Below are 57671 nucleotides of genomic sequence, written 5' to 3'. Positions count from 1 at the left end.
ATCTCTGTAATAACCCATCATTACCTGAGGCCCTTTAATACAAATCTCACCATCAGCTTCAATCTTCACTTCAGTGCGTCCTATAGGTTTACCCACAGTTCCTATCTTAAAACCATTATTGCGCATGTCATTTACCGAGATAACCGGAGAGGTTTCCGTTAGTCCATAACCTTCCATAAGACCCATTTCTGCAGCATTAAAAATTCTGGCTAATCTGGGTTGCAAGGCCGCACTTCCCGATGCAATAAGATCAAGATTTCCCCCGAGTCCTGCTTTCCATTTGCTAAAAATCAATTTACGAGCCAGTTTGAGTTGTTGTTCATACCACCAACCGTTTTGGCCATAGGGTTCATATCTAAGCCCCACTTTTACCGCCCAAAAAAACAAGAATTTCTTAATACCTTTTAAGTCAGCACCCTTTGCAATTATTTTATCATAGACCTTTTCTATAAGTCTTGGAACAGCCGTCATGACATGCGGCTCAACCTCTTTTAAATTTTCACTAATCGTTTCCAGTGATTCGGCAAAATAGATAGATACACTTCTATACTGATACAAATACATTAGCATCCGTTCATAAATGTGGCAAACCGGCAAGAAACTAAGGGCTTTAACTGCACCGTCGGCAATGGGTAATCTGGACGAACTTTCCAAGGTATTACTCACTATGTTATCATGGGAGAGCATAACCCCTTTTGGCCTTCCCGTGGTGCCCGAAGTATAAATTAAGGTGGCCAGGTCTTCCGGTTTGACCGAGTCTTTAAGCTTTTCTACTTCAGTCTGGTTTGACTCGTCTTTTCCTAGTTGCAATATTTCTTTCCAGTTCTTACATTCCCCGAGTTCATCAAAAGAGTATATTTCTTTTAAGGAAGGAATTTTCTCCTTAACCGCCTTGACTTTCTCATAAACCTCACTGCAGGATACAAAACAATAAACACATTCTGCATGGTTAAGCACATATGCATAATCCTCTTCAGAAATAGTGGGATAGATAGGCACATTTTGGGCCCCTAGCTGTAAAATACCGATATCCATTATATTCCATTCTGTTCGGTTAGTCATGGATATCAGCGCAATCTTGTCATTGGGTTTTACACCTAATTTTAGTAAAGCCCTGCTCACTGCATTTGCCTTATTTATATACTCCCTGGTAGAAGTCGCAATCCACTCCCCATTATATTTTGTTATCAGGGAATTTTTAAGATCGAATTTTTCTAATTGGTAATAAGGAAAATCAAAAAGACGGGTTATATCTTGCATACTCAATTTCTGAATTGTAATTGCAAAATAAGAAAAGGTAACGGTATTTAATACGGAATCACTAAAAAAAGACCTTAATTTCCAATAATTTGTTAAGAGAATACGATCTAAGAATAAATATAATCTTAAAAGGTTCGGTTGATTATTTAGAGCAAATGAAGTTTCATTCCTTTATGGGATGCAATAAATCCCAGTTTTTCATAAAATTTCACGGCCGCATCTCTTTTTTTATCCGTAGTAAGCTGCACTACATGTGCTCCTCTTTCTTCTGCACGATCTATGGCCCATTTTATAAGTTCCTGTCCAATTCCTTTATTCCTGTAATTCTCATGCACTCTAACAGCTTCTATTTGTGCCCTTATACCTCCCTGATAGGTTAGATATTGAATAAAGCTAAGCTGTAAAGTGCCAATTACATCCCCTGTCTCGTTTAACATGACCATTAATTCCTGATTTTGGTCAGCATTAACCTTGTCAAATGCATTTAAGTACTGCTCAGGTAAAGGTGTTTTGAAGTTTTCTCTTAACCTGCCTAATTCATCGTTAGCTATGAGTTCTACAATGGCAGGTAGGTCCTTTTGTTTGGCCCTGCGAATAATCAAGATACTTCGTTTTGGTTTTCTATCCATTTTCTGGCGTTAGTAAACGCCTCTAGCCAGGGAGATATTTGATCGTTTCTATCCTTAGGGTAATATGCCCAGTTCCATGGAAAAATTGAACGCTCTATATGTGGCATGGTCACCAAATGCCTTCCTGTTTTATCGCACATCATAGCAGTATTAAAATCACTTCCATTGGGATTAGCGGGATAGTCACTATAACCATATTTAGCAACAATATCGTAATTTTCTTCGGTCAATGGAAGACTAAATTTCCCTTCGCCATGTGATATCCACACCCCAAGAGATGTTCCTGAAAGAGAAGCAAGCATTACCGAATTATTTTCTTCAATCTTCACAGAGGTGAAACTGCTCTCATGCTTGTGCGAATCGTTAAAAGTCATTTTCCCATGAACTTCATGTTCAGGATTCACTAATCCTAGTTCCATAAAAAGTTGGCATCCGTTGCATATTCCAACTGATAAAGTATCTGTCCTGTCAAAAAAGTCTAGAAGTGATTGCCTTGCTTTTTCGTTATATTTAAAAGCACCTGCCCAGCCCTTGGCACTTCCCAAAACATCAGAATTGGAGAATCCGCCTACCGCACCTATGAACCGAATGTCTTTCAGGGTTTCCCTCCCCGAAATGAGATCGGTCATGTGGACGTCCTTGACATCAAATCCGGCAAGGTACATTGCATTGGCCATTTCACGTTCAGAATTGCTGCCTTTTTCTCTTAAAATTGCTGCCTTCGGACGTTTTATAATTTCTGAATTTCTTTCAGGATGATGATTTTGAAAATATGCAGGAAAGTTAAAATTCAGAGGTTGTTTTTTGTAATTTTCATATCTTGATTTAGCAAGATTATTAGAGGTTTGTCTTTCGTCTAAGAGATAGGACGTTTTATACCAGATATCCCTTAAACTGTTAATATTCAAACCTATTTCAACTTCTTGATTTTTTAATTTCAATTCCGGTTGTTGGATAACTTCCCCAATTTTCTTATAATCTATTCCAGCCTCCTGCATTTTTAATTCTAACGAATCATCTTTGGCTTGAAAAACCAGTCCGGAATTTTCAGCAAAAAGTAATTTTATAGTATCTTTTTCATCCAGATGTGAAAGATCCAAAGAAGCACCCATATTAACATCGGCAAAACACATTTCCAGAAGTGTGGTTATCAATCCGCCTGAAGAGACATCATGGCCGGCTACAATTTGTCCGTCTTTTATCAATTCCTGAAGTGTGTTAAATACATTAATTACATATGCCGATTCTTTGATTGTAGGGGCTTTATCACCAATTCTGTTGAGGATTTGCGCAAAAGAAGATCCTCCTAACTCATATGCATCCTGCGAAATGTTGACATAATAAATACTTCCGGCACTAATTTGAAATACAGGTTCTACTACCTTAGTAATATCCGTACAATTTGCTCCTGCCGAAATTATTACTGTTCCCGGGGCAATAACTTCTTCACCCTTGTATTTTTGTTTCATGGATAATGAGTCCTTGCCAGTGGGGACATTGATCCCAAGTTCAATGGCAAAGTCCGATACGGCTTTAACTGCTTCATATAATCTGGCATCTTCTCCTTCGTTTCTGCATGGCCACATCCAATTAGCTGAGAGAGCAACCGATTTTAGGCCGTCTTTTAGGGGTGCCCAGACAATATTTGAAAGTGCCTCGGCAATACTGTTCCTACTACCTGCGACCGGATCAATTAATCCGCTTATTGGGGAATGACCAATAGAAGTGGCAATACCTTCCCGGCCCTTAAAATCCAATGCCATGACACCACAATTATTCAGGGGTAATTGCAAAGGTCCGGCACACTGTTGTTTAGCAACCTTGCCACCAACACATCGGTCTACCTTATTTGTTAACCAGTCTTTGCAGGCAACGGCTTCGAGCTGAAGGACTTGTTCGAGGTAGTCGTGAACTAATTCTATTTTATAATCTGTTTCCTGATATTTCCGGTCGACTGTAATATCATCCATAATAGTTTTTGGAGAGCTGCCAAACATGTCGGAAAGTTCAAGGTCCATTGGCTTGATTCCTTTTGTTTCGGATTCAAAGGTGAATCTATTGTCTCCGGTAACATCTCCTACATCATAAATAGGAGAGCGTTCCCTATCGGCGATTCGATGTAAAAAATCCATATTTTCGGGACCCATTACCAGCCCCATGCGTTCCTGAGATTCATTCCCTATAATTTCCTTGGCAGAAAGAGTAGGGTCTCCAATGGGGAGCTTATCCAGATCAATTTTTCCTCCTGTCTCTTCCACTAATTCTGATAAACAGTTTAAATGTCCCCCGGCACCGTGATCATGAATAGAAACTATGGGATTCTCCTTGCTTTCCACAAGGCCCCGTATTGCATTAGCCGCGCGTTTTTGCATTTCCGGGTTAGATCGTTGTACGGCATTTAATTCTATAGAAGAACTAAATTCACCGGTATCAGCACTTGAAACGGCAGCACCACCCATTCCTATACGGTAATTATCACCGCCAAGAATAACTATTTTATCTCCTTTTTTAGGAGTCCCTTTTAGGGCCTGGTCTGCTTTGCCATAACCAATACCTCCGGCAAGCATAATAACCTTATCATATCCTAATTTTCTGGAATGTTCTTCGTGCTCAAAGGTCAACAAAGATCCTGCTATTAGGGGTTGACCAAATTTGTTACCAAAATCGGATGCACCATTGGAAGCTTTTATAAGAATATCCATTGGGGTCTGGTATAACCATGGTCTTTCCTCCATACCATTCTCCCATGACCTGTTTTTCTCCAGGCGTGAATAAGAGGTCATGTATACGGCGGTTCCTGCTATGGGTAATGATCCTTTACCTCCGGCCAATCTATCCCGTATCTCACCGCCAGAACCGGTGGCTGCCCCATTAAATGGCTCTACCGTAGTTGGAAAGTTGTGGGTTTCGGCTTTTAATGAAATTACAGATTCAAATTCGCTTTCCTGATAGTAGTCTGGTTTATCAGAAGTTTTTGGAGCGAATTGAACCACCTTAGGGCCTTTTACAAAAGCCACATTGTCTTTATATGCTGACACAATTTCATTTGGATTTTCCTTAGCTGTTTTTTTTATCAGCTTGAAAAGTGAGGAAGGCATTTCTTTGCCATCAATAACAAAAGTCCCGTTAAAAATTTTGTGCCTGCAATGTTCAGAATTTACCTGACTGAATCCAAAGACTTCAGAATCTGTTAATTTCCGACCTATTTTTTTTGATAATCCTTCGAGATATTCTACTTCATCCGGGTTCAGGGCCAATCCTTCTTCTTTATTATATTTAGAAATATTATCAATTTCAAGAATAGGATGAGGTTCCACCTCAATACTATAAATCTCCTGATTTAGCTCTTGGTACTTTTGTGAGAGCATTGGATCAAAATCTATAAAATTTTTATCCACAGCGGTAAATTCTTCTATTCTAAGAATTCCAAAAACACCCATATTCTGTGTTATTTCCGTGGCATTAGTACTCCAGGGGGTAATCATAGCGGCCCTGGGTCCAACAAAAAAGGCGTCTATAGACGCCACATTTATTCTGGATTGATTCCCAAATAACCAACTAAGTTTCTCAATGTCTTTTTCTGAAAGTTCTTGTTCAGTTTGTACTGCAAAAACTTTAGTGCTGAGGTCTCCAAAGAAATGAATCATGGAACTTATTACAAATTAGGATTACGAAAGCACAAATTTACATTATTAATATGGGTTTTTTTAAGAGAAAAGTTAACAGTTTTCAAATAGAATTGTTCATTACTTCCTAATCATTCGAGCCATATAGAAACCATCAAATCCACTTTCTGAAGCATAAATGTTCACCTCTTCTTCCATAGAGAATACTTTTCCTTCATCAGAATCTAAAAATTGTTTTACTTGCTCTGTATTCTCCTCTGGCAGAATAGAACAAGTAGCATATATAAGTTTGCCCCCTTCTTTTACCATCTTGCTGTAATTTTTCAGTATTTCTTGTTGTACTTTGGTAATCTTGTCCAGAAATTCAGGCTGCAATTTCCACTTGGCATCCGGATTGCGTCTTAGTACGCCGAGTCCTGTACAGGGAGCATCTATTAGCACTCTATCTGCACCTGCATATAATTTTTTGTAAACCTTACTGCTGCTTATTACTCTTGTTTCTACATTATGGGCCCCGTCTCTTTTCGCTCTTCTCTTAAGTTCTTTTAATTTATTTTCATAGATGTCAAGTGCGATAAGCTGCCCCTTATTTTTCATAAGAGCGGCCAAATGTAAAGTTTTACCGCCGGCTCCGGCGCAGGCATCAATTACACGTAGCCCCGGTTCAACCTGCGTAAAATACCCAACCTTTTGTGATGAGGCATCCTGCACTTCGAAAAAGCCTTCAGTGAATGCCTTTGTCCTAAAAACATTCGTACGCTCTTTTAATTTCAAGGCATCTGGATAGCCCTCAATAGTTTCGGTCTCAATGCCCTCTTCTAAAAGAATGTTTTTTAAATTATTTTTAGATGTTTTAAGTGTATTTGTCCTGAGAATTACCTGAGCTTGTTGATTTAAGGATGCAATTTCCCTTGTCCATAACTCTTCTCCCAGGGAATTTACACCCAATTGCTCTATCCAGTCTGGAATAGATTCTCTGTATTTTCTGATTTTAGAAAGCTCATCGAATTTCCCTTTAATTCGCCTGGTCGGAGTGTGCTCTATTTGTTTCCAATCTGGTAATTGAATACCCCTAAGTACTGCCCACACTGCAAACAACCTAAATAAGTTTGGTCTGGAATATGGAGCACTTACCTCCGCAATTTCAGAATAAAGTCGTTTCCAACGGACTATATCATAAGTGGTTTCAGCTATAAAACCTCTATCCCTCGAGCCCCATCTTTTGTCGTGCTTCAAAGTTTTTTCCACTACCTTATCGGCATATTCTCCTTCATTAAATATTAGGTTGAGTGCGTCTACCACTGCAAACACCAAATTTCTATGTAACCGCATCTGCAAAATTTAGTAGGCAAAGGTATTGCTTTTAATCTTTAACCAATCAATTAGACCTTAGCAACTAAACATGGTTTTTTGATTTTTTAAATCAGTAAATACCGTCTCAATTATAGAGATAGTGCTATACAACGGCAGAATAATCGTTTTTTTCTATCGACTCAAAACCCGGTTTTATTCCTACATTTACACATGCGCTATATTATCATATTCATCACTTTAATTATAATTCATTCCTGCAAACAAGCTGTTAAAAGGCCTGATTTTACAGAGGTTAAAGTTGAAGTACTTTATGAGGATTCCTTAAGTATAAGAGCAATTGAAATAATGGGCGGTAGTTTAGGTTTTGCTGCCAATAAGGGGGTTTTTGGTTCAATTGATCTGCAGACCAAAACAGTTAGGACCAATAGACAAAAACACGATAGCATTTATCCGGAATTCAGAGCAATAGCACATACATCTGCAGATTTTTTTATGCTCTCCGTTGCAAATCCTGCTCTGTTATATAAAACAGGCGATAAGGGAAGCATGGAATTGGTATACACAGAAGAAGGAGAGAACGTTTTTTATGATGCAATGGCTTTTTGGAATGATAAAGAGGGTATCGCTATTGGGGATAATGTTGGAGATTGTCTTTCCATTATTGTAACCAGAGACGGTGGATATAGCTGGACCAAAATCTCTTGTGCCGAATTGCCTGAAGCTCTTGAAGGAGAGGGAGCTTTTGCTGCCAGTAATACGAATATAGCCGTTCAGGGAAATAAAGGCTGGATAGGAACAACTAAAGGGCGTGTTTTTTATACTGATAACAAAGGTCTATCATGGAGTGCTGTACAAACCCCCATCCTTAGAGATAAACCTACTCAAGGTATTTATTCGATGGATTTTTACGACAGCACTTTGGGAATCGCGATTGGTGGAGATTATACAGATCCCGATAAACGTTTAGCTAATAAGGCGATCAGCCGTGATGGAGGTAAAAGCTGGCAGCTTATTGCCAATAATCAGGAACCTGGCTACAAGAGTTGTATCCAATTTGTTCCTAATTCTCAAGGCCGAGAGATTGTGGCCATAGGATTTACAGGAATTTCATATTCCAATGATATGGGGATGAATTGGAGGGGTCTTTCAAACGAAGGGTTCTACACTATACGATTCCAGAATGACACGGTCGCATATGCTGCAGGAAGAAATCGCATTGCCAAACTTACTTTTAAATAAAAAGGGAAGTATAAGTACTTCCCTTTTTAATCACCAACAAACTAACCACTTATCGTGGTAACCAAATCAAAACCAAACTAACTATACATTAACTACTATATAGTTACGACCTTTTTTCTTATAAAAAATTCCATTATACGTATAATACTTCCTGCCACCATATACAACCACTTTATTTCCAATTGGAAGTTGTCTCACTTTAACTCCCACAGGAGCTGCACATACAACGTATTTTCTTCCTCTTGCTTTGTACCAGACACCTTTGGAAAAATGAAAATTCACTCTTTTATGCACAATAAGTCTCGGTTGGTATAATGTTGTAACAACAGTACCATGTTTAGGATATACCTTTACGGTGCGCTGAGCAGCTACTGTTGAAGTTGCACCAACTAATAAAACAATGATTGCAAATAGTTTTAAACTTTTCATAACTTCTTTTTTATTGATTATAGAGCTAAGACTTTCAATTAAAGTAAAGGTTTAATTAAAACATAAATTTTATTGATATAATATTAGTTGAATCTTGGAACTATTTAGTTTCATTCCTGGTTTAATAAACAAAAAAGGAAACCAAAAGGTTTCCTCAATTATTCAATATGTTCCTATAATCTATCCTCCTCCTTGCCGCCTTTGCTGAATTTGTTTCAACAGACGTTTTTTAAAATCTTCTTCGGCCTTAATTAGAAGAAATGTTTTCTTAGGTGAAATAACGTCACGAATATTTGAAAGGAATAATATATTAAGCTCTTGTTTCTCTCGTTCAAGCTCAATAAGTTGATCTAAGAGTTTACTGGCCTCATTCTCGCTTAAGTTCTCAAAATCGGCCATTTTGCTTCTTATTTCAACGCGTTCCTTTCTGCGAATTTGAGCTAGTGCTTGCTCATGCTCATTGTAAACAGGCCAAAACATTGTAGCCTCCTTACTTGTAAGGCCTACCCTTTCTGTTATTAATGCAACCTTCAAGGCTTTAATTTTGTCCATTCCGGGCCTGCCTTGTCCCGACACTATTGCAACTGTTAAAAACAGCGCTGTAAACACGCATATTTTGCCGAAATTATTCATCGATCTCTAAATTTAATTCATCAATATTATCCTCAAGGTAATCTATGATGTTTTCATCATCCAGTTCACTATTCAGAATATCACTTACTTCCATTTCTTCTGTTAGAAGTACCTCCGCCAGTTCGTAACTACTCAATCCCAGGTCGCTGTCTTCAAGGTAGATTTCAATGTCGGTTCTGGCCAGATCATCAAAAGTAAAACTACTTTTATCTCTCCATTGAATACTTAGCACCAATATCAAAATTGCGGCTACTGAAGCTGCTGCATAAAAGTATTTCTTATAGGCTTTGAGACTTATTACTTTTGTTTCCTTTTCAGTTACCTTCTCTAGAACTTCTTTATTTAGATTATCAAAATAGCCTTCAGGAACTTTAAATCCATCCTTAGTAGGAAGACTTGAAGCCTCTTTTGACATTTTATTCAAAAGATCATCCGTAAAGCCTTCAAAGTAACCCTCCGGGGTCTTAAATCCACTATTTTTTCTTTTTTTACCCATCCTTATGGTTTGACTCTCAATGTCATAAAAGGTTTAATATTCATAGGTTATATCATTTTTCTTATATATTCTCCATGTCCTTTAAACCTAAATATATTAAATAAGCATTACTTCTATTATTCTTCCTTTAAACTGGCTTCAATTTTTTTTACAGCTAAATGATAGGAAGCTTTTAAACCGCCCACTGAGGTTTCTAATATCTCCGATATTTCGTTGTACTTTAATTCTTCAAAATACTTCATATTAAAAACCAATTTCTGTTTTTCCGGCAATAGAGCAATAGCTTTTTGTAACCTCAATTGTATTTCATCACCTTCAAAGTATACATCTGCCTGTAAATTATTAGCCAATCTTTCCTGTAGTTCGTCATTGCTGACCCCTAATTTTTTGGACTTTATCTTTAGGAAAGAAAGCGCTTCATTAGTAGCAATCCTGTACATCCAGGAATATAACTTACTATCTCCTTTAAAGTTATCAATATTTCTAAAGACCTTAATAAATGTATTCTGCAATACATCATCCGTGTCGTCATGATCTATCACAATTCTACGTATATGCCAGTACAAGCGTTCTTTGTAAGTATTAATGAGCACCTCAAAGGCCTTGGCCTGGGTATCTTTCCGCTTTAAATTTTCTATTAAGGTTTCTTCGGCGATCAAAGCAAATACTTATTTGTTTAAGACTGCGTTGAATTTAAAAGGTTTAATTACATTTTAAATTTATATTACACCCAGTGTTTGCATATCTACAAGGTTTTTATACATACCACTTGATTTTAGCAATTCTTTATGGGACCCCTGCTCTACAATCTTTCCTTTCTGTAACACAACAATGGTATCTGCATTTTGTATAGTCGATAATCTGTGAGCGATAACAATAGACGTGCGGTTGCGCATCATTTTTTCGAGCGCATCTTGTACTAACCTTTCGCTTTCTGTATCAAGAGCAGAAGTTGCCTCATCCATAATCATAACAGGAGGGTTCTTCAAAACGGCTCTAGCAATTGAAAGACGTTGTTTCTGCCCGCCACTTAGTTTATTGCCACTATCCCCGATATTTGTATCATAGCCTTGAGGTAATTCCATAATAAACTCATGAGCGTTGGCAATTTTAGCAGCGTCCATAATTTCTTCAATACTGGCATTCTCCTTTCCCATACCTATATTATTCTTTACCGAATCATTAAAGAGAATTGAGTCTTGTGTAACCAGCCCAATAAGATTTCTTAGTGATTTTTTAGTGAGATCTTTAATATTCGTGTCATCCATTTTAATTTCACCTTCATTGATATCATAAAACCTGGTTACCAGATTGGCAATTGTACTTTTACCACTACCGGACTGGCCTACCAAAGCGACTGTATTACCTTTTGGAACATAAAGATTAAAATTAGACAATACGTATTCATCTTCGTATTTGAAAGCAATATTTTCTAATGTTATCCCTGTATTAAAATCAGTTTTTACAATGGCATCTTTCTTTTCAGCGATGGGGTTTTTTGTTTCCAGAATTTCTAAAACTCGTTCGGCGGCGGCATTGCCTTTTTTGACCCCGTATAATGCTTTGCTAATTTGTTTAGCTGGAGTAAGTATATTATATGCTAATCCCATATATGCTATAAATTCGGATGCACCCAGAGTTTTATCTATAAGAACCATTTTTCCTCCAAACCATAATAGGACACCAATTACCAGTATGCCCAAAAACTCACCGGTAGGGGATGCGAGATTTTGTCTGTTAAGCAATTTATTGGAAAATTTAAAAAAACGTTCTGTAGAATTTTTAAACGTCCTGTAGAATTTAGATTCTGCGTTAAATGCTTTAATAACCCTTAATCCGCCTAAAGTTTCTTCAATTATAGAAAGGAATTCACCCTGTTCTTTTTGAACACTATCTGAACTCTTTTTTAGGGATTTTCCTATCCGGGAAATTATCATACCTGCAATTGGAATAAAAATAAAGACAAAGAGAGTAAGCTTAACGCTTATTATAAACATGATGCTTATTGTAAAAAGTATGGTAAGCGGTTCTCTTACAATCAATTCCAGGATAGAAAGAAATGAATACTGTATTTCAAGAACATCGGACGAAATTCGCGCCATAACATCGCCTTTTCTTTTCTCTGAATAATAGGAGAGGGGTAGGTCCACAATTTTTTGGTACATGCTGTTTCTTAAGTCTTTCAGAACTCCATTCCTTAAAAATGTAATAAAATACATGGCCATATAATTAAACAGATTCTTTAGGAGAAAGAGTATCAGTACCAAACCAATGACCAAAACCAAGCCCTTCATTTCATCGTCGCCCGAATAAGCAGTAACTCTATAATTTATATACTCCTGTAAATAGTCCTTTAAGTTTCCAAATCCACTATATTCAGGTGCCTGATACACTTTTTTGGTTTTGTCGAAAAGAACATCCAGCATAGGAATCAGGGCAGCAAAGGAAAGTGCACTAAAAAGGGCATAAAGAATATTAAAAAAAATATTTAAGAATCCGTACCTGCGATACGGGATGGCAAAACGCAGGATTTTTTTAAAATATTCCATTAATGAAGCTTCAGTTCTGTAAGAATCATATCTATGCGTGCATCCAATTCCTTATCTACTTTTTTAAAGTTTTCTGCAGAATCCAATCTGGTATTTATGCTAAAGTAAAATTTAATTTTTGGTTCCGTACCACTGGGTCTGGCTGCCATTCTGGTTCCATCTTCGGTGGTATAGATTAAGACGTTAGATTTTGGTATATCAATTTGTTTTACTTCACCGGTAGCCAGGTTCTTAGAAGTAGAAGTATTATAATCATCAACGATAACCACATTTGCGCCTCCTATAGATTTTACCGGATTCTCTTTAAAGTCAATCATCATTTGGCTTATCTCTTCCGCACCGCTCATTCCTTTTTTGGTTATTGATATCAACTTTTCTTTATAGAAACCATAATTAACATAACAATCAATTAGCTGCTTATAAAAAGAGCTGCCATTAGCTTTAGCATCCGCAGCTATTTCACAGGCCAACAAGGTGGCTGTAACTGCGTCCTTATCTCTTACAAAATCACCAACCATATAACCAAAGCTCTCTTCACCACCACCTATAAAATATTGTTCGGGATAATCCTTGATCATCTTCGCAATCCACTTAAATCCGGTTAAGGATGTTTTGCATTCCACCCCATAGCTTTTGGCCATTTCATCCATCATAGGGGTAGATACTATGGTAGTAGCAATAAACTCATTTCCGTTAAATCCTTGTTTTGCTCTCTGATCCAATAAAAATTTGGTCATCAGAAGCATGGTTTGATTTCCATTCAACAATTCCATTTTTCCCTCAAGATTTCGGACTGCTATTCCTAATCTATCGCTATCCGGATCTGTCCCTACAACCATATCGGCTCCAATTTCTTCTGCCTTTTTCATTGCAAGGGTAAGTGCCTCAGGTTCCTCTGGATTGGGTGATTTAACCGTAGGAAAATCGCCATCTGGTACAGCCTGTTCTTTTATAATGGTCACATTGTTATAGCCAGCTCGTTTAAGGACTTCAGGAATAACCGTAATTGAAGTTCCATGTAAAGATGTAAAGACAATTTTAAAATTGTCTTTCTCCTTCGCGCCAAAACTTCCATTTTTAACTGAGGCTTGTATAAAAGCCTCATCAACTTCACTATCTATTAATTCAATCAGGTTCGAATTGGCATTAAAATTAATTTCTTCGTAGTTCAGCCGATTTATTTCTTCAATGATTTCATTGTCCTGAGGAGGCACAATTTGTCCGCCATCTGCCCAATAAACCTTATATCCATTGTATTCCGGGGGATTATGTGATGCTGTCAAAACTATTCCGGCATTGCAGCCTAAATATCTAACCGCAAAGGAAAGTTCCGGGGTTGTCCGCAATTGGGAGAATAGAAATACTTTTATTCCGTTTGCTGAAAAAACATCGGCTACTGTCTTTGCCAGGGTATCACTATTATGCCTGCAGTCATATGCAATTACTGCTTTTAAATCTTCACCAGGATAAACTCTTTTCAGATAGTTGCTAAGTCCCTGAGTACTTTTACCTAAAGTATATTTGTTTATTCTATTGGTGCCAACTCCCATGATGCCCCTCATACCTCCGGTGCCAAATTCCATGTTTTTATAAAATCTGTCTTTCAGTTCTTCCGGATCATTGGCTATAAGATTCTGAATTTCTTTTTTGACTGACGCATCAAAAAAGTCGGTTTGCCATGTTTGGGCATTGGAAAGAATGTCGTCCATTTTTAGTGAATTTTCGATTGAAAATTTAAAATTACAAAGAATATCTGTTTTAAGGCCTTGAAAGATTTAATTCTTCAGAAATGGTATAGCGTTGTGCATTTACTCTTGATCTAACCATTATTTCTCCGAGGAACCCAGCTAGAAAAAATTGCGTTCCAATGATCATTGAAGTAAGCGAAACGTAAAATTGTGGTCTTTCAGACAGCAATCGTCCAAAGGGATTAATAAAGAGCTTGTCAATTCCAAGATAAAGAGCAAAACCGAAACCAATAATAAACATCAGAACACCTAATGCCCCAAATAAGTGCATTGGACGTTTACCAAACTTGGACACAAACCAGATAGTAATTAAATCTAATAATCCATTTATAAAACGCTCTGCTCCGAACTTTGTTTTACCGTATTTACGGGCCTGATGTTTAACAATTTTTTCACCTATATGGGAATAGCCTGCATTTTTAGCTAAAACGGGTATATATCGATGCATTTCTCCTGAGACTTCAATATTTTTAACGACATCGCCTCTGAATGCTTTCAGCCCACAATTAAAATCGTGTAATTTTACTTTGGATGTAATTCTTGCAGCCCAATTAAAAAGTTTGGAAGGAATGTTCTTGGAGAACAGGGAATCATATCTTTTTTTCTTCCAGCCCGATACCAGATCAAATCCTTCCTCTGTAATTAGGTTATAAAGTTGTGGTATTTCCTCCGGATTATCCTGTAAATCTGCATCCATGGTGATAATCACATCACCCTGTGCCACTTTAAATCCTGCATGAAGTGCCTGAGATTTTCCGAAATTCTTATGAAAACGTATTCCTTTTACGTTTTCATTTCTGTTCACTAACTGTTCAATAACTTTCCATGAATGGTCTGTACTGCCATCATCGATAAAGAGGATCTCGTATGAAAAATGATTGGATTGCATAACACCTGCAATCCAATCATGGAGTTCTTCTAAAGACTCTTCTTCGTTAAGTAAAGGAATAACTATAGATAGATTCATTGAGTTCTAAGGGAAATTCCTTCCAAAAGTACAATTTTTAATAATTAATAATCTGGTTTTGCTTTTTTCAGTATTAATCCTCCGATTAGTCCAATAACTAAACCAGCAAGGATATTAAATATTAAAATGAAAGGATAAGTAATCCAGAAATAATTAATTGTTCCATCGTATTGTTGTTGTATTTGTGCATCTGACATCTGACCACTCGCTTCACTAGCTGCTTTTGTGGTTTCTGCAATTTTTACTGCGAACTCCGGATCGAGTACATTAGATAAAAACAAGGTATAAATAACTGCAATAATTGCGGCAACTAAGGCTATTCCAGCTCCTAGTTTTAAGGCCTCACTTAAGGTTAAAAATCCTCCATTGGCCTTTCTAAAATTAAAAATACCCCAGATAATTACACCTACCATTATAACAATACTAATTACAGTATTACTTGGTTCTTGAGAAGTATGTGCATCCATTGAGAAGAGCATAATACCAAAAATTACGCTTATTGCGCCCAGGATTAATCCGTAATTCAATGAAAACTTTCCGGTTTTAGGCTGATTTTCTTCCATATTAATGTGATTTTAGTGTTATAAGATAGTTAGTTGTAATAGATTGATTTTTGTTACGTTTAAAGATACAATTTTTTGAGTTTTTTTTTGGGAAATTAAAATTGTAGTTTCTAAGAAATTTAATTAAATTTGCAAGCTGAAAATTCAGAAGTTTAAAAGAATATATAATGAGAAAAGGTATACATCCCGATAATTATAGATTGGTAGCATTTAAGGACATGTCTAACGATGATGTGTTTATTACCAAATCTACAGCAGATACAAAAGAGACTTTAGAAGTTGAGGGTGTGGAATACCCCTTGGTTAAATTGGAAATCTCAAGAACCTCGCATCCTTTCTATACCGGCAAGGCTAAATTGGTTGATACGGCAGGTAGAATTGATAAATTTAAGAGTAAATATAAAAAGTTTAAAAAGGAGGCAAAACCTGCTGCCCCGGAGGCTAAGGATGCTAAGCCTGGTACTGAAGAAAAATAAACTTTTTAAAATTCCGGATAAAGATGCGCCTCCGATTACTATCGGGGGCGTTATTTTTTTATTTTTATTTAAAATTTAAATAGATGAATTATATTCTCTTTGATGGTGCGGTCAGGAATTCGTTATTACCTTTTACTTTTACCCGACCTGTTGCCGATATAAGAATCGGTATTCTTACAATTAGGGAAAAATGGGAGAAACACCTCAATACAACTACGAGCACAAAGACAGAAGATTATCTTTCTAAAAAATATCGGTTAATTAATAGCTCCGCTAATATTTTACTGAACGCATCTTTTTGTCCAACGGAAGAACTTGTCTCGATTATATCTAATTTAAAAAAGAACGAAGCGGTTTTTAAAGAAGATCTTGTAATTGCTTATTTCACAGAAGATGCCGAACAAGAAGTGGATTTTTCCGATTTTAAAATAATAAATTTTGAAGGAGATTTAGTTAGAGTTGTAAATACCTGGGATATTTTTTCAAAAAATGGGGTTGCTTTACAGCAGGACTTCGATATGATTACTAAGGGAAGGAAAAGCGCTCCAATATCTTCTACCAATCATTTAATCAATCCTGAGCATATTTTTCTTGAGGAAGGAGCCAAAGTGGAATACAGTATTTTAAATGCCAGTAACGGCCCGATCTACCTGGGAAAGGACTCCGAAATATTGGAAGGAAACCTGATTCGTGGAGCATTTGCTTTGTGTGAAAAGGCGGTTGTAAAAATGGGGGCAAAGATTTATGGACCGACGACGGTTGGTCCTAAAGGCAAAGTATGTGGAGAAATAAATAATTCAGTGATTTTTGGAAATTCGAGCAAAGGACATGATGGTTATTTAGGAAATTCCGTTTTAGGAGAGTGGTGCAATATAGGGGCGGATTCCAACAATTCAAATTTGAAAAATAATTATGCCAAAGTGCGCTTGTGGAATTATGCCACCGAGCGATTTGAACATACAGGGCTTCAATTTTGCGGCCTTATGATGGGTGATCACAGCAAGACAGCTATTAATACAATGTTTAATACAGGAACCGTGATTGGAGTGAACGCAAATATCTACGTGCCGGGTTTCCCAAGAAATTTTGTACCCAGTTTTAGTTGGGGTGGAGCTTCCGGGTTTACAACATATCTGCCGAAAAAGGCTTTTGAAGCTGCAGAAGTAATGATGGCAAGAAGAGGAGTTATTTTTGACGAGCAGGAGGCAGATATCATGAACCATGTTTTTCAGTTGACAAAGAAGTACCGGAATTACTAACAGATGAATACTTAATATATCAAGGTGACCAATTAGTCCAATAGAGGGCTTCAAGTGTTTTGCAAACTGCTATGGTTTAGATGTTTTGCCCTAAATTTTGATATCTTTGCCATCTCTAATTTTGTATCATAGTTTTTAATGAAGAAGAGAGTAGCATTTTATACACTGGGTTGTAAGCTAAACTATTCTGAAACTTCGACCATTGCAAGGAGTTTTGAGAATAAGGGATACGATCGTGTAGATTTCACGGATCGTGCAGATATGTATGTTATAAATACATGTTCGGTAACAGAGAATGCTGATAAGCGCTTTAAAAGGCTTGTAAGACAGGCACAAACGATAAATCCCGAAGCTTTTGTTGCAGCCATTGGTTGTTATGCCCAACTAAAACCTCAAGACCTGGCTGATGTTCATGGCGTGGATCTGGTTTTAGGTGCTTCTGAAAAGTTTAAAATATTAGACTATATCAATGATCTTTCTAAGAATGATTTTGGTGTAATTCATTCCTGTGAAATTGAAGAGGCGGATTTCTATGTCGGCAGTTATGCCATTGGCAATAGAACCCGTGCTTTTTTAAAGGTTCAGGATGGATGCGATTATAAATGCACCTATTGTACTATTCCATTGGCCAGGGGTGTTTCAAGAAGCGACACCCTTGTAAATGTATTGAAAAACGCAAAGGAGATATCAGAACAAGGCATTAAGGAGATTGTACTTACCGGAGTAAATATAGGGGATTATGGTAAAGGAGAATTCGGCAATAAAAAGCATGAGCACACTTTTTTCGACCTTGTAAAAGCTTTGGATAAGGTTGAAGGTGTTCACAGATTTCGAATATCTTCAATAGAACCCAATCTACTGAAAAATGAAACCATCGATTTTGTTGCGGGCAGTAAAACTTTCGTACCTCATTTTCACATCCCTTTGCAGAGTGGGAGTGATGACCTTCTTAAACAAATGAAAAGGCGTTATCTAACGGATCTCTATGTAGATAGGGTGAAAAGAATCAGGAAAAAGATGCCTCATGCGTGCATTGGTGTAGATGTTATAGTGGGATTTCCCGGTGAAACCGATAAACACTTTTTGGAAACATATAATTTTTTAAACGAGTTGGAAATCTCCTATTTGCATGTTTTTACATATTCGGAACGAGATGGTACGGCGGCAGCAATTATGCCCCAGGTAGTTCCCAAAAATGTAAGGAGCAAGCGAAGTAAAATGTTACGGGGCTTGTCTGTTAAAAAAAGAAGGTCATTTTATGAGAGCCAACTTGGTAATAAAAGGACTGTATTGTTTGAAAGTGAGAATAAGGAAGGTTATATCCATGGGTTCACCGATAATTACATAAAAGTAAAAACACCTTGGAATCCTGAATTAGTAAATACTTTACACGAGGTAACCCTCTCTGATATCTATGAAGACGGATTGGTACAAATAAATTTTGTGCTAAATGAAGTCTGGGCATAAAAAAACCCCCAGAAAGGAGGTTTCTAAATTTTCAAATCCGGATGCCTACCGGGAGCATTTCCTTATATTGTCTGTTCTTTCGTAAAAAACCTGCAATTTGAGGACTTGTTGGAACCACTCTAAGGTTTTGCTCCTGTATGAGATTCAAAACCGACTTAATAAATTCTTCTTTGAACCCTTTTTGAGATATTTCCTCAGGAATAACCAATTTGGTTAAAAAAACTTTTCTTTCCTGCGAAGAGTATTCAATCTTGGCAAGATGACCATCAACCTTAGTTTCAAATTGACGCAAGAAACTATTATCCTTAATTGCTACTTCATTCATATAGTATGATTTAAAATGGTTTCAGATAAAAAATTACGATCTTGCAAGAACCGTAATTATCAATATTGTCGGCCAATGTTTAATACTCTAACTGGCAGTGGTAATTTAACAATCAGCGCACAAAATTAAGAAAAAAATTGCTAATTTCCTAGTAAATTCAATAGTTTAGATTAAATGGGCAACACTAAAATTCCAGTTTATTTCATGCCGGGAATGGCCGCAAGCTCTGCTATTTTTAAAAACATTGAATTACCAAAAAACAGATTTGAAATACATTTATTAGAATGGTTTATTCCGGAATACGGAATTACTTTTGAAGCCTATGCAGCCGCAATGTGCAGACAAATCAGACATAAAAAACCTGTGCTTATAGGTGTATCTTTAGGTGGACTGCTTGTGCAGGAAATGGCAAAGCTTGTAGAAGTAGAAAAAGTAATTATCATTTCGAGCATCAAACAAAAATCAGAATTACCTAAACGCCTGCTATTTGCTAAATACACCAAAATCCATAAATTACTACCAACCGGATTGGTAAATAATGTTGAGCTTTTAGTTAAATACGCTTTTGGGGAGATGGTTACAAAACGTCTGAAATTATATGAGGAATACCTGGCTGTGCGCGATAAATACTACATAGATTGGTGTATAGATAACATGGTTCATTGGGATCAAAGCAGTTACGATCCAAATTTAATTCATATCCATGGAGATAATGATGCGGTTTTTCCTATTCAATATATCAAGAATTGTCATGTAGTTGAGAATGGCACCCATACCATGATTATTCATAGATTTAAATGGTTTAATGAACGATTGCCCACAATTATTTTGGAATAAAGGAGTTGTATTTTATACCTTTGATAGGTCACTAAATAATATATTATGAGAATAATTAAGAATTCGTTGATGCTTTTAGGGGTTGCTTTTGTAATAAGTACCTTAATCTTTGCTGTGCAACAAGGGAAAAATTTTGGTGATGAATACCAGGGGAAGGAAATGGAAATAAAGGACAAAAATGTTTCCAGTGAATATCGAATTTCAGCTATTGAAATTCCGGCTGATTTAAATTTTGCTAACGAAATAGTTCCTCAGGAAGACCCTGAAATAATGGAACGTGTAGACAGAGAATTTTTGGTAAATACCTATTGGCAATCAAATGCTTTGCTTTTAATGAAGCGCGCTCATAAATATTTTCCCGTAATTGAACCTATACTCTCTAAAAATGGCATTCCAGATGATTTCAAATATTTGGCAGTAGCCGAGAGTGGTTTGCAAAATGTGGTGTCCCATGCCGGAGCTACAGGATTTTGGCAAATAATGAAGCCCACTGGCCGCGAATATGGTCTGGAAATAAATGACAATGTTGATGAGCGTTACCACCTTGAAAAGTCTACTGAGGTGGCGTGTAGATATTTGCTGAAATATAAGGAAAAATATGGTAGCTGGACCCTTGCTGCGGCAGCTTATAATGCCGGTCCAGGCTCTATAAACAAATATATGGGAATACAGCAGGCCAATGATTATTATGATTTACTGTTAGGAGAGGAAACAGGCCGATATGTTTTTCGGATTCTGGCCATTAAGGAAATACTCAGTAATCCGGAAAAATACGGATTTGACATTGAAAATGATGACCTTTACAATGCGGTACCAACATTTGACGTGGTGGTAGATGAACCGGTACAAAATTTTGCAGATTTCGCACAGCATTATGAAATCAATTACAAAATTCTTAAACGGCACAACGCCTGGTTAAGAGAACCTCATCTTAATAATGCTTCCGGTAAAACCTATACTCTAGAAATTCCTAATAAGGGGTACTACAAAGTATCAAAGTAAGCCTTTAAATTTTTTTCATTTGCTGCTGCATCATTTTTATCTGCTCGGTAAGCATGTTGTTCTTATCAAGTTTTTTGGCTTCCTGAAGGAGTGTTGTAGCTTCTCTTTTTCGTCTTTTTTGCATCGCTATACCCGCCAGACTAAGTTTGGCCATGGCTACATCATAGTCCATGTTTAAGCCCAATTTAAGTGCTTTTCTAAAATATTTTTCAGCCTGGGTTAGATTCTTTTGGGAAAAGATAATACCGAATAAGTAATTGTAATAACCTTGCTGTTTTTTGGTAAGCGAAGATTCAGGATTCTTTATTTTCTTTAGCCATTTTTCTGTTCCTTGCATATCCTGTTTACGCATCCTAAGGAAAGCCAGAAGAATAAATTCATTCCTGAAATAAAGAAACACAAAAATTGAAGAAAGTAAAATCAGAAAAATACCGTTTCCAATATTGCCCTCTATGAATTGGTAGACGGCATATGCAATGATAAGACCAGCAATAACCAGTTTAATATACTTGTTGAACATATTTAATTCTCTATTAATTCGTAAATAATTGTAGATTTTATACTTGTTGGGATTTCCTGATCACCCGTCTGAGTCATAGTTGTATATCCTTCAGCTAATCCATGAACCGTCATTTTTTTAACAAAACCAGTCATGATATCTGTTATTACAGATGAGTTCTGAGTACCATTCAGTTTCATTGTTGAAGCAGGTTCAACAACATCCATTACCACCAGGGCTTTTCCCTCTATATTTGCACTGGCTTCGGTTATCTCATTAAGGGTCCATGTGTTTTGAGCCTGAAGTTTACCCGCATATTCATTTTTCCAGCTATCACCTACCTCAATGGGAGTGGCAGGGTATATGAACGTTAGTTGTTCGTAACTATCGGCAAGCGCTTCCGAGCCAAATTCTTTTTCCAGAGATTTTTTCATCATGTTTATTGAAAATTCATCTTCCAAACCAGATGCATTAGCCATTTTTGATACCAGGCTATCACCGCCATTTACTTCTAAAACATCTCCTGTTCTGGCTAAAATAATTTGTATAGGAACATCTAATAGACTATTAAAGATTTTAGATTGCGCATCATCTTTCTGAAAATTCTTTGCGTTTACGTCAATCAATTCTCCCTGAATACTCGATGTTATTTTTAAGTTCAGGTCTTTAAACATTACGTCTATAGCATAAGTATTATTATTATCACCCTTAACTCTAAATTCCATTATCCCTTGAAGTGTATTGGTGATTTCATGGGTAGCTCCATCTATTTCCTGAGTTATAATTTGATTTGCGTCCTGCTTAATTGTAAAAACATCACCCAGGGATAGGTTGTACTGCATCGTGGATTGCCCAAATAATGTTGTATTAATGAACAGATAAATCAGTAAATATGATAACTTTTTCAACTTTTAATGCAAGAATTTTGAAGTTCCCGCAAAAGTACTAAAACTATCCGAAATATTTTTTTAATTCCATTTGCCAAAGCAAAAACTCTTTGTATATTTGCGCGCAGATTTTGGGAAGCCAAAGTAAAAAAAGCAGTAATGAAAAGAACATATCAGCCATCCAAGCGCAAGAGAAGAAATAAACATGGATTCAGGGAGCGCATGGCTTCAGTAAGCGGACGTAAGGTTCTTTCGAGAAGAAGAGCTAAAGGAAGAAAAAAACTTAGTGTATCTTCAGAGCCGAGACATAAAAAATAATGATTGATTTTTTTAAAATAATTAGGTGTTACTTTTTAAAAGTAGCACCTTTTTTTTTATCCAATAAGGAATACAATATCTAAAAAACAGAGAAATGCCAAAACGTAAGGATTTAAAATCAATACTAATAATTGGGTCCGGACCAATAATAATTGGACAGGCATGTGAATTTGATTATTCTGGTTCACAAGCTCTGCGTTCATTAAAAGAAGATGGTATTGAGACCGTCCTGATAAATAGTAATCCCGCTACTATTATGACTGATCCTTCTATGGCAGATCATATTTATCTTCTTCCACTTACCACCAAGTCTATTGTTCATATATTAAAACAGCACCCGAATATTGATGCAGTATTGCCGACAATGGGTGGACAAACTGCCCTGAATTTGTGTATTGAGGCCGGAGACAAAGGTATTTGGGATGACTTTGGAATTGATATTATTGGTGTTGATATAGACGCCATAAATATCACGGAAGATCGTGAGAAATTCCGCGAGCTAATGCTTAAAATAGGTATCGGAATGGCTCCCCAATCTACTGCTACTTCCTTTCTTGAGGGAAAGGAGATTGCCCAGGAATTTGGTTTTCCCCTGGTAATCAGAGCATCTTATACACTTGGCGGTGCCGGGGCTTCAATTGTATATAAACCGGAGGATTTTGATGATCTTTTAAGTGTAGGGCTTGAAGTATCACCCATACATGAGGTCATGATAGACAAGGCTCTCATGGGATGGAAGGAGTATGAACTTGAATTACTACGCGATAAAAATGATAATGTAGTCATTATTTGTACCATCGAAAATATGGACCCAATGGGTATCCATACCGGAGACTCTATTACAGTAGCACCTGCCATGACCTTATCTGACCGCACTTTTCAAAGGATGCGCGATATGGCAATACACATGATGAGAAGTATTGGAGATTTTGCCGGAGGATGTAATGTTCAATTTGCAGTGAGTCCTGATGAAAAAGAAGATATTATTGCGATTGAAATCAATCCAAGGGTATCCAGATCATCTGCCCTGGCTTCAAAAGCTACAGGATATCCTATTGCCAAGATTGCGGCTAAATTAGCCATTGGTTACTCTTTGGACGAATTGGAAAATCAGATAACCAAATCCACCTCAGCATTATTTGAGCCAACACTTGATTATGTAATTGTTAAAATACCTCGATGGAATTTTGATAAGTTTGAAGGGTCAGACAGAACTCTGGGTCTCCAGATGAAATCGGTTGGAGAAGTTATGGGAATAGGACGTTCTTTTCAGGAAGCCCTGCACAAAGCTACTCAGTCTCTTGAAATTAAGCGAAATGGCCTGGGAGCTGACGGGAAAGGATATAAAAATTATGACCAGATTATAAGTAAACTTACGGTTCCAAGCTGGGACAGGGTTTTTGTAATTTATGATGCCATACAACTGGGGATTCCTCTTAGCAGAATACACGAAATCACAAAAATAGATATGTGGTTCCTTAAACAATATGAAGAATTGAATCTGCTTGAAAAAGAAATATCTAAATATACCATTGAAAGCCTGCCCAGGGAATTGCTGCTCGAAGGCAAACAGAAAGGTTTTGCAGATAGACAAATAGCCCATATGCTCGACTGCTATGAGAGTGAAGTGCATAAGAAAAGAATAGCACTAAAGATTAACAGGGTTTACAAATTGGTAGATACATGTGCTGCTGAATTTAAGGCTATGACACCTTATTATTACTCTACTTTTGAAGAGGAAATTGAAACCCCTGAGGGGGAGCGGTTTGTGTCCAATGACAGCATCGTAACAGATCGAAAAAAAATTGTTGTACTTGGTTCAGGACCCAACAGAATAGGTCAGGGGATTGAATTTGATTATTGTTGTGTGCATGGCGTACTTGCAGCTGCCGAATGCGGTTATGAAACTATCATGATTAATTGTAACCCGGAAACTGTATCTACAGACTTTGATACTGCAGATAAATTATATTTTGAACCGGTGTTTTGGGAGCATATCTATGACATTATTAGACATGAAAAGCCAGAGGGTGTAATTGTTCAGTTAGGTGGACAGACCGCCCTTAAATTAGCGGAAAAGTTAGATAAATACGGGATTAAAATAATAGGGACTAGTTTTGAGTCTTTAGACCTTGCTGAAGACAGGGGAAGCTTTTCAAAATTATTGCAGGCTAATAATATTCCTTATCCAGATTTTGGAGTTGCAGAAAGTGCAGAAGAAGCTCTGGATTTATCAGATGAACTTGATTTCCCGCTATTGGTAAGACCTTCCTATGTGCTGGGTGGTCAGGGAATGAAAATAGTAATCAATAAGGAAGAATTGGAAGAACACGTGGTAGATCTGCTACGAAAAATACCTAATAATAAACTTTTATTGGATCATTATTTGGACGGTGCCATAGAAGCCGAGGCCGATGCCATATGTGATGGAAAAGAGGTATATATAATAGGTATTATGGAACATATAGAACCATGCGGGATACATTCAGGGGATTCTAATGCTACCCTGCCACCATTCAACCTGGGTGAATTTGTAATGCAGCAAATTAAGGATCACACCAAAAAAATTGCTCTTGCCCTTAATACAGTTGGTTTAATCAATATTCAGTTCGCTATAAAGGATGACTTGGTGTATATCATTGAGGCTAATCCAAGAGCATCCCGAACGGTGCCTTTTATATCTAAGGCATATGGAGAACCTTATGTTAATTATGCGACAAAGGTAATGTTGGGGGAAAAGAAGGTAAGTGATTTTAACTTTAGTCCCAAGCTGGATGGATTTGCAATAAAACAACCCGTTTTCTCATTTAATAAATTTCCGAATGTAAATAAAAACCTCGGGCCTGAAATGAAAAGTACGGGAGAGAGTATCTTGTTTATAGATAATTTGAAAGATGATCAGTTCTACGAACTGTATTCTAAACGAAAGATGTATTTGAGCAAATAAGTCGAAGGAACAATATTCCCAAATCAGCATGAATTTGATATTTATGGATTTTCTCGCTTTGTACCTATGCTCCTTTTTTGAATGGCATAGGCCTTAGAAGGGTTAACTGAAATTAGAAGATTAATTTCATCCTCGGTAAATCCTTTAGACCTTAGCAATGGAATTAGTGTTTTGAAGATGGGTGTATAAGGTTGAATGTTTTGCGTTTTTTTTTGTGGGTCATACCATCCGGCATCGTGTGATATCAGAATTTGATCTAAAAAACCATTTCTTTTCGCATATACCAATTTTTCAACATGTTTGTCCATTTCCCAGGCTAGACCATCAAGGCTTATCCAACAACCCGTTTCTGCAGCCTTTTGGTAGTTTGATTCTTCTTCTTCAGCTTGCGCATGGACCCAAATAAAAGCTTTTGACGATACCCCTTGCTCAGAAAGAATCTCCAATTGTGGCCATAGAGATAGTGCCTTTCCTGTATGTGAGGCAATTGTTAAACCACTTTTTAAGTGACACAGGGCTGCGGCTTTAACTAACTTCCCATGCATTGGACTTAGTGAATCCGTATTATCTACGCCTATTTTTATAAAACCAGGTTTTATGGTGGTTCCGTCAATTCCTTCTTCAAATTCTAATAGCCATTGTTGTGCTAATTCTTCAGCAGTTTTTTTCCTGACAATGTCTGGGATAAACTTGTTATTCTGAGCCCCATAAAGGCCCGTATTCGTAATAATTCTTAGGCCGGTCTTGTCTGCAAGCTCCCTTAATAGGTGTACATCTCTACCCAGGTATTGTGGAGTGGCATCAATAAAGTATTTCACATGAAAGTTCTGAAGTTCTAACAGAAAAGGGAGTACCTGTTTTGAAACATCAACCTTATTCCAGGAACTGGAAATTATACTATCTGCCCCAATAAAATCAACCAATATGTGTTCATGTGATAACCAAATTTCTCCGGTTTTTACCACGTGAATACCATTAATATCCTGAATGGATAACTGCTCGGTTTGGGCTATTCCGCCATAAACTACAAGGAAGAATATATATGAGGCAAGAAATTTCATTTGCTGAGGTTTCATCTCGTAGCTATAAATGACTAAATTTTCACGGCATATTTATGCTACTATAGTTTTTATTTGTTCAATTGTAAGGCTTTGGTTTATGCTGGTTAGTTATATTATCTTTTCATAAAATTATAGAATTGTTTTTTCTTTTATCATCAACTTCCTGCATCTATTAAAAAGGTAATAAGTTTAGACAAAATTAACTCCAATCGGTATGGAAAATACCTTCTCTGTCGGTTCGTTCATAGGTGTGTGATCCGAAATAATCTCGCTGAGCCTGAATAAGATTTAAAGGCAGTCTCTCAGAGGTATAGGCATCAAAATAACTTAGTGAGTTAAAAAGTCCCGGCATAGGAATGCCATTCTCTGCTGCATAAGTCACGAGTTCTCTTGCCGCTCCTAAAGAATCCTGTATTTTTTCTACAAATGAAGGTGCCAAAAGAAGATTTGCTAATTCTTTGTCGTCTTCAAAAGCCTTGGCAATATCTTCGAGCAGAGCCGCCCTTATAATACATCCGGCCCTCCAAATTCTGGCTATACTTGCCAGACTAAGCTCATATCCATATTCATCTGAAGCGGCCCTTAATTGATGCATTCCTTGTGCATACGTGATTATAAATGCGAAATACATGGCTTTTTCCGCTTTTGCAATAAGTTTTTCCTTTTCTTCAAAGTCTGTGGTACCTCGCTCATAAATTTTTGACGCTAATCCTCTTTCTTGTTTTAGAGCTGAGATCTCGCGCATGCTAACCGCAATATCTATTGTCGGAATCGGAATTCCAATATCCATTGCGTTTTGAGAAGTCCACTTACCCGTGCCTTTTTGCTTGGCTTTATCTAATATTTTATCTACTAATTGACCCTGACCCATTGGATCTTTTTTCTCAAATATTTTTGCACTTATCTCCACCAAAAAGGATTGCAGGTCTCCTTTGTTCCATTCAGCATAGACTTTTTGTAATTCATCATTGTCTAGCTGTCCTCCCTTTTGAAGCAGATCGTAAAATTCAGCGGTTAATTGCATTAATCCATATTCTATTCCATTGTGCACCATTTTTACATAATTTCCTGCCGATTTTGGACCCATATAGGCCACACAAGGTTCATTATTAAATTTGGCTGCCACGGCTTCAAAAATAGGCTGTACTTCTTTATATGCCTCTCTGGAGCCACCTGGCATAATGCTAGGGCCCTTTCTTGCCCCTTCTGCGCCACCGGAAACACCAGCACCAAAAAAATGAATTCCCTTGGATTGTAAATACGCTTCTCGTCTGTCTGTATCTGTAAAAAATGAATTTCCTCCGTCAATTATAATATCATCCGGTGCTAAATAGGGCAGTAAACTTTCAATCACAGCATCCACAATCTTTCCAGCGGGCACCAACAACATAATTTTGCGAGGCTGCGAGAGGGCAGCAACAAAAGAACTAATATCACCAGACGCATTCACCCTGTCTTTATCTCCCCCTTCTTTTATTAACGCACTCACCTTTTCAGGATCAAGGTCATAGCCATAAGCTTTATATTCGTGGTCTGCGACATTTAAAATAAAATTTCGACCCATCACACCAAGGCCCACCAGTCCAAAATCATATGTCTTATTTTCCATAATTATGGTTTTATATGTTTATTCGACTTAGGATGGATACCTCAAATTTCTTCTTTTGGAGAAACAAATAAATTTTATCTTAGCCAAAGGCGAGATTCAAAAATAATTTAAAATATTCAATTAAGGGTCTCTTTACATTTTCTCTCAAAGTTTAAAACTAAATAATTAACTTAACTGTCTATGAGTAAAGTAGAAAATCAAATGCTGATAATTTTTGGTGCTTCAGGTGATCTTACAGCAAGAAAGCTTATTCCGGCTTTGTTTGATCTTTATAAGGGAAACCATCTGGCCGAAAACTTTGTCGTTTTAGGAACCAGCAGAAGTATTTTAAGTGATCAGGAATTTAGAGAGAAGGTTGTTACTAAAAGTATGTATTTAAAGGAGATGCTTAATGACCATGACGAAGCCTATATAAAGGCCTTTGCCAATAAGATCTTTTATACTGATATCGGGAAGGATTACGATTCAGATTACAGCAAATTAAAAGAACGTATCTCTTCACTTAACGAAAAGCATGGTACGGAAAACAATTTTATGTTCTATTTGTCGACTCCTCCAAATATTTATGAGACTATTGCAATGAATCTCGCCGGCCAGGAATTAGCAGATGAGTCTCAGGGCTGGAAAAGGATTATCGTAGAAAAACCATTTGGTTACAGTTACGAAACCGCTAAAAATCTAAATAGTGGGCTTCAAAAATACTTTAATGAACCCCAGATTTATAGGATAGATCACTACCTGGGTAAAGAAACAGTTCAAAACCTTTTGATAACCAGATTTGCAAACAGCATATTTGAGCCTTTGTGGAACAGAAATTACATTCATCATGTGGAGATAACTAATGCGGAAACAGTAGGAGTTGAAAAAAGAGGTGGTTATTATGATAAATCGGGAGCATTACGGGATATGTTCCAGAATCACCTTTTGCAAATTATCTCATTGGTAGTAATGGAACCACCTATTGATGATAAAGCTGAAGAAATAAGGAATGAGAAAGTAAAAGCCCTGAAGTCTCTGAGGATTATGAGAGATGAAGAAACACTTTTTAAAAACACGATTAAAGGCCAATATTTGACTTCGGAAATAATGGGCGAAACGGTACCAGGCTATAGAGAAGAAGAAGGTGTGGATCCTGAATCTACTACGGAAACTTATGCGGCATTAAAATTTTACATCGATAACTGGCGATGGAAAGATGTGCCTTTTTACGTAAGAACTGCAAAAAGAATGCCTACAAAAGTTACCGAAGTTGTAATACATTTTAAATCGCCTCATCATCATATTTTTAGTGAATCAGGGATTATTGATAAAGACAATAAGTTGATTATACGCATACAACCAGATGAAGGTATTTTAATAAAATTCGGGGTTAAAGTTCCGGGGCAGGGTTTTAAGGTAGAGCGAGCGAATCTTGAATTTTACTATTCCGGCTTAGCAGAGACAAACGTAATGAGTGCCTATGAACGACTCTTGTTGGATGCTATGCAGGGAGATCCAACATTATATGCGCGGGCAGATGAAGTGGAAGCGGCCTGGGAGTTTGTGGATCCAATTTTAGAATATTGGAAGACCGGCAAAGATGTTAAAACCTATGGCTATTCCTCTGGAGTCTGGGGTCCTCAAAATGCCGACGAACTTTTTGAAGGACATTTGAGCTGGCGGAACCCGGGGGAAAACCTTGCAGATGATCCTGGTTTCTGTGTAATTTGTTAGGTCTGGAGGATGGAAGTCAATATAGCAGGATCAAAAAAGCAAACAGCGAGGTCGTTTTCAGAATACCTTACAAATCTTATATCTAAAAATAATATTTTACATATTGCCCTGTCAGGTGGGAGTACTCCGAAGGAGGTTTTTAAGGAATTGGCAAGCCATTTTAAAAATGAGATAGATTGGTCCAAAGTTCAATTCTATTGGGGTGATGAACGCTGCGTTCCACCGGATGATGAGGAAAGCAACTATAAAATGGCAAATGAGTATCTATTTTCAAAAATAGAACTTCCTTTAACGAACATACACCGTATTAAAGGCGAGAATGAACCACTAGGAGAAGCCAAAAGATATGCAGATCTTTTAGAAAAAAACCTTCCTAAGGTTGGAAGGCAACCACAATTTGATCTTGTTATCCTTGGCCTTGGAGATGACGGCCATACAGCTTCTATATTTCCAAACCAGATTAATTTATGGAATTCTGAGGCGTACTGTGAGGTTGCAGAACATCCTGAATCTGGCCAGAAACGAGTTACTCTAACGGGCAATATTATAAATAATGCAAAAGAGGTTGTTTTTTTAGTTACGGGTGAGAATAAGGCGCAAAAAGTATTCGAGATAATTAAGAGGAAGGGAAACTATACTGCTTACCCTGCTTCTCTTGTTGAGCCTATTTCAGGCAGGTTAAACTGGTTTTTAGATGCAGAAGCTACAAAATTACTTGAATGAAGTGGATTTTTGAAATCAACTGAAGCTAAGAACAAGCCTTTATTAAGAAATTAGTTTTTAAAATGAGGTGATTTTTCGAGTTTAACCTCCGTAATGAAATATTTTGTGTCACCCCACCAGGAGAACGTAGCATAACGCTCCTCGTAATCGAGTTTGACATAGGCTCCCTGATATTCTTTCAGCTTATCTATTACATCTTTCTTTCTACTGGACACGGAAAATTTAAATATCTGAGCACCTGAAATGCCCTGGCTTAATTCACCTTCCCATGTCTTCATAACAACGCCTTTATGACTGATTTTAATCAACTCTCCGGATCGGACACCTTCACTATAGGGAACATAATAGACAAAAGTAAAGTAAGAGACGACAGCCAAAATTATAACAGTAACCGCTATGAATAAATATTTTTTCATGTATACTAATTTAGTTTTTCATCAAAATCATCTTGCTGGGCTCTTTCCAGATATTTATCCGGCAGAGATTTTTTCGCTTTAGCCCCCATTTTTTTAAGTTTTTCAATGCTTGTTATAATATTACCGCGACCTTCTACCAATTTATTCATAGCGCCCTTATACTCAATCTTTGCCTCATCCATTTTTTTACCCAATTTGGTTAAATCTGATATAAATCCTTCAAATTTATCGTATAATGCACCAGCCTGCCTGGCAATTTCAATGGCATTTCTTTGTTGCTTCTCATTATTCCACATGCTATCAATAGTGCGAAGTGTTGCCAATAAGGTTGAAGGTGTGACAATTACAATATTTTGCTCAAATGCTTTATTATAAATAGAGTTATCATTGTTTATTGCGATTGCAAAAGCAGGTTCTATAGGAACAAACATCAGAACAAAATCGGGGCTTTCCATTTCATAAAGATCTTCGTATTTTTTTGAAGATAACTGGTCCACATGGGTCTTTATAGAACTTATATGTTCTTTTAAATATTTTTCCTGAAATTCTTCTTCAGCATTAATATAACGTTCATATGCAGTAAGGGACACCTTAGAATCTACAACCATTTTTTTACCATCAGGAAGATTAATTATTACGTCTGGCAATACCTTGCTGCCATCTTCCCTGGTAAAACTTTGCTGAACTGAATATTCCCTGTCTTTTTCAAGACCTGATTTTTCAAGGACCCTCTCCAGTACTAATTCTCCCCAATTTCCTTGCATTTTACTATCCCCCTTTAGCGCTTTTGTCAGGTTTTCTGCTTCCTGGGTAATTTTTAAATTTTGGCTTTGCAGGTTTAATAATTGTTCTTTAAGGGAGGAATGGATACTGATGTTTTCTTTTTGACTCTTCTCCACTTTGTCTTCAAATGTTTTAATTTTTTCCTTTAAGGGATTAAGAATATTTTCAATATTTTCTTTATTCTGCTTGGTGAATTTTTCAGACTTTACATCTAATATTCTATTGGCTAAATTTTCAAATTCTTTAGTAAACTTTTCCTGAAGTTTTTCTACTTCTCCCTTCTGCTCTGAATTTTTCTGCTGCAGGTTTTCCATTTCGGCCTCATATCGACTGATCTGAATCCCTAATCGTTCTTTTTGCGATCGCAATTCACTGGTCTCTTCAACACCTAATGCTAACCTTTTCTGCATTTCTGTAAGGTTATTCCTGAGCTGTTGCTCACGTTCGAGAAGGGTGCTGTGACTCGATTTTGTTTTAAGATTTTGGATGTAGTTACCTAAAAAATAACCGGCTACCAAAAAAACCAAGGCAAGTATACTATAAACCAAATAGGCTTCCATAGAGTGTTGATTCTGTAAAGTAAAGATAATTGATTAACATTAAATTTTCAGTTGTAGCATAACTTACTTATTAATCTTAAATGAACCCGATTCGGGGTTAAAGGTAATGGTGTCTTTGGGGAATAAATCCTCAAAGCTTTTGCTCTCTATAAGTTCACAAGGAGCGCCGAAATTATTATTGTCCTTATTCATAACAAATATTTTATCACAAAGCTGGATAGCAAGGTCTATTTCGTGGGTGGTGTAAAGAACCACCTTATTAGTATCATGAGCTATTCTTTGTAATAGTTTTAATATGTGTACTTTATGATAGAGATCCAAATGGGTGGTAGGCTCATCCAAAAGTATAATTTCGGTATCCTGGGCCAAGGCCCTGGCTATCATGACCTTTTGTAATTGTCCATCACTAAGTTCGTAACATTTATTATGTCGTAAACTCTCCAATTCTAAAATTTCAATAGCCTTTAGGATTTTTGATTGATCCTCAGCAGATAAAGTCCCAATCCAGTTGGTATAAGGATGTCTTCCCAAACTGATAAGTTGTGATACCGTCAGATTTTTTGATGCAATTGGTTCTGTAAGAACTATACTCACGAGGGTTGCGAGTTCATCTGACTTTAAAGATTCAATGAGTTTATTATTTATAGTTACTGAACCGGATAATTTGGGCTGTACTCGTCCCAAAGTTCGCAATAGTGTAGATTTGCCAATACCGTTTATGCCAACAATTGCGCCGAGCTCACCTTTGGCCAGTCCAAAACTAATATGGTCAGCTACATCTGTTTGCTTTTTACCAGAAGTATACCCAATGGCTAAATTCTTAGCTTCTAATATGATATTTTCTTTTTTTGTCGAGATGATGGAGAAGTTTTTATAAGTGATTAAAATATCATTTTCTTCTTTCGCACCAATAGCCATATGACCACAGGTGCACCTACAACCGAAGTAATAGCGTTTAATGGCAATACATAGGAGGATGAGGGTAATTGAGCTATCAAATCACAAAGTAACAGAAGTATGGCCCCGTAAACAAGTACTGCAGGCACCAATATTCTATGATCTGTGGTATTAAAAATCTGACGGGTTAAGTGAGGTACCGCGAGTCCTATAAAAGCAATGGGACCTGCAAAAGCTGTTACCGCACCTGCTAGTAAACCTGTCGCTATAATAATTATGAAACGAGTCTTCTTTAAGCGCACACCCAGACTACGCGCATAATTCTCTCCCAGTAACAGGGCATTGAGCGATTTGACAGAAATAATACTCAATATAATGCCTGCAAGGATAAATGCGGTTAACACAGCCAGTTGTACCCCAGATAAATTTCCTACGCTGCCAAATGCCCAAAAGATATATTGTTGCAATTTTTCGGCATCCGTGAAATAAGAAAGGACGCTTACCAGAGCAGCAGTGATACTGCCAAACATTAATCCAATTATGAGCAATGCCATGGTATCTTTAACTCTTGTGGCTACTGTAATTACAGCCAAAAGGACTAAAAAACTTCCTATACTTGAAGCGATGGCCAGGGAAACGTCATTGATGACTTCAAAAATAAACCAATGGGAAAATAGCGTAGATCCCATGATTAAGAATGCCGCACCCAAGCTTGCGCCTGAGCTTATTCCCAAAACAAAAGGGCCTGCTAATGGGTTTCTGAAAAGAGTCTGCATTAATAAACCACTAAGAGACAGCCCGCTACCCACTAAAATGGCGGTAAAGGCCTTTGGAATCCTGTAATTCCATATAATGTAATGCCACGATTCGTTTGCAACTGCTCCTCCAAAAATACTCTTCATAGTATCATTGAACGGAATGGCTACAGATCCAAGACTAAGATTAAGTACAAAACAAAAAAGCAAAACCAAAAATAAGATTAGAAAAGGAAACAGGTATGTATTTGATCTTTGCACTACTGTAAGGGTTTATAAAAGAAAAGCTGGTGTTCCGGAAGCAATTCGGGATGAAAAATGTATATAAGGTCTTTTAAGATCAAATCGGGCCTGGCAGGCCCCAATTCATAAAACAACAAACCTCCACTTTCTCCTTTGGTGTTGGCAAAAGTGTATATTTTTTCTTCTTTATAGGCTTTAAACTGTCTATAATGTCTGCTAGCCTCTTCAAGTTCATTATAAGATATAAATTGAGAAGGAGAAACCCAAAATGAAGCGTTTCTTGCTTTGGCTAGCACACTTTCTAAACTTAATGAAAGACTGCCGGTTGCGTTTGTGCCACTCCATAAGTAATCTGCATTGGCGTCATTAATAAAGCCGGCTGCCCAACTTTTCCCTCCTGGGAGATACCATACATCTTTATATAGTGCACCGCTAAGCACTGTCGGTTTGTTGGTCGCTTGCATCGCCAAAACCTTGGCGGCTAAATAATTTGTTTCAATAGTCTTAAAAATGTCTTCAGCTTCTTCCTCCAAACTAAAGAAAGGTGCAAAGAACTTAATCCACTCTGCCTTACCCAAAGGTGTTTCTTCTGTCCAATCTCCATTGTAAACAAGCGGAATATTTGAACGCTGAAGAGTTTCGTAGGCCCTATTCTGATTATTTATGCTGAAACCTATTACTAGATCAGGATTAAGGTTAATGGCCATTTCAGTATTAATAGACTCGTTATTACCCAAATCTGTTATTTCTCCCTTATCTATTTTTTTCCTGGTAACTTCTGAAGAAATATATCTTGTATCAGGAAAACCTACGAGCTTGTCTATAACTCCCAGATTCTCCAAAGCGGGTATATGGGTTGTTGAGGTGGCAATAATTCGTTCCACAGGAACATTTATAATTGCATCAAAATCCTTTTTGTTTAGTATTGGTAATGTTTTAAGTTCTTTAGGCACTAAAGCATAAGTAAAAGCCTCCTCTGCATCGGGCCAGGGAGAAAACACCTTGATTATGGTAATTCCCGAAGCAGACTTCTCAATTGAGAAGCCTTTGGCATAATTAATGGCAACCATATCCATATTTAAGGTTTCGGGCAAAGAAATCTCACTTTTCTTTTTACAGGAAACAAGGACTAGAAGCAAACTAAGTAGGGCTATATATTTAATTGCGAATGGATTCATAAACACTTTCGCAAGGTAACAAAAGTCACATTTCTAAAATTATATACTTTCTAAATTTGTTAAAAATTCTCATATGGGAAGAGATTCTAATATCATAGTCTATGTCATTGGGGGAATTGTAATACTTCATTTCATTGTTGGAATTCTCTGGCTTATCAGTAAACTGGGAAGGAAAAGGGACTCGGACTAGAGAAATAGTGCTACATTAGCGACGAAATTTGGTTTTCACTTCTTTAATTAGAATTGAAATTAAAAGGGAATCCGGTTTAATTCCGGAACTGTTCCCGCAACTGTAAGCTTAGTTCCTATAATAAGGAATGCTTGTTACCACTTCAATACCACTGTTTGTGTTCTTTTAAATTGAACATCCACGGGAAGGTTGGTGGCAAGACGCAAGTCAGGAGACCTGCCCAATTCAACAAACAATGTTAAACTTTCGGGTTAAAAGTTTACGTATGGAACAGCTGTACAATTTTCCCGCACTATTATTTGACTATAATGATAAAAAGAGGCTCTCTTTTTTGTATTCTTTGCGTAATGTTAACAACGTTATCTGCCCAGAACCAAAGGGATACCATGGATTTACAGGAATTAGATGAGGTGGTGGTCAGTGATTCCAGATTTCCTTTAAAAAGGGAAAACTCCGGCAAAACGGTAATTAAGATTGGCCTTAAGGAACTGGAAAATAGCCAGGGTAAAACCGTAGCGGAGATAATTAATACCAAAAGTGGAATTGAAATCAACGGGAGCCGTGGCAGACAGGGAGAGGTGTTAGGTATTTTTGCCCGGGGTGGCAGAGGCAGGCAGGTTTTAATCTTGATTGACGGTATAAGAGTTTCTGATCCTTCTTCTTTTTCGCAAGAATATGATCTTCGATTGCTCGCCACATCGAAAATAGAATCAATTGAAATCATTAAAGGAGCTTCCAGTACGTTGTATGGCATGAGTGCAGCAACTGCTGTAATTAACATTCTGAGTAAGAAGGCTTCGAACAAAAAAATTAGTGGTGATTTTCAATCCAGTATTGGGACGAACCAATCTTCATTAGAACAGAATTATAATATTGCAGATTTTAGCAACACCGCCTCGGTAACAGGAACTCTTGACAGCTTTACTTATTCTCTTGGCTTTTCCAATGTTTATACTAATGGTTTATCATCAATTATTACCGAATCTAACGAGGAAGACCCTTTTTCAAGATATAATATTGATCTAAAATTAGGATATACATTTAATGATCAGGTAAATCTTACTATTTACGCTAATCAGACGAATTTGAACAGTGCTTATGATGAATCTTTTGGCTTAATTGATGCTCCTTATACTTTTCTTACAGAACAAAAACGGTTGGGTATTTCTTCCAAATGGACTTATGAAAACGGGGATTTAAATTTAAAAGGATCATTTACAAATTATAAGTCGGACAACAGGAGTGCCTTCCCTTCTATGTTTGAAGGGAATAATTATGTGGTTGATCTGTTTAACAGATATACCTTTGACGATCGTATATATGCCATTTTGGGAATTAATTATAATCTCGATAGAGCTGAAGTGGACGGAATGCAGGAATTCTCGCTTATAGACCCTTATGCCAATTTGGTTTATGTTTCATCTTTTGGGTTAAATGTAAATGCCGGGCTACGATTAAACCTTCATTCGGAATATGGTTCACATATAGTATACAATATTAATCCGTCTTATTCAATGGCTTTAGATGAGGGCTATTTAAAATTTATGGGCTCTTATGCCACCTCTTATATCACACCTTCACTAAACCAGTTATTTGGGATTTTTGGTGCTAACCCATTGTTAGAACCTGAAACTAACCGAACTGCCGAAGGAGGTCTGGAGTATAAAGCAAATGAGACATTAAGGTTAAGCGCTTTGTATTTCAATAGAAAAGAAGACAATTTTGTATTTTTTGACAATACTCTTTTTCAATATTTTAATGCTTCAAATACAATTAATGTACAAGGTTTTGAGGCCCAATTAGATTGGGTACCCCTTGTGAAAATGAATTTGACCGCAAACTACACTTTTACGGAAAGAAAAGGAGATAATGCTATAAGAATACCTAAACACAGTTTTAATGCGGCTTTGAGTTATAGCTTTACTACCAAGACCTATACATCTCTTACGTATTCATATACAGGTAAACGCCTGGATACGGATTTTAACACATTTGATGAACAGGTTCTCGAACCTTTTTCAACTTTTGGTATTTATATATCACAAGAAGTAATGGCAAATAAACTCAAATTCTTTTTAAGCATAGAAAATGTGTTTAATACCAATTTTACCGAGGTAATAGGATTCACCACAAGAGGTCGGAACCTTAGGTTAGGATTGAGTTTAAAACTCTAAGTTATTATTATTTCAAATCAAGGTTTAGATGAAGAGGCTTATCCAATACCATATTGTCCTTCATTGGAGTAAACATTTTAGAGCTTGTGAATGGCTCAACAGGCGTCTTTACGGTAAAATCCCTTTTCCCTGATATACCTGTAACTTCTTCAATGGCCCTGGCCAGTAATGGTTCATTTTCATCCCCTAGAACTCCCAGGTTTTCCAAATCCTCCTTTAATTCAATATCAGGGTCAAAACCTGCTGAATAATCCGAGAAGCCTACAGAATTTTCATTTCTTCCTACCAATGGTTGAATAGCCCAGCTATTATCGGGGTTAATCTGGTTTTCTCTGGAAGGGGTATAAATAAAAGGAGCTCCATCACGGTCTGGATCATCCACCATTGTAAGTGAAAATTCATTCTTGCCCCGGGTTGTAGCACCTATTTTAATAACTTCAACATAGGGATTTAAAGCATTAATTACCAATTCACTAGCCGAAGCCGAACTCCCGGTTGTTAATACATAAACCCTGTTCAAGTTTAAAGTATTTATTGTTGTGCCTGCCCCTGTTCTGTCTGCAAAATAGTCAGTTAAATCCTCGTCAGAAAAAACGCCTTGCAATTTGTCATTCCAACGTTGTCTGAGGTATAAATTATTGGTATTGGTACTAAAAATCATGCTTGAAAGTAAGCGGGAAGAATTTACAGAACCGCCCGGATTATAGCGTAAGTCAAGCACTAAATCACTAACCCCATCAGTCTTTAATTGTCCGAAAGCATCATTCAAAACTTCATCAAACTCGTTTGTAAAATTATTATACATCAGATAGCCTATTTTTTGACCATTTATATCGAAGGACTTTACTACAAAAACCGGATTTTCAACTAACCCTTCCTGTTTAGTCAATTCCACACTTTTGTCATTCGGAGTAACTATTCCATCTGCAATATCCGCCATATTCAATGTGTAGGTTGCATTTTCACCAAACAAAAGATCCCGGTAATTACTTTCATTTAAACTTTGCCCATCCACCCCAGTGAATAATTCTCCACGGGAGATGTCTTTTGTAGAAGCATCAGAATTAGGAACAATATAACGTACGTACCCAAAGATATCTGTATCGTTCTCACCATATAAAAATAAACCAAATTCCAGACCGTTACTTCGCGAGATTCCGGATAAATTATCCGTGAGTTCTTTATAATCCATATTATAAAAGCTAAAGCGATCTTCTGAAAAGCGCAGTTTATTATCGAAAAAATCAGCAGGATCCGCTTCCGAGAATAAAAATTCAGTGTACTCCTCGTTGGTGCTAAATCTATCATCCGCCAGGTCGGCTACATCCGATTGCCAGAAATACCAGATATTCATAGCCTTCCACATAAAGTCCTGAACACTTGCTGAGTCACCTCCGGGGCCGCTGACACCTATGTCATCATCTTTACTGCAGGAAATATTTAGGGAGACAATCCCTATAAATAAAAGGAGAAACTTTTTCATTTGGCAAATTTACATAGTTTCTACAACTATCATTCCAATTTTAATATTCATTAACACTATTCCCCCAATTGTGTTATTAGTTCTGTTATATATAAAAAATATTAGCTTTAAGGGGTGCAAATTACTTACATCTGCAAGAAAATAAAATTTTTTGTAACAAAATTCGATGTACTTCGTCTTGCTTATGTAAAACACCTTTAATGGTTTATACGACAACAGAACAACCGATAATGACGCAATCAGAATTTTTAAAAGTGGTTATGCCCTTTAAAGACAAGTTATATAGATTGTCAAAAAGATTACTCACATCCGCAGAAGAAGCAGAAGATGCCACTCAGGAGATACTGATGAAATTGTGGTCTAAGAATGACAATATTGCGAATTACAAAAATGTTGAGGCCTTTGCGATGACAATGACCAAGAACTTTTGTCTGGATAGGTTAAAGTCGAAACAATCGAATAACCTGAAACTGGTTCACAGCAATTACGAAGATGGGAATACTTCATTGCAAAAACAGCTGGAGGCAAGAGACAGCGTAAGTTGGGTAGAGAAAATTATGGAGGAATTGCCGGATCAACAAAAATTGGTATTGCAATTGCGGGATGTTGAGGAATATGATTTTAATGAAATTGCAGATTTACTGGAAATGCAGCCTACGGCAGTAAGAGTAGCACTTTCCAGAGCAAGAAAAACAGTTAGAGAAAAATTAATGCAAAAACATAGTTATGGAATTGGATAGAATTGAAAAATTATTGGAAAAGTACTTCGAGGCTACTACCACGGTGGAGGAGGAGGAACAATTAAGAGACTATTTTTCACAGGATTCGGTCGCACCGCATCTGGAACATTACGCTCCAATGTTTACTTACTTTTCCATAGCCAAGGACGAACGGTTTACTAAGCAGGTTCCATTAAAACCTAGGGTATCATACCACAAATGGATTTCTATTGCAGCAGTAGCAGTTATGGCCTTTGGAATATATTTCGGTAATGATTACCGGGAACAAAAGGAGGCAGAGTATGCCTATAATGAAACAAAGAAGGCGTTAGGCCTGTTGGCACAGAATTTGGAACGTGGTACCCAAAAAGTAGCCTATTTAAATGAATTTGAACAAACAAAACAAAAAATTTACAACAACAATTAAAATTTAAAAGATGAAAAAGTATATTCTAATAGTAGCAATGGCAGTTTTACCTCTTAGTGGTTTCTCACAATCCATTTTTGATAAATTTGAGGATTCAGATGAGGTAAGTTCTGTAATAGTTAATAAAAACATGTTTAACCTTTTAGTTAAGATGGATGTGGATGTGGATGATCCGGAAGCTCAGGATTTTATGAATATTGCAAAAAGCCTAAGTGGTCTTAAAGTATTCGTTACTGAAGATAAAGCAGTTTCTGCAGATATGCAGGCTACTGTGAACAAGTATCTTAAATCTTCTTCGTTGGAAGAATTGATGAGGGTAAAGGACAAAGAAACCAATGTTAAATTCTATGTAAAAAACGGCAAAGACGAAGATCATGTAAGCGAATTATTAATGTTTGTCACGGGTATCGATAATGTAGATATGGAAATAAATGACAGAAAGATTGAAACGGTTCTTCTTACATTGACCGGGGATATTGATCTTACCAAAATTGGTTCACTTACAAAAAAGATGAATTTACCGGAAGAATTAAACAAAGCAGAAAAGAACAAATCAGAATAACAGATAACTAAAGTGGTAATTGACCGTTGAGATGTTACAAACTTAACAACAGGTCAATTGCCATTTCTACAAGTTTTGATTGAATAAAAAGATAACAAAATGAAAAAAATAATAAACGTACTTTCTGTAATTAGCTTACTGGCCTTTTTCGCATGTTCTTCCACTCAAAGTCTCCAGGAATATTATGTGGATAGTTCAGAAAACCCTAATTTCATTTCATTGGATGTTCCAACGAGCATACTAAATTTGCAAAATGAGGATTTGTCAGAAACACAACAAGAGGCATTACAGTCATTGAAGAAATTGAATTTATTGGCTTTTAGGAAGACAAGCGAGAATGGGGCCGAATATGAAGTAGAAAAGGCAAAGGTAAATGCTATTTTAAAGAATGCTGATTTTGTTGAACTCATGAAATTGAATTCTGAGTACGGAAAGGGTGTTATTAAGTATGTAGGAGATGAAGATGCAATTGATGAGGTAATAATTTACGGAAGCAGTGATGACAAAGGATTTGCTCTCATTCGGGTTCTGGGTAAGGATATGAACCCAGCTTATATTATTCAACTAATGGATGCAATACAAAAATCTGATTATAAAGGCGAAGGACTTGGAGAAATAGGTGAATTTCTAAAAGGATAACTCAATTATTTAAAAATTTGTAACCCGCCCGAATCTATTCCGGACGGGTTTTTTGTTATTAAAAAATGAAATAAACTTAAAAGTGTTAATTCCATTTAAATTTGTCTAAGCTATTTTATATCTTCCTACCCTAAATAACACTAAAAAATTAATCACTATGGAAAACGCAGAAATATGGATTGACAAAGGAATTGACTTCATCGCTGAATATGGCCCAAAAGTAATTGGTGCTTTACTTATTTATATCATTGGTTCCTGGGTAATAAATAAGATAGTTGGAGTTTCCAGAAAAGCGATGTTGAAAAGTAAGTATGATGACTCCTTGCAGAGATTTCTTTTAAATCTGACTGCCTGGGCTTTAAGAATATTTCTGATTATTATTGTTATCTCTCAGTTAGGGGTGAATGTAACCACATTTGCTGCTGTTCTTGCTGCTGCCGGTTTGGCTGTCGGGCTGGCTTTACAGGGATCCTTGTCAAACTTTGCAGGAGGAGTTTTAATCATGATTTTTAAGCCTTATCGAATAGGTGATCTTATTGAGGCACAGGGAGTATTAGGTGCTGTTAAGGAAATTGAGATTTTCACAACAAAGCTTATTACACCTCAAAACAAATTAGCGATTGTTCCTAACGGAGCTATGGCCAATGGCAATATCATAAATTATACAGCCGAAGGCAAAATACGGGTAGATGTTGAAATTGGAGTAGATTATGGTGAAGATATAAAAAAGACCAAAGAGGTATTAATGAGCGTCCTTACTAGTAATGAAAAGGTACTAAAGGAGCCAGCACCTTCAGTAAATGTATCTGAGTTGGCAGACAGTTCCATAAATTTTGCGGTAAGGCCATTCGCTAAACCAGAGCATTACTGGGATGTATATTTTAGTACGGTTGAAGAATGTAAAGTTGCGCTTGATAAAGCCGGAATAGAAATACCTTACCCACATCTGCAAATACTTAAAAAGGAATAGCACCAATTTGTATTGAATTTTTAATAAAAGGCATTATAACATAGATCTGGTTTCTATGCACTATATAAGAGTCTTTTTTAAATACCCGTATAATTACTGGGGCTGATATTTTTTAGTTCGGTCTTAAGCTCTTGCTTTATTTCCAATTGATCAATAAATTCTGCAATCGATTTTTTCGTAATGCGTTCATTGGTCCTGGTGAGACCTTTTAATGCCTCATAAGGATTGGGATATCCTTCTCTCCTGAGGATGGTTTGTATAGCTTCAGCCACAACGGCCCAATTGTCATCGAGATCTTTTTCAAATTTGACTTTATTCAGAAGTAATTTGTTTAAGCCTTTAAGAGTAGCTTTAAATGCAATTAGTGTATGAGCAAAGGGAACTCCAACGTTACGCAGTACTGTGCTGTCCGTTAGATCGCGCTGTAAACGTGAAATAGGTAATTTAGATGATAAATGTTCAAAAACAGCATTGGCAATTCCTAAATTACCTTCGGAATTTTCAAAATCTATTGGATTTACTTTATGGGGCATTGCTGAAGAACCAACTTCTCCTTCGGTTATTTTTTGTTTAAAATAATCCATGGAAACGTAAGTCCACATATCCCGATTTAAGTCAATAACTATAGTATTGATACGCTTAAGTGTGTCAAATAAAGCAGCCATATGATCATAATGCTCAATTTGAGTAGTAGGGAAGGAATGGGATAATCCCAATTTACCCTGAACAAAATTTTGTCCGAAATTTCGCCAATCTATATCTGGGTAAGCCACCTTATGGGCATTATAATTGCCGGTTGCTCCACCAAATTTAGCTGCACTTGGAATATCATTTAAAAGGTTAAACTGCTCTTCAAGGCGCACAACAAAAACATTAATTTCTTTACCCAAACGAGTTGGAGATGCAGGCTGTCCATGAGTTCGTGCCAGCATAGGGACATCTTCCCAATTTTTGACTAAATCCCTTAAAACGGCTGTCAATTCCATAAATACAGGCACATATACCTCATTCATAGCTTCCTTAATGGAATAGGGTATGGCAGTATTGTTAATGTCCTGCGAAGTAAGTCCAAAATGGATAAATTCTTTATATTTTTCTAATCCCAATGCATCGAACTTATCCTTAATAAAATACTCCACTGCCTTAACATCATGGTTAGTGGTTCTCTCTATTTCTTTAATGGCCAAAGCATCTTCTAAACTAAAATTTTCAAAAATATCCCGGAGGGAACCGACGTTAACCTGGGATAATTTTGGGAGCTGAGGCAGTTCTAATTCACAGAGCGCTATGAAGTATTCAATTTCAACCATAACCCTGTACTTTATTAACGCTTCTTCCGAAAAGAAATTTGCAAGGGAATCGACCTTGGATCTATATCTGCCGTCAATTGGTGAAATGGCGTTTAATTGATTTAACGACATATGCTTTAGGATTGATTATTTTTTGAAAGATGTAAAGATACTTATATGCCGGGGAGATTAAAAGTATATTAGGAGGATAGTTAAAATTTTTGAGTTAAGCTGTTTAAAATAATTTTGTCACTCTTAAGTGGTTCTCAATTTCTTTATTAATTAAGGTTAGAATTTGTCTCGCCCTTGCCTTATAAGCAGCGCTTCCTAAACTGTAATTTTGCTCCAATATCATTTGGAGTTCAGATCGAATCCATTCAAATTTTTCACTTAATAAATAAAGGCTCGTCATAGAATATGCTTTAGCCGCTACTTTATGCTCCCCTATGAGCCAATCAAAACAAGAGGTAGTTATTCTTTCCAGGTGATATTCCTTTAATTTTGTCTGGACTTCATTTTTTGATTTGGAAAAAAAAGCCTTTGTAAGAATTTCACAAATTTTGGCCATTGGTCTTACAGACGAATCTAATTGCACTTTAGACATGCCCATCGTAAAACCATCAATATTAATTAGAATTAGTTGTATGTTTTTTTTTGCGATAAATTCCAAAATCCAGCAGGCTTTTGATGAAATTACTCCATTATCCTCAAATGCAATTTCCATTAAAGATGAAATAAATTGAGGATTATTAAGCACTAATTGGGTTACTTCACTGCGTTTATCCCGAGTGCCATCTACATAATTTAATGATTTGAATAATTCAGATTTGGTCACAAAAATTTGTATTTTGGCACTTTCAAAAGTGCCCCAAATGAAAGTAATGAAAAAAATAGCAAAATTGCTATTACTTCTTTTTATTGCCATCCAATTTTTCAGACCGGAAAAGAATATTGATCAAGGCAACCATTTAGCCGGTTTCATAGATGAAACTAATCCGCCTGAAAATGTTAAAGCCATTTTAACTGATAGTTGCTTTGATTGCCACAGCAACAATACCGAATATCCATGGTATAACAATATTGCACCAGTATCGTGGTGGCTATCGGAACATATCAAAGATGCTAAGGCAGATTTGAATTTGTCTGATTGGAATAATTACAATAAAAGGCAAAAGGATCACAAATTAGGAGAATTGATTGAGGTCATTGAAGAAGCTGAGATGCCTCTAAAGGAATATACCTGGGTTCACAAGAGAGCCAGACTCTCTCAGGAACAACGCGAAGCCATTCTGGAATGGGCCAGGCGCACTAAAGCTCTTTACGGACTAGGTCCGTTACCAAAGTAGGAACTCCTATTGCTGCTGTTGCTTGTAAAATTGTGAGATTTTCAAATTCTGAAGCATTTATACTTGGTTTTGGATCAATAAAATATATGGGTGTGCCCTGTCTTGCATAGTTCAAAAGGCCGGCTGCCGGATATACCTGCATTGACGTTCCAATAATAATAAGGATTTCTGCGGTTGCGGTAATTTGTGCAGCTTCAGATAATAATGGAACTTCCTCGCCAAACCAAACAATATGAGGACGCAATTGATATCCTTTTACGCATGTCTCACCCAGGTTTAGATCTTTTTTCCAATCCAAAACCAATGTTTCATCACCAGTACTGCGAACTTTAAGCAGTTCACCATGAAGATGGAGAACATGAGAACTACCTGCACGTTCATGTAAATCATCTACATTCTGTGTAATAATAGTGACATTGAAGTATTTTTCAAGTTCAACGAGCATTTTATGACCAGTATTAGGGACAACTTCTAACAATTGCCTTCTCCTTTGGTTGTAAAAATCCAATACCAGGAAAGGGTTTCTGGCAAAACCGTGTGGGGAGGCGACTTCCATTACGTCATGGCCCTCCCAAAGCCCGTCCGCATCACGAAAAGTTCTAATTCCGCTATCTGCGCTCATTCCGGCTCCTGTAAGTACAACAATTTTTTTTTGCATGATTTTGGGTCTATTATAAAGATACATTTTTCTTAAATTAGATTTATGATAGATCTTGATCTGCTTTCCTATTTAGAAACTTATATTACACCTGAACGCCTAAAACGATTCAAAGATGTTTTAAGCGAGCGCACACATTATATTACTGTGGCCATTGAGGATGTTTTTCAAATGCATAATGCAAGCGCTGTAATAAGAAGTTGTGACGTTTTTGGAATTCAGAAAGCGCATATCATTGAAGACCGATTTGGACAACGTCTCGACAAAAATATAGCAATGGGAGCTCAAAAATGGGTGGATATAGAAAGATATGCTACTGTAAAATCCTGCATAAGTAATTTGCGGGGAGATGGATATAAGATTATTGCTACCACTCCTAATAATGATTCAAAATTGCTGGAGGATTTTAAATTAGAAGATAAAGTGGCTTTGTTTTTTGGGACAGAAAAAGAAGGCTTAAGTCCTGAGGTATTAGAGCAAGCTGATGGTTATTTAAAAATACCTATGTCAGGATTTTCAGAGAGTCTCAACATCTCGGTTTCTGCGGCCATTATATTATATAATTTAACACTACAACTTAAAAGATCAAATTTACCATGGCACTTAACCGAAGCTGAAATTTTGGAAAAACGAATGGATTGGACTAAAAAATCTATTAAAAGTATTGATGAAATCATAGCAAGATATAGGAAAGAAAATTAATTTTCTTTATATTTAAAGGTAACCAATTAACTGATATACAAATGACTACAATTTTATACATACTCGCTGCGATAGTTGTTCTAGTTATTATTTTAGCTATGATTGCACCTAAAAGTTATGATGTTAGCAGAAAAATAAAAGTGCGGCAGTCTGTCCCCGTTGTTTTTGAATATCTTAAATATTTGAAAAATCAGGATTATTGGAGTCCTTGGGGTAAAAGAGATCCAAATATGAAGAAAGAATTTGTAGGTTCCGATGGTGAAATAGGTGCAACCAGTAAATGGGAAGGAAACAAGGATGTTGGTAGTGGCGAACAGGAAATAAAACGAATCGTTGAAAATGAAGTAATTGAAAGTGAGTTACGTTTTCTAAAACCATGGAAGTCCCAGTCAGATGCATATTTAAAGGTAAAAGAAACAGGTTCAGGTGAGACTGAAGTTACATGGGGTTTTTCTGGTAAAAATAAGTTCCCTGTAAGCATCATGATGCTTTTTATGAACATGGATAAGACTGTGGGCAAAGATTTTGAAGAAGGTTTAGTGAGCTTAAAAGATATCTTGGAAAAATAACTTAGCACTATGGAACACAATATGGTGGGATGGTTCGAGATACCTGTGGAAGATATGGAACGAGCCAGAAAGTTTTATGAGGAAGTTTTTGATATTTCAATTTCTGTTCATGATTTAGATGGAATCATCATGGGTTGGTTCCCTGGTATCCAGGGCAAAACAGGTAGTTCGGGATCTTTAGTTAAACATGAGATGTATATTCCAAGTGATTCCGCAGGTCCACTTCTTTATTTTTCGTGCAAAGACCTTGCAATGGAATTGGCCAAAGTAACTAATGCCGGAGGCTCTATAATTCAGCAAAAAAAGGAAATAGGAGGGGGGCATGGTTTTATGGCACTTCTAACAGATACAGAAGGAAACAGAATAGCTTTACATTCCCTACAGTAAACTAAACATAGAAAATAGTAGCTTCTGCTCTGCAACCCATTCGAATCGGAATATATTTTGTTCCAATGCCCTTGGAGACATACATTCTTATATCATTTAGTTTGTACCATCCTCTTAAGAACCTGCCACTGCCACCGGGCTTATAAAATGCTTTCCCAAGAAATGTTATTTGCCCTCCATGAGTATGACCAGATAATATGAGCTTAATATTTACTTTTTGAATTTCATTTAAAAGAGCAATTTCATCACTGTACTCAGGACAATGATTGAGTACAATAGCTTCTGCAGAACTATCATAATCTGCTGACGCATTCGTGAAATTCGGATCGCCCCCAAGATAGTCATCAACACCAATAATGAGAAGGTTTCTGTTCGCCCTTGAGAATTTTAAACTTTCATTAATAAGCAATTGGCCATTGTGTTTTTCAATTAAAGTTCTGAAAGAATTTATGTTTACTTTCCCCGCGTATTCCTTGTTTCCCATGATTACAGCCTTAGGTATTTCTTTGCTGAGAAGGTCCAAAAATTCATTTAAAACGGGTAATCCCTTGTTGTTATTGACGGAATCTCCTGTAATGCAAATCAGGTCAGGTAGCTCTTGGTTAATTTTGTTCGCAATAGTTTTATGGAAAGATTTTAATTTATTTATATGAAGATCGGTTAATTGAACGATTTTTATTTTGCTATCCGAATGGGAGAGATCATAGGTTGTCCATTGAATTACATACTTCTCGAACCAAAAAATGTCAAAAAGAAATAACCCCAGCAGTGCAAAAAAGGACTTAACGATAAAATTTCTCCTGTTCATCTTCATAAAAACACTTAGTTCGAAGCATAAATCTTATGGATTCATAATATGGACGGTGCTTTCTTTTAAGAACGCCAATTAATCTACTAATTCCAGGAGTGCTATATTATTATCATTTTCCAGCATTACCTTTCCATTCTTAACTTCAACATAAGTTTCGGAATAGGTATCATAAAGTTTTGTTCCGTCTCCAAAAAATCCCTTAACCCAAAGCGATTTTTTACCTATGGGTAAATCTAGTCCTACTACTACCTTGTCCTTGAAATTTTCATTAATATAGGTTCTGCTGAAAACATAGGGTTTTTTACTTAGCCGTTTATGCCTTCCAGCCCCTATAGCAGGATGATTATGCCGAAAACTTCCCAATTTCTGCCAATGCGTGAGAATATTCTTAGTTTCCTGGAGACTATCAATTTCTTGCCAATTCATAAATGATCTTAAAGTGGCATCCCCTTCTGTGTTTTCAATTGTAAGATCCCTCGCAGATTCATCACCATAATAAATCTGTGAAGTTCCAGGGGTAAGGAAAAGGACGTTTGCCATATAATACGGTCTCTGTCTATCTTTGTCAAAAGGTTCTGAATCATCATGTGAAGTCATGTAATTAACTACGCCTTTGTTTTTAAAGTCAGAGTTCAGGATGCGATTGTATTTTTTAAATATTGTCTCGTAAGTCTTTTTGGCATCATTTTTTAATTCAAAGTTTATTAGACTTTCAAACCCATTTTCAAAATAATCAACCTTCTTATCACCAAAATCAAATTCTCTACCCTTAGAAATTTCGAAACCATAAACTTCGCCAACCATGTAAAATGGCGTGTTATCCAAAACATCTCCTGGATGCTTTTTTTTCCAGGTTTCAAATGCTTTTGAAGCTTCTACATATAGTTCTAACCATGTTTTTTCGTCGGCATGTTTAACTGTATCTACCCTGAAGCCGTCAATACCCATATCGTTAACGTAATCTGTTAACCATTTAATGATATAAAACCTGGGAGCACGGGGATATCCCGTTCTTTGAAAAAAGAGTTGAAGTTCATCCAATTCATTACTAAGTCTGCCTTCATCCTTCCATTTAGCTAATAATGCATCCGGTAGTTCAACCACTTCATCAGATTCTGTGTAAATATCAGGCAAGTTCGCAACCAAAGTACAACTTGTCATAGTCTCATAATTAGTATTTTCACAAACAGGGTTTGTTCTTACCCAATCCTCCGGCCATACAGGATCTTGTTCGGTTACCGGTCCCGTGTGGTTAATTACCACATCCATCAAAATCCTGATATTATTTTTATGGGCTGTTTTCACAAGATTTTCAAGATCTTTTTTAGTGCCAAAATTGGGATCTAAAGCAGTCCAATCCTTTGCCCAGTATCCGTGGTAAGCATATGTATTACCTGTTCCTTCATCTGTATCGCCATGAATTTGTTCTACCACGGGAGTAAACCAAATTGCATTCACCCCTAATTTTGAAAAGTAACCTTCTTCAATTTTGTCTGTGATACCCTCAATATCACCGCCCATAAAACCTCTTAAGGTAGCCGTTTCATTTGTCCGGTCGAAATTCAAATCATTTTCGGGATTACCGTTATTGAACCTGTCCGTTAATAAAAAATAGATATTGGCACCTTGCCAGACAAATGGAACTTTTTTCTCAACTATTTGAGTACTGTCTTTAGTTGAAGAAACTGCAATTTGGGGTTCTTTTTTTTCTTCTTTGCAGGTCAAAAAAAGCGCAGAAACTGCAATTGCAATAAGCAGTTTTTTCATGTTCATAGATTTTGTCTAAAGCTATAAAATGAATGCGGAAAAATAAAATTTATTTCAAAAGCCTTAAAATTGTTTCATAAGGCTATTCCTATATCAAGTATTTATACTGGAAATGGAGCCTTAACTTCTACCTTACTTTTTTCTGTTAAGTACTTTAAATTCTTCATAACAACTGCTAATTGCATCCAATATTTGCAAATCATTGGCTGTTTTTATAAAGGAGGTTGAATAATTGCAATTAGAGAGGATATCATTAATGTCAAATTCATCAATTTGCAATAGTTCTGTAAGTGTTTCACGATCAAATTTGGAGGCAAGGAGATCTCTAATGTCATCATCATCTTTTATTAGCCTCAATTTTTTCATCTGGTTGGGTTGTTTACCAAATAAATTTCGAAGAAGATCCGCCGGATTAAGAATTGAGCCTAATACCTTTGTTACCGCACTCGGATTTTTACTTCCAGCCTCATAGCTGGTGGGTAATCCGGAGATGCTATATTGATATGATGTATTAATAGGCAGATTTTTTATATCAATTTCAATATAGCCGGTTAATTGGTATGGCCTAACAACTACTTCTTCCAGAGCATAGGCAAGCTCCGTGAGTGCAATCTCGGTGTTTTTAAACTTAAACATATCATTCGTAACACGAATTTTCTGAGATTTAAATCCTAAATACGAGAAGTAAAGCGTATCGTTAACAGAGGCTTTCAGAGAGAATTCACCCCTGGAGTTGGTTATAGTACCTACAACCTTGTTTAGGTTTATTACATGTACACTTTCCAAAGGAGTATTGGATTGTGCGTTAATGACTACTGCCTGAAATTCTTCTTCTTTCTGCTCAGCTTCATTTTCCTGTGATATCCCGGCAAAGCCGATTAATGAAAACAAGCACAATAAATACTTCCTCATTTAGTGCAATGCTAATTTATAATACGAATAAAATAAAAATTGATGCCTTGGCACATTTTTTAATATACAATTAACTAATAAAAACCATCTCTTTTTTTACTTCGTCTATTTCCGGACGATGAACCCTGTTTGGATCCTGATCTTCTTGATCCACTTTTTGAAAAGCTACCTTCCCTTTTTTTCCCCCGACCTCTATCCCGGTCCCTGCTGTCTTTACTCTTCCCTGGTCCTCTATCCCTTCTTCGTCCTCCACCTCCTGGACTATTAGAGACTTCAACGTTTACAAATCGTCCTTTTATCTTAAAATCAGTAAATGTTTCCAAAATTTGATCCTTAAGCGCTGCTTCTGTATTGAAAAAGGAAAAACTTTCTTTAACATCTACTTTAAACAAATCGTCTTTGCCCAGATGAAGCGTATCCTTTAAAAAGTCCTTTAGGGACATCCAGTCATACCCATCGCGCTCTCCTACATTTATAAAATAACGAACAGATCCGTTACTCGAAAAATCGCCAGACTCCCTGCCTTTTCTTCGTTCTCCGCGATCAGGTTCAGCGGAATTAAGATCCTTGGTTTTATTGTAGTAATTAAAAAAACGGGTAAATTCTACTGAAACAATTTTTTGGATTAATTCATCCCTGTCAAGGCCTTCCAGGACGTCGTTAATGGCCGGTAAATAATTACTTACTTCTTCATTTATTTCTGTGGTACGGATTTTATTAGCCAAATGATACAATTGAATCTCACAAATTTCGATTCCGGTAGGTATTTTTTTAGCTATAAAATCTTGTCGTATTTTTTTCTCTATAGCATGAATTTTTCTCAATTCGCTTCTGGTGACAATCACCATCGAAATACCAGATTTACCTGCTCTTCCGGTACGTCCACTCCTATGAGTGTAGATTTCTATTTCATCGGGCAGTTGATAATTAATTACATGGGTGATATCGTCTACATCTATTCCACGGGCCGCAACATCTGTGGCCACCAACATTTGAATTTGTTTTTTACGGAAAGAACTCATTACAAGGTCGCGCTGATTTTGGCTTAAATCGCCATGCAGTGCCCCGGCGTTATATCCGTCTTCAATTAACTTTTCGGCCACTCGTTGCGTATCACGTTTGGTTCGGCAGAAGACCACCGAAAAAATACCCGGATTAGAATCAGAAAGACGTTTTAATGCAGAATACCTATCGCGTCCGCCAACGACATAATATTCATGCTGCACAGTATCCACACCAGAATTTTTGGTCCCCACGGTAATTTCCGTTGGGTTGTGCATAAACTTTTTAGCTATTGTAGCTACTTCCCTTGGCATAGTAGCTGAAAAAAGCCAGGTTGATTTGTCTTTGGGTGTATTGGAAAGAATGTCCTTAATATCTTCATAGAACCCCATGTTTAACATCTCATCTGCTTCATCAAGAATGCAATAGTCAATTTTGGAGATATCAATGATTCCACGGCCAATCATATCCTTCATTCTACCTGGGGTAGCGACAACGATTTGCGCACCTCGCTTTATTTGCCGTGCCTGATCAGTTATACTTGCACCTCCATAAATAGCCACTGTATTCAACCCCTTGACGTATTTTGAATACAATTGTATTTCATTGGTGATTTGCAAACAAAGCTCTCGGGTTGGAGATAATATTAAGCCCTGTGTAGTTCTGCTTCCACTGTCTATTTTTTGAATTAAGGGAAACCCAAATGCAGCGGTTTTACCCGTTCCGGTTTGGGCCAGAGCCACCAAATCTATTTCATCTTCTAATAAAAGGGGGATGGATTTTTCCTGAACCTCTGATGGAGTTTCAAATCCTAAATCGGTTACAGCATTCAATAGGGCGCTATTAAGCCCCAATGCTTCAAATTTTGTCATAATATGTTATAATTTACCTAATCGCAAATATGTATGTTGCATAGAGCGATTATCCTTATAACGTATTAGACTCAGCGCAACACATGCTATACCAGCGGCTTCAATTTAAGCGGCAAAGATACTCTTATTTATTTAGATGGTTACTAAACTTAACATATTCAATGATTTGTAAGGTAGGCAATTAGCTTTTGAAGAGCCTTTCCTCTATGGCTTATTTCATTTTTTATTTGAATAGGCAATTGAGCAAAGGTTTGATCATAACCTATTGGGATGAAGATTGGATCGTATCCAAAACCTTCAGCACCCTTTTTCTCTTTCGTTATAGTGCCTTCAACAACACCTTCAAATAGGATTCTTTTTTTATCTAGATTTAGGGCTATTGCAGTTTTAAATCTGGCTGTACGGGATGTGATGTCTTTCAGCTCAAACAGAACTTTTTCCATGTTTTTTTTTGAATCCTTCTCTTCACCGGCAAACCTCGCGGAATGGACTCCCGGAGCTCCGTTCAGTGCATCTATGATAAGCCCTGTATCATCAGCAAAACATGAAATTCCATAATGATGTGTAATATAATCCGCTTTTAATTGTGCATTAGCTTCTAGTGTTGACTCGGTTTCCGGTATTTCTTCATTGCAGCCAAGATCCTTCAGAGAAATAAGTCGGATAGATTTGGGAAGCAATAAACTTACTTCTTTTAATTTATTTGCATTGTGTGTGGCGAAAACGAGATCCATAAGTTAGAGGAATTCACAAAAAAAAGATTGCTGACCTTGTCAAAAGTAGTAATTTTATTTGCTGCTATTTTTCTATTATGAAGCTTAAACTGCCACCTGCAATCGTTTTTTTGATATTTGGAATCCTAATGTACCTGTTAGCTGAATTTTTGCCGGTTGGATATTTTGATTTTTTTGGTAGAAGGGTTCTAATTAAGGCATTACTGATATTGGCAATAGTAATTAGTTGTGTCGCGTTAATTCAGTTCTACCTGGCCAGGACTAGCATAGATCCTAAAAACCCTTCAAAAGCCTCTTCTTTGGTCTCAAATGGTATTTATAAGTACTCACGTAATCCAATGTATTTGGGTTTGCTGCTAATATTATTAGCTTGGGCACTCTGGTTAGGCAATGCATTCAATGTTCTTTTGGCTGCAGGTTTTGTTTCTTATATGAACGCTTTTCAGATTCGACCTGAAGAATTATCATTAGCCAGTTTGTTTGGTAAAGAATATAAGCACTATTGTATAAAAGTGAGAAGATGGTTTTGACTTAATAAACATTGCTGTTAACAAGATTTTGCTATATTAGCAATATAACTTATAATAACATATATTAGCATATTAATTAATATTTACTTATATTAGCATTTAAGCTTATAAAAAATGATAGCAGTTTTAACCGGAGACATCATTAATTCGGCAGGTTATAAAACCGCCGACTGGATGGCAGTTTTAAAAAACTTTTTGATGAAACTAGGCGATTCACCGGGAGTTTGGGAAATATACAGGGGGGATGAATTTCAAATACGAATTGCACCTAAAAAAGCATTGGAAGTGGCAATTCAATTAAAAGCTCTGATCAAAACTATTAAACACCTTGATGTAAGAATTGCGATTGGCTTGGGCGATGAAGATTTTAGAGGTGCTGGTGTTAGTGAATCCAATGGTTCTGCCTATCAAAGGTCCGGAAGAACCTTAAATCTGTTAAAGGATAAAAAACTAACCCTGGCCATTGCAACTGACGATCCACAATTAGACGAGACACTTAATTTAATGTTGAAATTGGGGTTGGACTTTATGGATACCTGGAGTGTTGTTTCTGCAGAGATTATTTTAATGGCCCTGGAAAATCCGCGAGCTTCTCAAAAGGAAGTATCGGATCAACTGCAAATACAACAATCTGCTGTAAGCCAAAGGTATAAAAGAGCTCGACTGGATCTGGTCAAAGACCTTTTAAATTATTACGACAAAAACTATAAAAATCCCCATTCATGATACTTTTTATAAAACTTTTTCTGGCTCACATAATTGGTGATTTTCTTTTACAACCAAAACGATGGGTTATTCAGAAAGAGGTTAAGAAAGCTGCTTCCGGATTTCTATATCTTCATATCCTAATTCATTTTTTGCTCATTATCTTATTACTTTGGAATATAGAGTATTGGAAAATAGCCCTGATTATTGCACTCTCTCATTATGTTATCGACTTGCTTAAAATTTATGCGACGCCCCTATTTAAAAATAAGCGCATTCCTTTCTTTATAGATCAATTTCTGCATATAGGGGTGTTGTATACATGCGCCTATTACAGTAATCTTATGGATCATACTATCACATTAATACAGCAAATAGACTGGGCCCTTTTAACCGCTATAGTTTTTGTGACTTATCCTGCAGCCATTATAATGAGTATTCTTTTGGAAAAAATGTCTAATCAGATAAATTTGGACCATAAATCACTTCCCAATGCTGGAAAATACATTGGTATAATTGAGCGTTTATTTGTTCTTATTTTCATTATCATGGGCAGATGGGAAGCAATAGGGCTGCTAATTACGGCTAAATCAGTATTTCGATTTAACGATTTAAAAGAAAGCAATAGCCGTAAACTCACAGAGTATATTTTAATTGGAACATTACTCAGTTTTGGAATAGCTATTCTTACAGGTATAATCTATAATTACTAAAATTTACCTTCTATGAAAATATAATGGGTTTAGTAATTTTATTCTAATCTAAATCCATTTTGTTTTATTTCAGCCAACGCCTTCATCAATGTGAATTAATTTTTACTTTTGCAGCTTAGTTCTCGGCCTGGGTGCTGGATTTTTTATCGGCACCTTTAAAATGTCATTTAGACAAAAAGAGAAAATTTAAATAAATAATTGACGTGGGAAGAAAGTATGTTTTTGATTTTGATAGTACATTAACCAGAGTTGAAGCACTGGATGTACTAGCCGAAATGACTTTGCAGGGCAAGTCTAATCGTGATGATGTCATTCATGAAATACAGGAAATAACTAACCTTGGAATTGACGGGGATATTTCCTTTACAGAATCCTTGGAAAGAAGAATTAAACTCCTCAAAGCGAATAAGAATCATTTAGATCCTCTTGTTGATGAGTTAAAGCAAAAGATTTCAAAATCAATTGCTGCCAATAAGGAATTTTTTGAAAAGTACTCTGACGATATTTATGTGATTTCATGCGGATTTAAAGAGTTTATAGATCCCATCGTTAAGGAATATAATATTCCATCTGAAAGGGTATATGCGAATACATTTGAATTTGATGAGGAAGGAAACATTATAGGTTTTGACGAAAAGAATGTTTTGGCTACACATAATGGTAAAATTGAATGTTTAAAGCAGCTCGATCTTGAAGGTGAAGTACAGGTTATAGGGGATGGTTATAGTGATTATGTAATGCGGGAAGCCGGAATTGCTCATAAATTTTTCGCCTATACTGAAAATGTCCATCGCAATAAAGCGGCTGACAATGCAGATCATGTAGCACCTAATCTGGATGAGTTTTTATTTGTAAACGACCTGCCTAGAAGCCTTTCTTATCCAAAAAACAGAATTAAGATACTTTTACTGGAAAATGTGCACCCGGCTGCTTTTGATAATCTTTCGGAAGATGGTTTCTCAGTAGAGCTCATAGAACAAAGTTTATCGGAAGATGAACTTATTGAAAAGATAAAGGGAGTACACGTCTTGGGAATCCGTTCCAAAACAAAACTTACTCCTAAGGTTCTGGATGCGGCTAATAAATTATTGGTGGTTGGAGCATTTTGCATCGGGACCGGCCAAATAGACCTCGATTATTGTAAAAAGAAAGGAGTGGTGGTATTCAATGCTCCGTACAGTAATACCCGATCGGTAGTTGAAATGGCCATTGGTCAAATAATTATGCTCTTTCGCAATATATTTCCTCGAAGCATGGAATTACATAATGGCGAATGGAACAAAACGGCTGTTAACTCAAGGGAAATACGGGGTAAAAACCTCGGTATTGTGGGTTATGGTAATATAGGCAAACAATTATCTGTGCTGGCTGAGGCAATTGGGATGCGTGTTTATTATTACGATATTGAGGACAGACTGGCCATGGGCAATGCAGTAAAATGTGAAACCCTGGAAGATTTATTAAATGTTTCAGACGTGGTTTCTCTGCACCTTGATGATAACAAGGCTAACATAAATTTTATAGGTGACCGGGAGATTAATCAAATGCGTGACGGGGCTATACTTTTAAATCTTTCAAGAGGTTTTGTTGTGGAAATACCAGCCTTGGTAAAAGCACTTAAAAATGGCAAAATACGAGGTGCAGCGATAGACGTTTTTCCCCTGGAGCCGAAGTCTAATGGACCATTTGTCTCAGAATTGCAGGGAATTCCCAATGTTATTCTAACCCCCCATATTGGTGGTAGTACCGAAGAGGCCCAGAGAGATATTGCTGATTTTGTTCCCAACAAGATTATGTATTACGTGAACTCAGGGAATACAGTCGATGCGGTTAACTTTCCCAATATTCGTTTACCAAAACAGAATCGAGCACATAGATTCTTGCACATTCATAGAAATGTCCCTGGTATAATGGCTAAAATTAATGAAGTGTTAGCTACTTATGAGATGAATATTTCAGGACAATACCTCTCAACCGACAGTGATGTAGGCTATGTTATCACGGATCTTGACAGGGATTATAATAAAGAGGTAATTAAAGCGCTCAAAAAAGTAGAAAACACTATTAAGTTTAGAGTTTTATATTAAACTACTTTTTGATAT

General features: G+C 36.7%; 55 protein-coding genes and 1 riboswitch (1 of these 56 running past the window's edge). Of the genes, 24 read left to right on the top strand and 31 right to left on the bottom strand.

Annotated elements, in window-relative coordinates:
* From Q0X66_RS01625 to Q0X66_RS01610, 4 genes are all read right to left on the bottom strand, one after another.
* Positions 1-1260 carry the 5' portion of a long-chain fatty acid--CoA ligase gene (locus Q0X66_RS01625; RefSeq protein ID WP_297702736.1) on the bottom strand. 513 nt of this gene lie to the left of the window's left edge, so only the first 1260 of its 1773 coding nucleotides appear in the window; it begins with the start codon at positions 1258-1260; the stop codon falls past the left edge of the window.
* 146 nt (positions 1261-1406) lie between these two features.
* Positions 1407-1889: a GNAT family N-acetyltransferase gene (locus Q0X66_RS01620; RefSeq protein WP_297702735.1), complete on the bottom strand. Its 483-nt coding sequence runs from the start codon at positions 1887-1889 to the stop codon at positions 1407-1409.
* Positions 1859-5536 carry a phosphoribosylformylglycinamidine synthase gene (gene purL, locus Q0X66_RS01615; RefSeq protein ID WP_297702734.1) on the bottom strand — a complete coding sequence of 1226 codons (3678 nt, stop codon included), beginning with the start codon at positions 5534-5536 and terminating at the stop codon, positions 1859-1861. Before purL ends, Q0X66_RS01620 begins: the two co-directional genes overlap by 31 nt.
* A gap of 99 nt (positions 5537-5635) precedes the next feature.
* Entirely contained in the window at positions 5636-6847 is a 1212-nt protein-coding gene (locus tag Q0X66_RS01610) for a methyltransferase domain-containing protein (RefSeq protein WP_297702733.1), read from the bottom strand.
* A 192-nt stretch (positions 6848-7039) separates the two neighbouring features.
* On the opposite strand from Q0X66_RS01610, the gene Q0X66_RS01605 reads away from it, so the two are divergent.
* Complete coding sequence (locus Q0X66_RS01605; protein WP_297702732.1) at positions 7040-8068, top strand: oxidoreductase; 1029 nt, start codon at positions 7040-7042, stop codon at positions 8066-8068.
* Positions 8069-8149: 81 nt separating this feature from the next.
* Here the strand turns inward: Q0X66_RS01605 and Q0X66_RS01600 are convergent, their stop codons facing one another.
* The 8 genes from Q0X66_RS01600 to Q0X66_RS01565 form a co-directional block, all read right to left on the bottom strand.
* Positions 8150-8497, bottom strand: a complete 348-nt coding sequence (locus Q0X66_RS01600; protein ID WP_297702731.1) for a DUF6515 family protein — start codon at positions 8495-8497, stop codon at positions 8150-8152.
* 180 nt (positions 8498-8677) lie between these two features.
* The gene (locus tag Q0X66_RS01595; protein ID WP_297702730.1) at positions 8678-9130 is read right to left on the bottom strand and encodes a hypothetical protein; all 453 of its coding nucleotides are present in this window, start codon (positions 9128-9130) and stop codon (positions 8678-8680) included.
* Positions 9123-9626: a hypothetical protein gene (locus Q0X66_RS01590; RefSeq protein ID WP_297702729.1), complete on the bottom strand. Its 504-nt coding sequence runs from the start codon at positions 9624-9626 to the stop codon at positions 9123-9125. The genes Q0X66_RS01595 and Q0X66_RS01590 overlap by 8 nt, the downstream gene beginning before the upstream one ends.
* A gap of 116 nt (positions 9627-9742) precedes the next feature.
* Positions 9743-10285 carry an RNA polymerase sigma factor gene (locus Q0X66_RS01585; RefSeq protein ID WP_297702728.1) on the bottom strand — a complete coding sequence of 181 codons (543 nt, stop codon included), beginning with the start codon at positions 10283-10285 and terminating at the stop codon, positions 9743-9745.
* Positions 10286-10345: 60 nt separating this feature from the next.
* Complete coding sequence (locus tag Q0X66_RS01580; RefSeq protein ID WP_297702727.1) at positions 10346-12175, bottom strand: ABC transporter ATP-binding protein; 1830 nt, start codon at positions 12173-12175, stop codon at positions 10346-10348.
* A complete protein-coding gene (locus Q0X66_RS01575) occupies positions 12175-13884 on the bottom strand; it encodes a phospho-sugar mutase (RefSeq protein ID WP_297702726.1) in 1710 nt (569 codons plus the stop codon). The genes Q0X66_RS01580 and Q0X66_RS01575 overlap by 1 nt, the downstream gene beginning before the upstream one ends.
* A 49-nt stretch (positions 13885-13933) precedes the next feature.
* Positions 13934-14890 carry a glycosyltransferase family 2 protein gene (locus Q0X66_RS01570; protein WP_297702725.1) on the bottom strand — a complete coding sequence of 319 codons (957 nt, stop codon included), beginning with the start codon at positions 14888-14890 and terminating at the stop codon, positions 13934-13936.
* A 44-nt stretch (positions 14891-14934) separates the two neighbouring features.
* Positions 14935-15453 (bottom strand): DUF4199 domain-containing protein, encoded by a 519-nt coding sequence (locus tag Q0X66_RS01565; protein ID WP_297702724.1) that lies wholly within the window; start codon positions 15451-15453, stop codon positions 14935-14937.
* 167 nt (positions 15454-15620) lie between these two features.
* Between Q0X66_RS01565 and Q0X66_RS01560 the strand changes: the two genes are divergently transcribed.
* The 3 genes from Q0X66_RS01560 to mtaB all read left to right on the top strand — a co-directional run bounded on the left by Q0X66_RS01560 (position 15621) and on the right by mtaB (position 18655).
* Entirely contained in the window at positions 15621-15929 is a 309-nt protein-coding gene (locus Q0X66_RS01560) for a type B 50S ribosomal protein L31 (protein WP_297702723.1), read from the top strand.
* Positions 15930-16012: 83 nt separating this feature from the next.
* Complete coding sequence (locus tag Q0X66_RS01555; RefSeq protein WP_297702722.1) at positions 16013-17188, top strand: GlmU family protein; 1176 nt, start codon at positions 16013-16015, stop codon at positions 17186-17188.
* A 138-nt stretch (positions 17189-17326) separates the two neighbouring features.
* Entirely contained in the window at positions 17327-18655 is a 1329-nt protein-coding gene (mtaB, locus tag Q0X66_RS01550; RefSeq protein ID WP_297702721.1) for a tRNA (N(6)-L-threonylcarbamoyladenosine(37)-C(2))-methylthiotransferase MtaB, read from the top strand.
* A gap of 31 nt (positions 18656-18686) precedes the next feature.
* Here mtaB and Q0X66_RS01545 read toward each other — a convergent pair whose 3' ends face one another.
* Positions 18687-18980: a GNAT family N-acetyltransferase gene (locus tag Q0X66_RS01545; protein ID WP_297702720.1), complete on the bottom strand. Its 294-nt coding sequence runs from the start codon at positions 18978-18980 to the stop codon at positions 18687-18689.
* Positions 18981-19154: 174 nt separating this feature from the next.
* On the opposite strand from Q0X66_RS01545, the gene Q0X66_RS01540 reads away from it, so the two are divergent.
* Together Q0X66_RS01540 and Q0X66_RS01535 are read left to right on the top strand one after the other, a co-directional pair.
* Positions 19155-19817, top strand: coding sequence for an alpha/beta hydrolase (locus Q0X66_RS01540; protein WP_297702719.1), 663 nt, complete (start codon positions 19155-19157; stop codon positions 19815-19817).
* 45 nt (positions 19818-19862) lie between these two features.
* Positions 19863-20819, top strand: a complete 957-nt coding sequence (locus Q0X66_RS01535) for a lytic transglycosylase domain-containing protein (RefSeq protein ID WP_297702718.1) — start codon at positions 19863-19865, stop codon at positions 20817-20819.
* 4 nt (positions 20820-20823) lie between these two features.
* On the opposite strand, the gene Q0X66_RS01530 is transcribed toward Q0X66_RS01535, so the two are convergent.
* Both Q0X66_RS01530 and Q0X66_RS01525 read right to left on the bottom strand, forming a co-directional pair.
* Positions 20824-21339: a DUF2892 domain-containing protein gene (locus tag Q0X66_RS01530; RefSeq protein ID WP_297702717.1), complete on the bottom strand. Its 516-nt coding sequence runs from the start codon at positions 21337-21339 to the stop codon at positions 20824-20826.
* Between the two features lie 2 nt (positions 21340-21341).
* Positions 21342-22226: a DUF6263 family protein gene (locus Q0X66_RS01525; RefSeq protein ID WP_297702716.1), complete on the bottom strand. Its 885-nt coding sequence runs from the start codon at positions 22224-22226 to the stop codon at positions 21342-21344.
* Positions 22227-22364: 138 nt separating this feature from the next.
* On the opposite strand from Q0X66_RS01525, the gene rpmH reads away from it, so the two are divergent.
* Positions 22365-22523 carry a 50S ribosomal protein L34 gene (gene rpmH, locus Q0X66_RS01520; RefSeq protein ID WP_297702715.1) on the top strand — a complete coding sequence of 53 codons (159 nt, stop codon included), beginning with the start codon at positions 22365-22367 and terminating at the stop codon, positions 22521-22523.
* Between the two features lie 94 nt (positions 22524-22617).
* Complete coding sequence (carB, locus tag Q0X66_RS01515) at positions 22618-25470, top strand: carbamoyl-phosphate synthase large subunit (protein WP_297702714.1); 2853 nt, start codon at positions 22618-22620, stop codon at positions 25468-25470.
* A gap of 41 nt (positions 25471-25511) precedes the next feature.
* Here the strand turns inward: carB and Q0X66_RS01510 are convergent, their stop codons facing one another.
* Together Q0X66_RS01510 and gndA are read right to left on the bottom strand one after the other, a co-directional pair.
* A complete protein-coding gene (locus Q0X66_RS01510) occupies positions 25512-26531 on the bottom strand; it encodes a phosphotriesterase (protein WP_297702713.1) in 1020 nt (339 codons plus the stop codon).
* Between the two features lie 199 nt (positions 26532-26730).
* Positions 26731-28140: an NADP-dependent phosphogluconate dehydrogenase gene (gene gndA, locus Q0X66_RS01505; RefSeq protein ID WP_297702712.1), complete on the bottom strand. Its 1410-nt coding sequence runs from the start codon at positions 28138-28140 to the stop codon at positions 26731-26733.
* A 180-nt stretch (positions 28141-28320) separates the two neighbouring features.
* Here gndA and zwf point away from each other — a divergent pair, with 180 nt between their 5' ends.
* Both zwf and pgl read left to right on the top strand, forming a co-directional pair.
* Complete coding sequence (gene zwf, locus Q0X66_RS01500) at positions 28321-29853, top strand: glucose-6-phosphate dehydrogenase (RefSeq protein ID WP_297702711.1); 1533 nt, start codon at positions 28321-28323, stop codon at positions 29851-29853.
* 9 nt (positions 29854-29862) lie between these two features.
* Positions 29863-30576, top strand: coding sequence for a 6-phosphogluconolactonase (gene pgl / locus Q0X66_RS01495; protein ID WP_297702710.1), 714 nt, complete (start codon positions 29863-29865; stop codon positions 30574-30576).
* A 50-nt stretch (positions 30577-30626) separates the two neighbouring features.
* Here pgl and Q0X66_RS01490 read toward each other — a convergent pair whose 3' ends face one another.
* From Q0X66_RS01490 to Q0X66_RS01470, 5 genes are all read right to left on the bottom strand, one after another.
* Complete coding sequence (locus tag Q0X66_RS01490) at positions 30627-30992, bottom strand: 6-phosphogluconate dehydrogenase (protein ID WP_297702709.1); 366 nt, start codon at positions 30990-30992, stop codon at positions 30627-30629.
* A 5-nt stretch (positions 30993-30997) separates the two neighbouring features.
* Positions 30998-32335, bottom strand: a complete 1338-nt coding sequence (rmuC, locus tag Q0X66_RS01485; RefSeq protein ID WP_297702708.1) for a DNA recombination protein RmuC — start codon at positions 32333-32335, stop codon at positions 30998-31000.
* Positions 32336-32398: 63 nt separating this feature from the next.
* Entirely contained in the window at positions 32399-33253 is an 855-nt protein-coding gene (locus Q0X66_RS01480; protein ID WP_297702707.1) for an ABC transporter ATP-binding protein, read from the bottom strand.
* Positions 33217-34248, bottom strand: coding sequence for an iron ABC transporter permease (locus Q0X66_RS01475; protein WP_297702706.1), 1032 nt, complete (start codon positions 34246-34248; stop codon positions 33217-33219). The genes Q0X66_RS01480 and Q0X66_RS01475 overlap by 37 nt, the downstream gene beginning before the upstream one ends.
* The gene (locus Q0X66_RS01470) at positions 34248-35369 is read right to left on the bottom strand and encodes an ABC transporter substrate-binding protein (protein ID WP_366938653.1); all 1122 of its coding nucleotides are present in this window, start codon (positions 35367-35369) and stop codon (positions 34248-34250) included. Before Q0X66_RS01470 ends, Q0X66_RS01475 begins: the two co-directional genes overlap by 1 nt.
* A gap of 241 nt (positions 35370-35610) precedes the next feature.
* A riboswitch (cobalamin riboswitch) is annotated at positions 35611-35837 on the top strand.
* Between the two features lie 108 nt (positions 35838-35945).
* Here Q0X66_RS01470 and Q0X66_RS01465 point away from each other — a divergent pair.
* Positions 35946-37772 (top strand): TonB-dependent siderophore receptor, encoded by a 1827-nt coding sequence (locus Q0X66_RS01465; protein WP_297702704.1) that lies wholly within the window; start codon positions 35946-35948, stop codon positions 37770-37772.
* Positions 37773-37779: 7 nt separating this feature from the next.
* Here the strand turns inward: Q0X66_RS01465 and Q0X66_RS01460 are convergent, their stop codons facing one another.
* Positions 37780-39255 (bottom strand): S41 family peptidase, encoded by a 1476-nt coding sequence (locus tag Q0X66_RS01460; protein WP_297702703.1) that lies wholly within the window; start codon positions 39253-39255, stop codon positions 37780-37782.
* A 230-nt stretch (positions 39256-39485) separates the two neighbouring features.
* Here Q0X66_RS01460 and Q0X66_RS01455 point away from each other — a divergent pair, with 230 nt between their 5' ends.
* The 5 genes from Q0X66_RS01455 to Q0X66_RS01435 all read left to right on the top strand — a co-directional run bounded on the left by Q0X66_RS01455 (position 39486) and on the right by Q0X66_RS01435 (position 42572).
* On the top strand, positions 39486-39995 hold the full coding sequence (locus tag Q0X66_RS01455; protein ID WP_297702833.1) for a sigma-70 family RNA polymerase sigma factor: 510 nt from the start codon (positions 39486-39488) through the stop codon (positions 39993-39995).
* Complete coding sequence (locus Q0X66_RS01450) at positions 39982-40401, top strand: hypothetical protein (protein WP_297702702.1); 420 nt, start codon at positions 39982-39984, stop codon at positions 40399-40401. Before Q0X66_RS01455 ends, Q0X66_RS01450 begins: the two co-directional genes overlap by 14 nt.
* A 10-nt stretch (positions 40402-40411) precedes the next feature.
* Complete coding sequence (locus Q0X66_RS01445) at positions 40412-40963, top strand: DUF4252 domain-containing protein (protein WP_297702701.1); 552 nt, start codon at positions 40412-40414, stop codon at positions 40961-40963.
* 99 nt (positions 40964-41062) lie between these two features.
* Positions 41063-41602, top strand: coding sequence for a DUF4252 domain-containing protein (locus Q0X66_RS01440; protein ID WP_297702700.1), 540 nt, complete (start codon positions 41063-41065; stop codon positions 41600-41602).
* 157 nt (positions 41603-41759) lie between these two features.
* On the top strand, positions 41760-42572 hold the full coding sequence (locus tag Q0X66_RS01435; protein ID WP_297702699.1) for a mechanosensitive ion channel domain-containing protein: 813 nt from the start codon (positions 41760-41762) through the stop codon (positions 42570-42572).
* Positions 42573-42649: 77 nt separating this feature from the next.
* Here the strand turns inward: Q0X66_RS01435 and purB are convergent, their stop codons facing one another.
* Together purB and Q0X66_RS01425 are read right to left on the bottom strand one after the other, a co-directional pair.
* Complete coding sequence (purB, locus tag Q0X66_RS01430) at positions 42650-43993, bottom strand: adenylosuccinate lyase (protein WP_297702698.1); 1344 nt, start codon at positions 43991-43993, stop codon at positions 42650-42652.
* A 103-nt stretch (positions 43994-44096) separates the two neighbouring features.
* Positions 44097-44696, bottom strand: coding sequence for an adenylosuccinate lyase (locus Q0X66_RS01425; protein WP_297702697.1), 600 nt, complete (start codon positions 44694-44696; stop codon positions 44097-44099).
* Positions 44697-44742: 46 nt separating this feature from the next.
* On the opposite strand from Q0X66_RS01425, the gene Q0X66_RS01420 reads away from it, so the two are divergent.
* On the top strand, positions 44743-45207 hold the full coding sequence (locus Q0X66_RS01420; protein WP_366938652.1) for a heme-binding domain-containing protein: 465 nt from the start codon (positions 44743-44745) through the stop codon (positions 45205-45207).
* Here Q0X66_RS01420 and Q0X66_RS01415 read toward each other — a convergent pair.
* Positions 45170-45865, bottom strand: a complete 696-nt coding sequence (locus tag Q0X66_RS01415) for an NAD-dependent deacylase (RefSeq protein WP_297702695.1) — start codon at positions 45863-45865, stop codon at positions 45170-45172. The two genes, Q0X66_RS01420 and Q0X66_RS01415, sit on opposite strands and share 38 nt — an antisense overlap.
* Before the next feature lie 45 nt (positions 45866-45910).
* Between Q0X66_RS01415 and Q0X66_RS01410 the strand changes: the two genes are divergently transcribed.
* From Q0X66_RS01410 to Q0X66_RS01400, 3 genes are read left to right on the top strand one after another with little or no spacing between them, the layout of a single operon-like run.
* Complete coding sequence (locus Q0X66_RS01410; protein ID WP_297702694.1) at positions 45911-46567, top strand: RNA methyltransferase; 657 nt, start codon at positions 45911-45913, stop codon at positions 46565-46567.
* A 41-nt stretch (positions 46568-46608) separates the two neighbouring features.
* Complete coding sequence (locus Q0X66_RS01405; RefSeq protein ID WP_297702693.1) at positions 46609-47136, top strand: SRPBCC family protein; 528 nt, start codon at positions 46609-46611, stop codon at positions 47134-47136.
* 9 nt (positions 47137-47145) lie between these two features.
* Entirely contained in the window at positions 47146-47523 is a 378-nt protein-coding gene (locus Q0X66_RS01400; protein WP_297702692.1) for a VOC family protein, read from the top strand.
* Between the two features lies 1 nt (position 47524).
* On the opposite strand, the gene Q0X66_RS01395 is transcribed toward Q0X66_RS01400, so the two are convergent.
* The 5 genes from Q0X66_RS01395 to Q0X66_RS01375 form a co-directional block, all read right to left on the bottom strand.
* A complete protein-coding gene (locus Q0X66_RS01395; RefSeq protein WP_297702691.1) occupies positions 47525-48337 on the bottom strand; it encodes a metallophosphoesterase in 813 nt (270 codons plus the stop codon).
* A 72-nt stretch (positions 48338-48409) separates the two neighbouring features.
* Positions 48410-50101, bottom strand: a complete 1692-nt coding sequence (locus Q0X66_RS01390) for an alpha-amylase family glycosyl hydrolase (protein ID WP_297702690.1) — start codon at positions 50099-50101, stop codon at positions 48410-48412.
* A gap of 132 nt (positions 50102-50233) precedes the next feature.
* A complete protein-coding gene (locus Q0X66_RS01385) occupies positions 50234-51013 on the bottom strand; it encodes a carboxypeptidase-like regulatory domain-containing protein (RefSeq protein WP_297702689.1) in 780 nt (259 codons plus the stop codon).
* 74 nt (positions 51014-51087) lie between these two features.
* The gene (locus tag Q0X66_RS01380) at positions 51088-52887 is read right to left on the bottom strand and encodes a DEAD/DEAH box helicase (protein ID WP_297702688.1); all 1800 of its coding nucleotides are present in this window, start codon (positions 52885-52887) and stop codon (positions 51088-51090) included.
* 158 nt (positions 52888-53045) lie between these two features.
* Entirely contained in the window at positions 53046-53621 is a 576-nt protein-coding gene (locus tag Q0X66_RS01375) for a non-canonical purine NTP diphosphatase (protein ID WP_297702687.1), read from the bottom strand.
* 77 nt (positions 53622-53698) lie between these two features.
* Between Q0X66_RS01375 and Q0X66_RS01370 the strand changes: the two genes are divergently transcribed.
* The 4 genes from Q0X66_RS01370 to serA all read left to right on the top strand — a co-directional run bounded on the left by Q0X66_RS01370 (position 53699) and on the right by serA (position 57656).
* A complete protein-coding gene (locus Q0X66_RS01370; protein WP_297702686.1) occupies positions 53699-54151 on the top strand; it encodes an isoprenylcysteine carboxylmethyltransferase family protein in 453 nt (150 codons plus the stop codon).
* 114 nt (positions 54152-54265) lie between these two features.
* Positions 54266-54877: a SatD family protein gene (locus Q0X66_RS01365; RefSeq protein WP_297702685.1), complete on the top strand. Its 612-nt coding sequence runs from the start codon at positions 54266-54268 to the stop codon at positions 54875-54877.
* Complete coding sequence (locus Q0X66_RS01360) at positions 54874-55569, top strand: DUF3307 domain-containing protein (RefSeq protein ID WP_297702684.1); 696 nt, start codon at positions 54874-54876, stop codon at positions 55567-55569. Before Q0X66_RS01365 ends, Q0X66_RS01360 begins: the two co-directional genes overlap by 4 nt.
* Positions 55570-55763: 194 nt before the next feature.
* On the top strand, positions 55764-57656 hold the full coding sequence (gene serA / locus Q0X66_RS01355) for a phosphoglycerate dehydrogenase (RefSeq protein ID WP_297702832.1): 1893 nt from the start codon (positions 55764-55766) through the stop codon (positions 57654-57656).
* Positions 57657-57671: the final 15 nt, after the last annotated feature.

The sequence above is a fragment of the uncultured Eudoraea sp. genome (genome assembly GCF_947260015.1).
Lineage (GTDB): Bacteria > Bacteroidota > Bacteroidia > Flavobacteriales > Flavobacteriaceae > Eudoraea.
Note: the sequence above shows the minus strand (reverse complement) of the source record. Positions and strands in the feature narration are given on the sequence as shown.

Coding starts and splice junctions, on each gene's coding strand:
- Q0X66_RS01620 (WP_297702735.1), bottom strand. CDS start 1,889: ATGGATAGAAAACCAAAACGAAGTATCTTGATTATTCGCAGGGCCAAA.
- purL (WP_297702734.1), bottom strand. CDS start 5,536: ATGATTCATTTCTTTGGAGACCTCAGCACTAAAGTTTTTGCAGTACAA.
- Q0X66_RS01610 (WP_297702733.1), bottom strand. CDS start 6,847: ATGCGGTTACATAGAAATTTGGTGTTTGCAGTGGTAGACGCACTCAAC.
- Q0X66_RS01605 (WP_297702732.1), top strand. CDS start 7,040: ATGCGCTATATTATCATATTCATCACTTTAATTATAATTCATTCCTGC.
- Q0X66_RS01600 (WP_297702731.1), bottom strand. CDS start 8,497: ATGAAAAGTTTAAAACTATTTGCAATCATTGTTTTATTAGTTGGTGCA.
- Q0X66_RS01595 (WP_297702730.1), bottom strand. CDS start 9,130: ATGAATAATTTCGGCAAAATATGCGTGTTTACAGCGCTGTTTTTAACA.
- Q0X66_RS01590 (WP_297702729.1), bottom strand. CDS start 9,626: ATGGGTAAAAAAAGAAAAAATAGTGGATTTAAGACCCCGGAGGGTTAC.
- Q0X66_RS01580 (WP_297702727.1), bottom strand. CDS start 12,175: ATGGAATATTTTAAAAAAATCCTGCGTTTTGCCATCCCGTATCGCAGG.
- Q0X66_RS01575 (WP_297702726.1), bottom strand. CDS start 13,884: ATGGACGACATTCTTTCCAATGCCCAAACATGGCAAACCGACTTTTTT.
- Q0X66_RS01570 (WP_297702725.1), bottom strand. CDS start 14,890: ATGAATCTATCTATAGTTATTCCTTTACTTAACGAAGAAGAGTCTTTA.
- Q0X66_RS01565 (WP_297702724.1), bottom strand. CDS start 15,453: ATGGAAGAAAATCAGCCTAAAACCGGAAAGTTTTCATTGAATTACGGA.
- Q0X66_RS01560 (WP_297702723.1), top strand. CDS start 15,621: ATGAGAAAAGGTATACATCCCGATAATTATAGATTGGTAGCATTTAAG.
- Q0X66_RS01555 (WP_297702722.1), top strand. CDS start 16,013: ATGAATTATATTCTCTTTGATGGTGCGGTCAGGAATTCGTTATTACCT.
- mtaB (WP_297702721.1), top strand. CDS start 17,327: ATGAAGAAGAGAGTAGCATTTTATACACTGGGTTGTAAGCTAAACTAT.
- Q0X66_RS01545 (WP_297702720.1), bottom strand. CDS start 18,980: ATGAATGAAGTAGCAATTAAGGATAATAGTTTCTTGCGTCAATTTGAA.
- Q0X66_RS01540 (WP_297702719.1), top strand. CDS start 19,155: ATGGGCAACACTAAAATTCCAGTTTATTTCATGCCGGGAATGGCCGCA.
- Q0X66_RS01535 (WP_297702718.1), top strand. CDS start 19,863: ATGAGAATAATTAAGAATTCGTTGATGCTTTTAGGGGTTGCTTTTGTA.
- Q0X66_RS01530 (WP_297702717.1), bottom strand. CDS start 21,339: ATGTTCAACAAGTATATTAAACTGGTTATTGCTGGTCTTATCATTGCA.
- rpmH (WP_297702715.1), top strand. CDS start 22,365: ATGAAAAGAACATATCAGCCATCCAAGCGCAAGAGAAGAAATAAACAT.
- carB (WP_297702714.1), top strand. CDS start 22,618: ATGCCAAAACGTAAGGATTTAAAATCAATACTAATAATTGGGTCCGGA.
- Q0X66_RS01510 (WP_297702713.1), bottom strand. CDS start 26,531: ATGAAATTTCTTGCCTCATATATATTCTTCCTTGTAGTTTATGGCGGA.
- gndA (WP_297702712.1), bottom strand. CDS start 28,140: ATGGAAAATAAGACATATGATTTTGGACTGGTGGGCCTTGGTGTGATG.
- zwf (WP_297702711.1), top strand. CDS start 28,321: ATGAGTAAAGTAGAAAATCAAATGCTGATAATTTTTGGTGCTTCAGGT.
- pgl (WP_297702710.1), top strand. CDS start 29,863: ATGGAAGTCAATATAGCAGGATCAAAAAAGCAAACAGCGAGGTCGTTT.
- Q0X66_RS01490 (WP_297702709.1), bottom strand. CDS start 30,992: ATGAAAAAATATTTATTCATAGCGGTTACTGTTATAATTTTGGCTGTC.
- rmuC (WP_297702708.1), bottom strand. CDS start 32,335: ATGGAAGCCTATTTGGTTTATAGTATACTTGCCTTGGTTTTTTTGGTA.
- Q0X66_RS01480 (WP_297702707.1), bottom strand. CDS start 33,253: ATGGCTATTGGTGCGAAAGAAGAAAATGATATTTTAATCACTTATAAA.
- Q0X66_RS01465 (WP_297702704.1), top strand. CDS start 35,946: ATGTTAACAACGTTATCTGCCCAGAACCAAAGGGATACCATGGATTTA.
- Q0X66_RS01460 (WP_297702703.1), bottom strand. CDS start 39,255: ATGAAAAAGTTTCTCCTTTTATTTATAGGGATTGTCTCCCTAAATATT.
- Q0X66_RS01455 (WP_297702833.1), top strand. CDS start 39,486: ATGACGCAATCAGAATTTTTAAAAGTGGTTATGCCCTTTAAAGACAAG.
- Q0X66_RS01450 (WP_297702702.1), top strand. CDS start 39,982: ATGGAATTGGATAGAATTGAAAAATTATTGGAAAAGTACTTCGAGGCT.
- Q0X66_RS01445 (WP_297702701.1), top strand. CDS start 40,412: ATGAAAAAGTATATTCTAATAGTAGCAATGGCAGTTTTACCTCTTAGT.
- Q0X66_RS01440 (WP_297702700.1), top strand. CDS start 41,063: ATGAAAAAAATAATAAACGTACTTTCTGTAATTAGCTTACTGGCCTTT.
- Q0X66_RS01435 (WP_297702699.1), top strand. CDS start 41,760: ATGGAAAACGCAGAAATATGGATTGACAAAGGAATTGACTTCATCGCT.
- purB (WP_297702698.1), bottom strand. CDS start 43,993: ATGTCGTTAAATCAATTAAACGCCATTTCACCAATTGACGGCAGATAT.
- Q0X66_RS01420 (WP_366938652.1), top strand. CDS start 44,743: ATGAAAAAAATAGCAAAATTGCTATTACTTCTTTTTATTGCCATCCAA.
- Q0X66_RS01415 (WP_297702695.1), bottom strand. CDS start 45,865: ATGCAAAAAAAAATTGTTGTACTTACAGGAGCCGGAATGAGCGCAGAT.
- Q0X66_RS01410 (WP_297702694.1), top strand. CDS start 45,911: ATGATAGATCTTGATCTGCTTTCCTATTTAGAAACTTATATTACACCT.
- Q0X66_RS01405 (WP_297702693.1), top strand. CDS start 46,609: ATGACTACAATTTTATACATACTCGCTGCGATAGTTGTTCTAGTTATT.
- Q0X66_RS01400 (WP_297702692.1), top strand. CDS start 47,146: ATGGAACACAATATGGTGGGATGGTTCGAGATACCTGTGGAAGATATG.
- Q0X66_RS01395 (WP_297702691.1), bottom strand. CDS start 48,337: ATGAAGATGAACAGGAGAAATTTTATCGTTAAGTCCTTTTTTGCACTG.
- Q0X66_RS01390 (WP_297702690.1), bottom strand. CDS start 50,101: ATGAAAAAACTGCTTATTGCAATTGCAGTTTCTGCGCTTTTTTTGACC.
- Q0X66_RS01385 (WP_297702689.1), bottom strand. CDS start 51,013: ATGAGGAAGTATTTATTGTGCTTGTTTTCATTAATCGGCTTTGCCGGG.
- Q0X66_RS01380 (WP_297702688.1), bottom strand. CDS start 52,887: ATGACAAAATTTGAAGCATTGGGGCTTAATAGCGCCCTATTGAATGCT.
- Q0X66_RS01375 (WP_297702687.1), bottom strand. CDS start 53,621: ATGGATCTCGTTTTCGCCACACACAATGCAAATAAATTAAAAGAAGTA.
- Q0X66_RS01370 (WP_297702686.1), top strand. CDS start 53,699: ATGAAGCTTAAACTGCCACCTGCAATCGTTTTTTTGATATTTGGAATC.
- Q0X66_RS01365 (WP_297702685.1), top strand. CDS start 54,266: ATGATAGCAGTTTTAACCGGAGACATCATTAATTCGGCAGGTTATAAA.
- Q0X66_RS01360 (WP_297702684.1), top strand. CDS start 54,874: ATGATACTTTTTATAAAACTTTTTCTGGCTCACATAATTGGTGATTTT.